The sequence below is a fragment of the Blastococcus sp. CT_GayMR19 genome (assembly GCF_004570385.1).
GTDB lineage: Bacteria > Actinomycetota > Actinomycetes > Mycobacteriales > Geodermatophilaceae > Blastococcus_B.
Window position 1 is genome coordinate 57,672 of record NZ_SPQL01000011.1, and the last position, 56,750, is coordinate 114,421.

At 74.2% G+C, this 56,750-nt stretch carries 54 protein-coding genes and 1 tRNA gene (2 of these 55 cut by a window edge); 35 read left to right on the top strand and 20 right to left on the bottom strand.

Annotated elements, in window-relative coordinates; all coding sequences use genetic code 11:
* From pknB to E4P39_RS15595, 7 genes are all read right to left on the bottom strand, one after another.
* Positions 1-1,586, bottom strand: partial view of a Stk1 family PASTA domain-containing Ser/Thr kinase gene (gene pknB, locus E4P39_RS15565; RefSeq protein ID WP_135137490.1) — the 5' portion only. 178 nt of this gene lie to the left of the window's left edge; the window shows 1,586 of its 1,764 coding nt (coding positions 1-1,586); it begins with the start codon at positions 1,584-1,586; the stop codon falls past the left edge of the window.
* A 223-nt stretch (positions 1,587-1,809) separates the two neighbouring features.
* Positions 1,810-3,510 carry a serine/threonine-protein kinase gene (locus tag E4P39_RS15570; protein WP_135137491.1) on the bottom strand — a complete coding sequence of 567 codons (1,701 nt, stop codon included), beginning with the start codon at positions 3,508-3,510 and terminating at the stop codon, positions 1,810-1,812.
* On the bottom strand, positions 3,510-4,952 hold the full coding sequence (locus E4P39_RS15575; RefSeq protein WP_135137492.1) for a penicillin-binding protein 2: 1,443 nt from the start codon (positions 4,950-4,952) through the stop codon (positions 3,510-3,512). Before E4P39_RS15575 ends, E4P39_RS15570 begins: the two co-directional genes overlap by 1 nt.
* Entirely contained in the window at positions 4,949-6,364 is a 1,416-nt protein-coding gene (locus tag E4P39_RS15580) for an FtsW/RodA/SpoVE family cell cycle protein (protein WP_135137493.1), read from the bottom strand. Before E4P39_RS15580 ends, E4P39_RS15575 begins: the two co-directional genes overlap by 4 nt.
* An 82-nt stretch (positions 6,365-6,446) precedes the next feature.
* Positions 6,447-7,865, bottom strand: coding sequence for a PP2C family serine/threonine-protein phosphatase (locus E4P39_RS15585; protein ID WP_135137494.1), 1,419 nt, complete (start codon positions 7,863-7,865; stop codon positions 6,447-6,449).
* 85 nt (positions 7,866-7,950) lie between these two features.
* Positions 7,951-8,415: an FHA domain-containing protein gene (locus tag E4P39_RS15590; RefSeq protein WP_135137495.1), complete on the bottom strand. Its 465-nt coding sequence runs from the start codon at positions 8,413-8,415 to the stop codon at positions 7,951-7,953.
* Between the two features lie 67 nt (positions 8,416-8,482).
* Positions 8,483-9,307, bottom strand: a complete 825-nt coding sequence (locus E4P39_RS15595) for a DUF3662 and FHA domain-containing protein (RefSeq protein WP_135137496.1) — start codon at positions 9,305-9,307, stop codon at positions 8,483-8,485.
* A 188-nt stretch (positions 9,308-9,495) separates the two neighbouring features.
* On the opposite strand from E4P39_RS15595, the gene E4P39_RS15600 reads away from it, so the two are divergent.
* A tRNA-Leu gene (locus E4P39_RS15600) sits at positions 9,496-9,578 on the top strand.
* A gap of 83 nt (positions 9,579-9,661) precedes the next feature.
* On the opposite strand, the gene E4P39_RS15605 is transcribed toward E4P39_RS15600, so the two are convergent.
* From E4P39_RS15605 to E4P39_RS15615, 3 genes are all read right to left on the bottom strand, one after another.
* Positions 9,662-10,123 (bottom strand): DUF1707 domain-containing protein, encoded by a 462-nt coding sequence (locus E4P39_RS15605; RefSeq protein WP_135137497.1) that lies wholly within the window; start codon positions 10,121-10,123, stop codon positions 9,662-9,664.
* 97 nt (positions 10,124-10,220) lie between these two features.
* Positions 10,221-10,697, bottom strand: a complete 477-nt coding sequence (locus E4P39_RS15610) for a pyridoxamine 5'-phosphate oxidase family protein (protein WP_135137498.1) — start codon at positions 10,695-10,697, stop codon at positions 10,221-10,223.
* A gap of 53 nt (positions 10,698-10,750) precedes the next feature.
* Positions 10,751-11,908: an acyl-CoA dehydrogenase family protein gene (locus tag E4P39_RS15615; protein ID WP_135137499.1), complete on the bottom strand. Its 1,158-nt coding sequence runs from the start codon at positions 11,906-11,908 to the stop codon at positions 10,751-10,753.
* A gap of 89 nt (positions 11,909-11,997) precedes the next feature.
* Between E4P39_RS15615 and E4P39_RS15620 the strand changes: the two genes are divergently transcribed.
* Positions 11,998-12,480 carry a GNAT family N-acetyltransferase gene (locus E4P39_RS15620; RefSeq protein ID WP_209306563.1) on the top strand — a complete coding sequence of 161 codons (483 nt, stop codon included), beginning with the start codon at positions 11,998-12,000 and terminating at the stop codon, positions 12,478-12,480.
* A gap of 65 nt (positions 12,481-12,545) precedes the next feature.
* Positions 12,546-12,785 carry a glutaredoxin domain-containing protein gene (locus E4P39_RS15625; protein WP_209306564.1) on the top strand — a complete coding sequence of 80 codons (240 nt, stop codon included), beginning with the start codon at positions 12,546-12,548 and terminating at the stop codon, positions 12,783-12,785.
* Between the two features lie 76 nt (positions 12,786-12,861).
* On the opposite strand, the gene E4P39_RS15630 is transcribed toward E4P39_RS15625, so the two are convergent.
* A complete protein-coding gene (locus E4P39_RS15630; RefSeq protein WP_135137500.1) occupies positions 12,862-14,061 on the bottom strand; it encodes an HNH endonuclease signature motif containing protein in 1,200 nt (399 codons plus the stop codon).
* A gap of 186 nt (positions 14,062-14,247) precedes the next feature.
* Here E4P39_RS15630 and E4P39_RS15635 point away from each other — a divergent pair, with 186 nt between their 5' ends.
* The 11 genes from E4P39_RS15635 to E4P39_RS15685 all read left to right on the top strand — a co-directional run bounded on the left by E4P39_RS15635 (position 14,248) and on the right by E4P39_RS15685 (position 24,062).
* Positions 14,248-14,910, top strand: a complete 663-nt coding sequence (locus E4P39_RS15635) for an endonuclease (protein ID WP_135137501.1) — start codon at positions 14,248-14,250, stop codon at positions 14,908-14,910.
* A gap of 29 nt (positions 14,911-14,939) precedes the next feature.
* Complete coding sequence (locus E4P39_RS15640; protein ID WP_135137502.1) at positions 14,940-15,866, top strand: aldose epimerase; 927 nt, start codon at positions 14,940-14,942, stop codon at positions 15,864-15,866.
* Position 15,867: 1 nt separating this feature from the next.
* A complete protein-coding gene (locus E4P39_RS15645) occupies positions 15,868-16,587 on the top strand; it encodes an MOSC N-terminal beta barrel domain-containing protein (RefSeq protein ID WP_135137503.1) in 720 nt (239 codons plus the stop codon).
* Between the two features lie 14 nt (positions 16,588-16,601).
* Positions 16,602-16,817, top strand: coding sequence for an RNA-binding S4 domain-containing protein (locus E4P39_RS15650; protein WP_135137504.1), 216 nt, complete (start codon positions 16,602-16,604; stop codon positions 16,815-16,817).
* Positions 16,818-16,901: 84 nt separating this feature from the next.
* Positions 16,902-18,347: an RNB domain-containing ribonuclease gene (locus E4P39_RS15655; RefSeq protein WP_245159867.1), complete on the top strand. Its 1,446-nt coding sequence runs from the start codon at positions 16,902-16,904 to the stop codon at positions 18,345-18,347.
* On the top strand, positions 18,344-19,531 hold the full coding sequence (locus E4P39_RS15660) for a pyridoxal phosphate-dependent aminotransferase (RefSeq protein WP_135137506.1): 1,188 nt from the start codon (positions 18,344-18,346) through the stop codon (positions 19,529-19,531). Before E4P39_RS15655 ends, E4P39_RS15660 begins: the two co-directional genes overlap by 4 nt.
* A 134-nt stretch (positions 19,532-19,665) precedes the next feature.
* Positions 19,666-20,268, top strand: coding sequence for a hypothetical protein (locus E4P39_RS15665; RefSeq protein WP_167761892.1), 603 nt, complete (start codon positions 19,666-19,668; stop codon positions 20,266-20,268).
* On the top strand, positions 20,247-21,056 hold the full coding sequence (locus E4P39_RS15670) for a signal peptidase I (RefSeq protein ID WP_135137508.1): 810 nt from the start codon (positions 20,247-20,249) through the stop codon (positions 21,054-21,056). The genes E4P39_RS15665 and E4P39_RS15670 overlap by 22 nt, the downstream gene beginning before the upstream one ends.
* Positions 21,053-22,576, top strand: coding sequence for a GGDEF domain-containing protein (locus E4P39_RS15675; RefSeq protein WP_135137509.1), 1,524 nt, complete (start codon positions 21,053-21,055; stop codon positions 22,574-22,576). The genes E4P39_RS15670 and E4P39_RS15675 overlap by 4 nt, the downstream gene beginning before the upstream one ends.
* Positions 22,573-23,364 carry a hypothetical protein gene (locus E4P39_RS15680; RefSeq protein ID WP_135137510.1) on the top strand — a complete coding sequence of 264 codons (792 nt, stop codon included), beginning with the start codon at positions 22,573-22,575 and terminating at the stop codon, positions 23,362-23,364. Before E4P39_RS15675 ends, E4P39_RS15680 begins: the two co-directional genes overlap by 4 nt.
* Positions 23,361-24,062: a DNRLRE domain-containing protein gene (locus E4P39_RS15685; protein WP_135137511.1), complete on the top strand. Its 702-nt coding sequence runs from the start codon at positions 23,361-23,363 to the stop codon at positions 24,060-24,062. Before E4P39_RS15680 ends, E4P39_RS15685 begins: the two co-directional genes overlap by 4 nt.
* Here E4P39_RS15685 and E4P39_RS15690 read toward each other — a convergent pair.
* Entirely contained in the window at positions 24,049-25,107 is a 1,059-nt protein-coding gene (locus E4P39_RS15690) for a PRC and DUF2382 domain-containing protein (protein ID WP_135137512.1), read from the bottom strand. The genes E4P39_RS15685 and E4P39_RS15690 overlap by 14 nt on opposite strands.
* 92 nt (positions 25,108-25,199) lie before the next feature.
* A complete protein-coding gene (locus E4P39_RS15695; RefSeq protein WP_135137513.1) occupies positions 25,200-26,171 on the bottom strand; it encodes an endonuclease/exonuclease/phosphatase family protein in 972 nt (323 codons plus the stop codon).
* Between E4P39_RS15695 and E4P39_RS22985 the strand changes: the two genes are divergently transcribed.
* Positions 26,108-27,847 carry a metallophosphoesterase gene (locus tag E4P39_RS22985; protein WP_245159868.1) on the top strand — a complete coding sequence of 580 codons (1,740 nt, stop codon included), beginning with the start codon at positions 26,108-26,110 and terminating at the stop codon, positions 27,845-27,847. The two genes, E4P39_RS15695 and E4P39_RS22985, sit on opposite strands and share 64 nt — an antisense overlap.
* 24 nt (positions 27,848-27,871) lie before the next feature.
* Here E4P39_RS22985 and E4P39_RS15710 read toward each other — a convergent pair whose 3' ends face one another.
* Together E4P39_RS15710 and E4P39_RS15715 are read right to left on the bottom strand one after the other, a co-directional pair.
* Positions 27,872-28,447 (bottom strand): TetR/AcrR family transcriptional regulator, encoded by a 576-nt coding sequence (locus E4P39_RS15710; RefSeq protein ID WP_135137514.1) that lies wholly within the window; start codon positions 28,445-28,447, stop codon positions 27,872-27,874.
* Between the two features lie 221 nt (positions 28,448-28,668).
* Positions 28,669-29,697, bottom strand: a complete 1,029-nt coding sequence (locus E4P39_RS15715; RefSeq protein WP_135137515.1) for an ATP-dependent 6-phosphofructokinase — start codon at positions 29,695-29,697, stop codon at positions 28,669-28,671.
* Positions 29,698-29,851: 154 nt separating this feature from the next.
* Between E4P39_RS15715 and E4P39_RS15720 the strand changes: the two genes are divergently transcribed.
* The 3 genes from E4P39_RS15720 to E4P39_RS15730 all read left to right on the top strand — a co-directional run bounded on the left by E4P39_RS15720 (position 29,852) and on the right by E4P39_RS15730 (position 31,494).
* Positions 29,852-30,592: a GntR family transcriptional regulator gene (locus tag E4P39_RS15720; RefSeq protein ID WP_245159869.1), complete on the top strand. Its 741-nt coding sequence runs from the start codon at positions 29,852-29,854 to the stop codon at positions 30,590-30,592.
* Between the two features lies 1 nt (position 30,593).
* Positions 30,594-31,082, top strand: coding sequence for an SRPBCC family protein (locus tag E4P39_RS15725; protein WP_135137517.1), 489 nt, complete (start codon positions 30,594-30,596; stop codon positions 31,080-31,082).
* 139 nt (positions 31,083-31,221) lie between these two features.
* Complete coding sequence (locus E4P39_RS15730) at positions 31,222-31,494, top strand: GlsB/YeaQ/YmgE family stress response membrane protein (RefSeq protein ID WP_245159870.1); 273 nt, start codon at positions 31,222-31,224, stop codon at positions 31,492-31,494.
* A 30-nt stretch (positions 31,495-31,524) separates the two neighbouring features.
* Here E4P39_RS15730 and E4P39_RS15735 read toward each other — a convergent pair whose 3' ends face one another.
* Positions 31,525-32,163 carry an MBL fold metallo-hydrolase gene (locus E4P39_RS15735; protein ID WP_135137518.1) on the bottom strand — a complete coding sequence of 213 codons (639 nt, stop codon included), beginning with the start codon at positions 32,161-32,163 and terminating at the stop codon, positions 31,525-31,527.
* Positions 32,164-32,303: 140 nt separating this feature from the next.
* On the opposite strand from E4P39_RS15735, the gene E4P39_RS15740 reads away from it, so the two are divergent.
* Positions 32,304-32,522: a hypothetical protein gene (locus E4P39_RS15740; RefSeq protein WP_135137519.1), complete on the top strand. Its 219-nt coding sequence runs from the start codon at positions 32,304-32,306 to the stop codon at positions 32,520-32,522.
* 135 nt (positions 32,523-32,657) lie between these two features.
* Here the strand turns inward: E4P39_RS15740 and E4P39_RS15745 are convergent, their stop codons facing one another.
* Positions 32,658-33,422 carry an enoyl-CoA hydratase-related protein gene (locus tag E4P39_RS15745; protein WP_245159871.1) on the bottom strand — a complete coding sequence of 255 codons (765 nt, stop codon included), beginning with the start codon at positions 33,420-33,422 and terminating at the stop codon, positions 32,658-32,660.
* 345 nt (positions 33,423-33,767) lie between these two features.
* Here E4P39_RS15745 and efeO point away from each other — a divergent pair, with 345 nt between their 5' ends.
* The 3 genes from efeO to E4P39_RS15760 all read left to right on the top strand — a co-directional run bounded on the left by efeO (position 33,768) and on the right by E4P39_RS15760 (position 38,031).
* On the top strand, positions 33,768-34,904 hold the full coding sequence (efeO, locus tag E4P39_RS15750) for an iron uptake system protein EfeO (protein WP_135137521.1): 1,137 nt from the start codon (positions 33,768-33,770) through the stop codon (positions 34,902-34,904).
* Positions 34,905-34,908: 4 nt separating this feature from the next.
* Positions 34,909-36,222, top strand: coding sequence for an iron uptake transporter deferrochelatase/peroxidase subunit (gene efeB, locus E4P39_RS15755; protein ID WP_135137522.1), 1,314 nt, complete (start codon positions 34,909-34,911; stop codon positions 36,220-36,222).
* Between the two features lie 222 nt (positions 36,223-36,444).
* Positions 36,445-38,031 carry a serine/threonine protein kinase gene (locus E4P39_RS15760; protein ID WP_135137523.1) on the top strand — a complete coding sequence of 529 codons (1,587 nt, stop codon included), beginning with the start codon at positions 36,445-36,447 and terminating at the stop codon, positions 38,029-38,031.
* A gap of 29 nt (positions 38,032-38,060) precedes the next feature.
* Here the strand turns inward: E4P39_RS15760 and E4P39_RS15765 are convergent, their stop codons facing one another.
* On the bottom strand, positions 38,061-38,795 hold the full coding sequence (locus E4P39_RS15765; protein WP_135137524.1) for a hypothetical protein: 735 nt from the start codon (positions 38,793-38,795) through the stop codon (positions 38,061-38,063).
* Between the two features lie 162 nt (positions 38,796-38,957).
* Between E4P39_RS15765 and E4P39_RS15770 the strand changes: the two genes are divergently transcribed.
* The 8 genes from E4P39_RS15770 (at position 38,958) to E4P39_RS15805 (ending at position 50,863) form a co-directional block, all read left to right on the top strand.
* On the top strand, positions 38,958-40,241 hold the full coding sequence (locus tag E4P39_RS15770) for a competence/damage-inducible protein A (protein ID WP_135137525.1): 1,284 nt from the start codon (positions 38,958-38,960) through the stop codon (positions 40,239-40,241).
* A 225-nt stretch (positions 40,242-40,466) separates the two neighbouring features.
* The gene (locus E4P39_RS15775) at positions 40,467-42,095 is read left to right on the top strand and encodes an acyl-CoA dehydrogenase family protein (protein ID WP_135137526.1); all 1,629 of its coding nucleotides are present in this window, start codon (positions 40,467-40,469) and stop codon (positions 42,093-42,095) included.
* 114 nt (positions 42,096-42,209) lie between these two features.
* Positions 42,210-44,342 (top strand): EAL domain-containing protein, encoded by a 2,133-nt coding sequence (locus tag E4P39_RS15780; protein WP_245159872.1) that lies wholly within the window; start codon positions 42,210-42,212, stop codon positions 44,340-44,342.
* Positions 44,343-44,503: 161 nt separating this feature from the next.
* Positions 44,504-45,214, top strand: coding sequence for an NYN domain-containing protein (locus E4P39_RS15785; protein ID WP_245159873.1), 711 nt, complete (start codon positions 44,504-44,506; stop codon positions 45,212-45,214).
* 138 nt (positions 45,215-45,352) lie between these two features.
* On the top strand, positions 45,353-46,501 hold the full coding sequence (locus E4P39_RS15790; protein ID WP_135137529.1) for a GGDEF domain-containing protein: 1,149 nt from the start codon (positions 45,353-45,355) through the stop codon (positions 46,499-46,501).
* A 303-nt stretch (positions 46,502-46,804) separates the two neighbouring features.
* Entirely contained in the window at positions 46,805-47,464 is a 660-nt protein-coding gene (locus tag E4P39_RS15795) for a PilZ domain-containing protein (protein WP_135137530.1), read from the top strand.
* A gap of 29 nt (positions 47,465-47,493) precedes the next feature.
* On the top strand, positions 47,494-49,200 hold the full coding sequence (locus tag E4P39_RS15800; protein ID WP_135137531.1) for a GTPase domain-containing protein: 1,707 nt from the start codon (positions 47,494-47,496) through the stop codon (positions 49,198-49,200).
* A 73-nt stretch (positions 49,201-49,273) separates the two neighbouring features.
* Positions 49,274-50,863 carry a GTPase gene (locus E4P39_RS15805; RefSeq protein ID WP_135137532.1) on the top strand — a complete coding sequence of 530 codons (1,590 nt, stop codon included), beginning with the start codon at positions 49,274-49,276 and terminating at the stop codon, positions 50,861-50,863.
* A 9-nt stretch (positions 50,864-50,872) separates the two neighbouring features.
* On the opposite strand, the gene E4P39_RS15810 is transcribed toward E4P39_RS15805, so the two are convergent.
* Positions 50,873-51,379 (bottom strand): ATP-binding protein, encoded by a 507-nt coding sequence (locus tag E4P39_RS15810; RefSeq protein ID WP_135137533.1) that lies wholly within the window; start codon positions 51,377-51,379, stop codon positions 50,873-50,875.
* A 130-nt stretch (positions 51,380-51,509) separates the two neighbouring features.
* Between E4P39_RS15810 and E4P39_RS15815 the strand changes: the two genes are divergently transcribed.
* The 4 genes from E4P39_RS15815 (at position 51,510) to E4P39_RS15830 (ending at position 54,678) form a co-directional block, all read left to right on the top strand.
* Positions 51,510-52,214 carry a GAF and ANTAR domain-containing protein gene (locus E4P39_RS15815; RefSeq protein ID WP_135137534.1) on the top strand — a complete coding sequence of 235 codons (705 nt, stop codon included), beginning with the start codon at positions 51,510-51,512 and terminating at the stop codon, positions 52,212-52,214.
* Positions 52,215-52,651: 437 nt separating this feature from the next.
* Entirely contained in the window at positions 52,652-53,029 is a 378-nt protein-coding gene (locus E4P39_RS15820; protein ID WP_135137535.1) for an ANTAR domain-containing protein, read from the top strand.
* A 75-nt stretch (positions 53,030-53,104) separates the two neighbouring features.
* Positions 53,105-53,827: a GAF and ANTAR domain-containing protein gene (locus E4P39_RS15825; RefSeq protein ID WP_135137536.1), complete on the top strand. Its 723-nt coding sequence runs from the start codon at positions 53,105-53,107 to the stop codon at positions 53,825-53,827.
* A gap of 170 nt (positions 53,828-53,997) precedes the next feature.
* A complete protein-coding gene (locus E4P39_RS15830) occupies positions 53,998-54,678 on the top strand; it encodes an anti-sigma factor antagonist (RefSeq protein ID WP_135137537.1) in 681 nt (226 codons plus the stop codon).
* A 57-nt stretch (positions 54,679-54,735) separates the two neighbouring features.
* Here the strand turns inward: E4P39_RS15830 and E4P39_RS15835 are convergent, their stop codons facing one another.
* Positions 54,736-55,683: a nucleoside hydrolase gene (locus E4P39_RS15835; RefSeq protein ID WP_135137538.1), complete on the bottom strand. Its 948-nt coding sequence runs from the start codon at positions 55,681-55,683 to the stop codon at positions 54,736-54,738.
* A 323-nt stretch (positions 55,684-56,006) separates the two neighbouring features.
* On the opposite strand from E4P39_RS15835, the gene E4P39_RS15840 reads away from it, so the two are divergent.
* On the top strand, positions 56,007-56,750 hold the 5' portion of the coding sequence (locus E4P39_RS15840; protein ID WP_135137539.1) for a hypothetical protein. Its footprint extends 231 nt past the window's final position; 744 of the gene's 975 nt are visible here — the first part of the coding sequence; it begins with the start codon at positions 56,007-56,009; its stop codon lies off the right edge, out of view.

Sequence of the window (56,750 nt, forward strand, 5' to 3'; positions counted from 1 at the left end):
CCCGTGCTGATCTGACCCGCGCTGAAGCCCGCCTCGACGAGTGCGTCGCGGGCCTCCGCCTCGGTCCGGTTGGCCACATCGGGCAGCTCGATCGTCCCGGTCGAGACCTGGAGACGGATCGGCGAGCCCGGGGCGGCCTGCTCCCCCTCGCCCGGGCTGATGCCGACCACGTTTCCTTCGTCCTCGAGCGAGTCGGCCGGTACGGCGGTGACGTTGGTGAACCCCTCGGCCTCGAGCGTGCTGATCGCCCGGTCCTCGGTCAGGCCCACGACGTTGGGCACCGTGATCGTGTCGGGCCCGCCGCTGAGGAAGAGGTTGACCGTGTCCCCCTCCTCGGCCTGGGCGCCGCCGGCCGGGTCGCTCCGGATCACGAGACCCTCGGCCACGGTCGGGCTCGCCTCCGTGGCCACGGTGCCGACCTGCAGACCCGCCGCCTCGATCTCCGCCCGCGCCGTCGGCTCGTCCTTGCCCGCGACCGTCGGGACCGCCACCGTGGCGGGGGCGGCAGGTGCTTCGGGTCTGCTGTTGAGCAGGATCGCGGCGGTGATCACGCCACCCAGGAGGAGAACCCCCAGCACCGAGACGATCGCGATGATCCGGCGCTTGCGGCGCCGTGCCTCCTCGTCCTCGTCGCCCCAGTCCTCGTCGTCGCGGTAGCCGTATCCCGCCGAGCCGTAGCCGCCGGGCGGCGCGCTGATGATCGCGGTCTTCTCGGCGTCCCCCATGACGGGTGTCGCCTCGACCCGCTGCCCGGCCAGGGCCCTGAGCAGGTCGCTGCGCATGTCGGCGGCCGACTGGTAGCGATTCGCCGGGTTCTTGCTCATCGCCTTGAGCAGGATGGCGTCGAGTTCGGCGGGGATGCGCGGGTTGATGGACGACGGCAGCCGCGGGTCCTCACGGACGTGCTGGTAGGCCACGGAGACCGGGGAGTCGCCGGTGAACGGCGGGGCGCCCGTGACCAGCTCGTAGAGCATGCAGCCCATCGAGTAGACGTCGGAGCGCGCGTCGACACCCTCACCGCGGGCCTGCTCCGGCGAGAGGTACTGAGCGGTGCCGATCACGGCGGCGGTGGAGGTCATCGTGGCCGCCGAGTCGGAGACCGCCCGCGCGATGCCGAAGTCCATCACCTTGACGGTGCCCTGGGGCGTGATCATCACGTTGCCGGGCTTCACGTCGCGGTGCACGATGCCGTTGCGGTGGCTGAAGTCCAGCGCCCCGCAGATGTCGGCCGAGAGGGCCATCGCGCGCTCGGGGGAGAGCGGCCCCTCACGGCGCAGCACGTCGCGGAGGGTGTCGCCCTCCACGTACTCCATGACGATGTAGGGCGTGGCCCCGGTGGCGGTGCGGTCCTCGCCGGTGTCGTAGACGGCGACGATCGCCGGGTGGTTCAGGGAAGCGGCGGCCTGTGCCTCGCGGCGGAACCGGACCTGGAAGGAGGGGTCGCGCGCGAGATCCACCCGCAGCACCTTGACGGCGACCTCGCGGCCGAGGCGGAGATCGCGGCCCCGGTGCACCTCGGCCATGCCACCGCGGCCGAGCACGCCACCGATCTCGTAGCGCTCGCCGAGCACCTGCGGGGTGGTCATCGGGGGTCCTCTCGGGCGGTGCGGGGCGTCGTCATGGCGCAGGCCTCGGCGCCCGGGTGAATGGCGGAGGCCTCGGCGCCCGGGTGAATGGCGGAGGCCTCGGCGCCCGGGCATGCAGCGCTGACCACGGCCGGCAGGCACGCACGTTGCCGTGGGTGCACGGAGCCGCCCCGCAGCGTAACCGCTGGGCGGCCGGATACCCGGGCGGCACGGAGGAGTGCGCTCACCCGGTCTCCTCCTGGGCAGCCGCCTGGTCGGTCGGGTCCGGCTCCGGCTCCGGGGGTGGGGGCTCCGGGTTCGGCGCCGGCGTGCCCGGGAGGGGGGTGGTCGTCGTTGCCGCGGCCGACGAGCTGCTGGACGCCGTCGACGGCGGTGGCGCGCTCGTGGTGGGGGCCGCGCTCGTGGTGGGCGCCGCGGTCGTGGGCTCCCTCGTGGGCGCGGGCTCGACGTCTGCCTCGGGCGCGTACGCGTCCTCGGTCCAGTAGACGGTGATCGTGCTCGCCGGCGGCACGGTCGTGTCGGCGGGTTCGAGCCGGACAGCGGCACCGGCGTCGAACTCCCGGCCGAGCTCCTCGAGCATGGCGGCGTCGGCGGCCACCAGGCTCACGGCGAGCCCCAGGGCCTCCAGCTCACCCCGCACGGCGTCGGCCGGCCGGCCCACGTACTGGGCAGAGTCGAGCAGGATCCCGCTGGCCGCGGCGCTGGTGGTGGCCGGGGTGGCATCGGCCGCAGGCTCGCGGCCGCGGTTCCCGCTGGTCAGCAGGTAGTAGGCGCCCCCACCGAGCAGCAGCAGCCCCACGAGGCCGAGCGCGATCAGAGCCATGCGCGCGCCGCGGCGGCGGTCGTCGGCGGGCTCGGCGTCCGCACCCCACTCGTCGTCGTCCTCCGGCGGTGCGTGCAGCGGCGGCATCGGCCGGCCCGGCCCGGTGCCCGGGCCCAGCAGGCCGGCCCCGGCGACGGCGGTGGCGCCCGTCGTGGCCAGCACCTGCGTGCGGGCGTCGGCCAGTCCGCCCGCGACCATCTGGGTCGGGCTGGTGGCCGGCCCCGCCGCCGGTCCCGTCACGGGTCCGGCCACGGCCGCGAGCGCGCCGCCCGCGGCCACGCGCCGGATGGCCTCGGCGAAGGCGCCGCCGTCGGGGAACCGGTCGGCCGGGTCCTTGGCCAGGGCACGTTCCACCAGCAGGCGGACGGCCGGCGGCACGTCGGCCGGCAGCGGCGGTGGCGGCCGGTTGATGTGGGCGAGGGCGATGGCCACCTGCGAGGCGCCGTCGAACGGGCGCTCGCCGGAGAGGCATTCGTAGGCGACCACGCCGAGCGAGTAGACGTCGGAGGCGGCGGTGACCTCCAGGCCCTGCGCCTGCTCGGGGGAGAGGTACTGCGCGGTGCCGACGACCATGCCGGTACGGGTCAGCGGTGCGGCGTCCCGGGCCTGGGCGATCCCGAAGTCGGTCAGCTTGACCACGCCGTCGGGCCGCACCATCAGGTTGCCGGGCTTGATGTCCCGGTGCACGACGCCGGCCTTGTGCGCGGCCGACAGCCCGTCCGCGGACTGGCTGAGCACGTGCAGCGTCCAGTCCGCGGGCAGCCGGTGCTCGTCGTGCAGGATCGTGACCAGCGGATGGCCCTCGACGAACTCCATGACGAGGAACGCCAGCTGCTGGGTGCCGGTGTCGTCCAGGGTCTCGCCGTAGTCGTAGACCGAGGCGATGTTCGGATGGGTGAGCGCGGCGGTGTGCCGGGCCTCGTTGCGGAACCGGGCGAGGAAGCTCGGGTCGCTCATGTACTCGCTCTTGAGGACCTTGGCCGCGACGACCCGGTCCAGCACCCGGTCACGTGCGCGCCAGACCTCGCCCATCCCGCCGACGGCGATCGGTGCGGTGATCTCGTAGCGGTTGGCGAGCACACTTCCGACGGACAGCGCCATCAGCCCTCCTGCCCCTCGAGGTAGGCCTGCAGCACGTCGCGGGCGATGGGGGCGGACACGTCCCCGCCGGTACCCCCGCCGTTGGCGACGAAGACCGCCACGGCGATCTTCGGGTCGTCGGCGGGCGCGAAGCCGATGAACCAGTTGTGGTCGGGGGCGTCCGTGGTCTGCGCCGTACCGGTCTTGCCGGCCACCCGGACGCCCTCGATCTGCGCCCGTCGTCCGCTGCCCTTCTCGACGACGCTGACCATCATCTCGGTGAGCTGCGCGGCGACGTCCGCCGACACCGCGCGGCGGAACTCGTCGGGCCGGGTGCGGTCCAGGACGGTCAGGTCCGGAGCCCGCACCTGGTCGACCAGGTAGGGCGCCATGATGCTGCCGTCGTTGGCGACCGCGGCGGCGATCATGGCCGCCTGGAGGGGCGTCACGCGCACGTCGCGCTGACCGATCGACGTCTGCGCGAGCGCAGCGGCGTCCACGATGTCGCCGACGTGGCTGTCGACGACCTCCAGCGGGATCGCCCGCTTCTCACCGTCCAGGCCGAAGGCCTCGGCCATCTCGCGCACGCGGTCCTCGCCCAGCTCCAGTCCGAGCTGGGCGAAGGCGGTGTTGCAGGAGATCGTCAGCGAGTCGATCAGCGGCTGCTCACCCGTGGGGCTGCAGCTCGACCCGTTGAAGTTCGGGATCACCCGGCTGCTGTTGGGCAGGGGGAACTCCGCCGGCGCCGGGACGACGGTCTGCGGGGTGTAGCCGTCCTCCAGGGCCGCGGCGGACACGATGACCTTGAAGATGGAGCCGGGCGGGTAGTTCTCGCGGATCGCCTGATTGGTGCGGGGATCGGGCTCCGCGGCCTCCAGTTGCTCCGCGTACTCGCGGATCGCCGCCGGCTCGTGGCTGGACAGCAGGTTGGGGTCGTAGGTCGGGGTGCTGCCCATGCCCAGGATCGCGCCGGTGGACGGGTCGAGGGCCACCACCGCGCCCGTCACCCCTTCGAGGCCGGCCATCGCCGCCGCCTGCACGGCCGGGTCCAGGGTCAGGACGACGTCACCGCCGGCCGGGTCGCGCCCGGTGAACAGGTCGGCCAGCCGGCGCACGAAGAGGCGGGGGTCGTCACCGGACAGGACGTCGTCCTCGGCGCGCTCGATGCCGGCGGTGTTGTAGATCAGCGAGTAGTACCCCGTGACTGCCGCGTACAGCCCTCCCTCGGGGTACTGCCGCAGGTATTTCAGGCCGTCGTCGGTCGGGGCGGACACGGCGATCTCGTTGCCGGCCACCACGATGGATCCGCGCTCCCGCGCGTACTCGTCGACGAGCACCCGGGTGTTCCTCGTGTTCTCGCGCAGCGATTCCGACCGGACGACCTGGATGTAGTTGACGTTGACGATCAGCAGCGTGAAGAGGACGAGCACGCTGATCGCGACGCGGCGCAGGGGGGCGTTCACGGGGTGACGACCTCGGTGGGGGCGTCGCCGAGACGCGGCGGCGGGGCGGCCTGCGGCGTCGCGGGACGGCGGGCGGCGTCGCTGATGCGCACGAGGAGCGCCACGAGCACGAAGTTGGCCACGAGGGACGAGCCGCCGTACGCCACGAAGGGCGTCGTCAGGCCGGTCAGGGGCAGCAGCCCGGTGACGCCGCCGAGGACGACGAACACCTGCCAGGCGACCGCGAAGGCCAGGCCGGCGGACAGCAGCTTGCCGAAGGCGTCCCGGACGACGAGGGACGTGCGCAGCCCGCGCTCGACGAGCACGAGGTAGACGATGATGACGGCCACGAGCCCGAACAGCCCGAGCTCCTCACCGATGGCCGAGGCGATGAAGTCGCTCTTGGCGATCGGCACCTGGTCGGGGCGGCCGCCGCCGAGGCCCGCCCCGAACAGGCCGCCGGTGCCCAGGCCGAACAGCGACTGGACCAGCTGGTAGCCGGCGTCGTCCTGGTAGGCGAAGGGATCGAGCCAGGTGTCCACGCGCTGCTGGACGTGACCGAAGATCTGGTAGGCGATCAGGGCGCCGCCGGCGAACAGCCCGACGCCGATGAGCAGCCAGCTCGACCGCTCCGTGGCCACGTAGAGCATGACGACGAAGATGCCGAACAGCAGCAGCGAGCTGCCCAGGTCGCGCTCGAAGACCAGGACCAGGATCGACAGCACCCAGGCGAGCAGGACGGGGCCCAGGTCACGGCCGCGCGGCAGCTCGAGGCCCATCACGCGGCGGCTGGCCAGGGCCAGGACGTCCCGCTTGTCGACGAGGTAGGCGGCGAAGAAGACGACGAGGCAGATCTTGGCGAACTCACCGGGCTGGATGGAGAACCCGGCGAGGCGGATCCAGATCTTGGCGCCGTTCACCTCGGAGATCGACGCGGGCAGCAGGGCCGGCAGGGCCAGCAGGGCCATGCCGATCAGCGCGAGCGTGTACGCGTAGCGGGACAGCGTCCGGTGGTCGCGCACGATGACCAGGACGGCGACGAAGAACAGCACGCCGAGGGTCGCCCAGACCAGCTGGACGGGCGCGTCCTCCCGGGTGACCGTGCTGTTGACCTGCTCCGCGGCGAGGTCGAGGCGGTGGATCACGGCGAGGCCGAGACCGCTCAGCAGCGCGACGGCGGGCAGCAGCAGCGGATCGGCGTAGGAGGCCCAGCGGCGCACCACGAGGTGGGCGACCGCCCACAGGGCGCTGAACCACACCCCGAACAGGGCGAGCTCGCTGCGCAGCGCCCCGGTGATGGTCAGGTCGACGATGCACTGCGCCACGACCGTGATGAGCACGGCGAACGCGAGCAGGGCGGCCTCCGTGCCCCGCCGGCTGGGCGGGGGCGTGCCGACCGTCGGTGCGCGCGGATCGGTCGAGGGCCCGGCCATCAACACACCCCCGGCGGGGAGCCGGTGCCTGCGGCGCTCATCAACGCACCTCCGGTGGGGAACCCGGGGCCTACGGCGCTCATCAGTCCGCCTCCCGGCAGTCCACCCCCGGCTCGGACGACGCCGGCGTCCGAGCCGGCGTCGGAGAGGCCGAGGTCGTGGCGTCCGGAGCCGCCGTGGTGGCCGGGGCGCCGGGCACGGCCGGGTCCGCCGGTGCGGAGGGCAGGGGTGCCGGTGCGGAGGACGGGGTCGCCGAGGCGGAGGCCTCGGGAGTGCCCGGCGTGCGGCAGACCGGCAGTCGCTGCTCACCGAGCGCGGCGAGGATCCGCTCGGCGTCCTGCTCGTCGTCAGCCGTGATGCCCCCGCGGACACGGCTGCGCGCCGCAGCGGTCAGGTCGGTGACCGGGAGATCGGTGCTCCTGTCCAGCTCGGACAGGTCGAAGCCGAGGACCGAGACGTCCAGTCCGCGGAAGACGGCGACCTGCTCGTCGTCCCCGCTGCCGTCGACGCCGACGAACCAGTGCCCCAGGGCCCAGTTGTACGTGAGCACCGACCCCGCCACGAGCACTGCGAGGACAGCTACCGCCACCAGGAGAAGTCGCAGCGGGCGGCGGCGGGCGGAGGAGCCACCGCCCGTCGACGGGGTCGGTGTCGGCGGGGGTGGCGCGGGCGGATCAGCGAGTGCGGCGCGGCCCGCGGCGGAGCGCCCGTCGACCTGACGCTGGCCGACGTTGCCGCCCGCCGCGCCGTCGATCACCGGCTCCATGAGGGAGCCTCCGCGGCCGCCGTCGTCGACGACGTCGGCGACGATCACGGTGACGTTGTCCGGCCCGCCGCTGCGCAGGGCGAGCTCGATCAGCCGGTCCGACGTCGCCTGCGGATCGGGGTCCTTCAGGGCCTCGGCCAGCGTGTCCTCGCTCACGACACCCGAGAGACCGTCGGAGCAGAGCAGATAGCGGTCGCCGGCGCGGGCCTCCCGCATGGACAGGTCGGGCTCGACGTCCTGGCCGTTCAGGGCCCGGAGCAGCAGCGAGCGCTGCGGGTGGCTGTTGGCCTCTTCCGCGGTGATCCGGCCGTCGTCGATCAACGTCTGGACGAACGTGTCGTCGTGGGTGATCTGGGACAGCTGGCCGTCGCGGACCAGGTAGGCGCGGGAGTCCCCGACGTGGCACAGGGCCAGGCGGCCGCCGGCGAAGAGGATCGCGGTCAGGGTGGTCCCCATGCCCTCGAGCTGGGGGGACTCCCGGATCACCTCGCGCAGGTGCTCGCTGCCCTCGAAGACCGCCTGGCGCAACGCCTGCAGCATGTCGCCGGAGGGCGCGTCGTCGTCCAGGTGCTCCAGGGCGGCGATGACCACCTTGCTGGCGACGTCCCCCGCCGCGTGGCCGCCCATGCCGTCGGCGACGGCGAGCAGCCGGGGTCCCGCGTAGACGGAGTCCTGGTTGTTGCCGCGGATCAGGCCGCGGTCCGAGCGTGCCGCGTAGCGGAGGACCAGGGTCACGCGTCCTCCTCCTCGCCGGTGCTCATGAACGGCATTCGCGACGCCGCCGCGCCCGTTCGCTCACTCGCACGCTCGCTCACGTCGCTCACGTACGCAGCTCCATTGCGGTCTGGCCGATGCGGATCGGCTGGCCGGGGTTGACCAGCAGTGGGCCCTGGACCCGCTGCTGGTCGAGGTAGGTGCCGTTGGTCGAGCCGAGATCCTCGACGTACCACTGGCCCCCTCGGTTGGTCAGCCTCGCATGCCGGGAACTGGCGAAGTCATCGGTCAGTACGAGAGTGGAGTCGTCGGCACGGCCGATGAGGATCGGCTGGTCGCCGAGCGTGATCCTGGTGCCGCTCAGGGGGCCGGCCGTGACCACCAGGGTCTTGGGGCCGCGCTGACCCCGCTTCTTGCCCGCGGCGGCGGCCCGGGGCGGCACCGCGGCGACGCGGCCGGCCCGGCCGCCGAAGAGGTCGGCGCGGACCACGCGGAAGGCCGCGAAGATGAACAGCCAGAGCAGCAGCAGGAAGCCGAACCGGAAGATCTGCAGGACGATCTCGGCAGTCATCCGCGCACCGCGCCCGGTGTGTTCGGAGCCGGCGGTGCGGTGGTGCTGCGTGAGGGCGCCAGCTCGCTCACGCGCCGTCCTGCCGGTAGACGAGGACGGAGTGGCCGATGCGGATGACGTCGCCGTCGGCCAGGGCGAGGCGGCTGACGCGGCGCCCGTTGACGAGCGTGCCGTTCGTCGACCCGAGGTCCTCGACGGTCGCCGTTCCGGCGTCCAGGACGACGTCGACGTGCTTGCGGCTGACGCCGGTGTCGGGGAGGCGGATGTCGGCCTCGGTCCCCCGCCCGATCACGTTCCGGCCGGTGGTGAGCTGGTGGCGCGTGCCCGGGCCGTCGACGACCAGCACGTGCGTGACCCCGGGCCGCGAGCCGGCGCGCCCGACGATGGAGGGATTCTGCTTGCCGGTGTCGGAGGCGACGCGGCCCCGCAGCGGGGGGAGCGGGGGCAGCGCCGGGTGCGCGGCGGACGAGGGCATCGGCGGCGCGGCCACGGCGACGTCGTCCCGGGACGGCGGGCGGGCCGGGTCCGCGACCTGCGAGCTGACCTCGAAGACGCCCGTGGGCAGGTCGTCGTCACGCTCGAGCCGCACGGTCACCTTGTCGAAGACCTGGTAGCCCTCGTCGTCGATGTGCTCCGTGACCATGTCCGCGAGCTCGGCGGCCAGCTGGTCCGACCACTGGCCGAGGTGGCCGAAGTCGGCCTCGCCCAGGCGCACCACGTAGACGTTGGGGGCGAGGACGCGGCCTTCCCCGACGACGGAGCGCTGCTCGTCGGCCTCGCGCTGGAGAGCCTTCGCGATCTCCGCGGGATGCACCTTGCCCTTGAAGATGCGGGCGAACGCGAGTCCGACCATGCCCTCGAGTCGTCGCTCGAAGCGCTGCAGCACACCCACAGTCGCTCCCTCGCATTCGGCCGGACGTCCCGCTGTGCCACCGGTGATCGTAGCCGGGTGATGGGCCCCCGACCGGCCCGGAGCCTCGCGACGCCCCGCAGGACCTGCAGGAGTAGCGGTGCGCCGGGTGCAACGACCGCCCCCCGCCCGGGCTACGGCCTCCGGGCTGATAATGTCCACGTTCGCCAGGGCAAGTGGCGGAATGGCAGACGCGCACGGTTCAGGTCCGTGTGTCCGAAAGGACGTGGGGGTTCAAGTCCCCCCTTGCCCACCCGAACGACCAGCACCCGATCCCCGCCCGGCCTCCGTGCCGGGCGGTGTGCGTTGCGGGCGGTGTCCTCAGTCCCCAGGTCGTCAGGTCCCGAGCTGCCGCCGCTTCCCGCCGTCGTCGGTGCCGCCCATGAGCGTCTGCGCCAGCAGCACGGCGCCCCAGGGGCCGATGACCCAGACCGGCCAGAAGTAGAGCAGCTCCCAGGAGGCCAGCGAGATCGTCGCCCAGATCGCGATCACGATCAACGAGGTGCTCATCCAGCTGCGCCACGAGTGGGGATCGGCGCCCTGCCAGGTAGCCGCGCCCGCGGCGGGCGCCGGTGCCGGCTCGGTGTGCGGTGCGGTCTCGACCGCGCGGCCGGTGCTCACGGGGGGAAGATCCGCGGTCAGTGCCTCGAGCTCGCCGAAGGTGCGGGCCGCGTAGGCGCGGGTCAGCCGCTCGTCGTACTCGTCGAGGGTCAGCCGGCCGGCGGACATGTGCTCGCCCAGGACGGTGGCGACGGCGGCGCGGTCGGTGTCGGCCGCCCGCAGGTGGGGCTGGGGCATCGCGGATCTCCAGGTGCGGGGGGCACCAGTGTCATGCCACGGAGCGCTGCGGTCCACCGTCTCGTGGCCGCCGGTTCCACGTGGAACGCGGTGCGCCTCAACGCAACGCCGTGGTGAGGCCCTGTCCCGGCCGCCACGACGAGATGACCAGCGCCGTCTTCTCGGCGTTGAGCGCGACGAGGACGACCTGCTCGAGGTCGATCCGGAACAGCTCGAACCCCATGTGCTCGGGCGCGATCCCGGCGTCCCCGGCGAACGCGGCGCGCTCGGCATCGCCCGTGACCGGAACCGCCCGGCCGGAGAGCTTGGCGTCGCCGCTCCACACGTCGGGCTCGGCGCTCCCGCTGTGCAGGGCGAAGCGGGGATCGCGGCGCAGGTCGTCGAACTTGACCGAGGCGGGCATGCCGGCCAGCCACGGCTCTCCGCCGACGAAGCTCATCTCGATCCCGCTGATCCGCGGTGAGCCGTCGGCGCGCAGCGTGGCGAGGAACTTGTGCGCGCGGGCGTCGAAGGCGGCGCGGACCCGCGCGGCGAACTCGGGTTCCTCGGACTCGACGTCGGCGAAGGAGGCCATGGCGGCACTCTGCACCCGGCTCCCGACGAAAAGCGGGCCTCGGGGCGTCGTCCTCAGCCGCCCGCGGACTCCTTCGCCAGGTGCTTGCCGATCACCATCCGCTGGATCTGGTTGGTGCCCTCGAAGATCTGCATGACCTTCGCCTCGCGCATGTAGCGCTCGACGGGGAACTCGCGCGTGTAGCCGGCCCCGCCGAGCACCTGGACGGCGTCGGTGGTCACCTTCATCGCGGCGTCGGTGGCCACCAGTTTGGCGATGCTCGCCTGGCGCGAGTAGGGCTTGCCGGCGTCCTTGCGCCGGGCGGCCACGAGGTAGGTGGCGCGCGCGGACTCCACCGCGGCGGCCATGTCGGCCAGCAGGAACGCGACGCCCTGGTGCTCGACGATCGGCCGGCCGAAGGCCTCCCGGTCACGTGCGTAGTCGATCGCCACGTTCAGCGCGGACTGCGCCAGTCCGACTGCGACGGCGCTGACCCCCAGTCGGCCCGAGTCGAGGGCGGCCAGCGCGATGGCCAGCCCGCGTCCCGGTTCACCGACGAGCCGGTCCGCGGGGATCGGGACGTCGTCCAGCCGGATGGCCGCGGTGGTGGAACCGGTCAGCCCCATCTTCTCCTCGGGCCGGGCGGGGCTGAAGCCGTCGAGGTCGGGGGTGAGGTGGAAGCAGGAGATGCCGCGCTCCCCGTCGGCGGGGGTGCGCAGGAACGTCGAGTAGAAGTCGGCGTGGCCGCCGTGGGTGACCCAGGCCTTCTCGCCGCGGGCCAGCCAGCCGCCGTCGGACGGGGTCGCCGCGGCGCGCATGGCGCCGGGGTCGGAGCCCGCGTGCGCCTCGGACAGGCAGTAGGCGCCGAGCAGGCCGCCACCGACCATGTCGGGCAGGAGCTCGCTGCGCTGCGCGTCGGTGCCGAACTCGTTGATCGGGAAACAGGCCAGCGTGTGCACGCTGACCCCGAGGGCGACGCTGGCCCAGCAGGCGGCGAGCTCCTCGACCACCTGGAGGTAGACCTCGTAGGGCTGGCCGCCGCCACCCACGTCCTCGCCGAACGGCAGGCCCAGCAGGCCGGCCTCGCCGATCAGCCGGAAGACCTCGCGCGGAAAGCGCTCCTCCCGCTCGTACTGCCCCGCCTTGGGCGCGAGCTCGGCGTCGGCCAGCTCGCGCGTCAGGGCGACGAGGTCCCGGGCCTCCTGGGTGGGCAGTTCACGGTCGACCAGCACGGTTCTCCTCGGGGGACGGCGGTGCCGCGACCGTACCCGCGGTACTTTCGGCGCCCCATCCGCTCTGACCCCGCGAAGGCGATCCTCCGTTGCCGACTGCCTCTTTCGTCCGCCTGGCGCCGGCCGAGTGGGACGACCCCGACGTGCGGCGGCTGGCCGACGCGCAGCAGGCGGAGCTCCGGGCGCGCTACGACGGTGCCGCGGAGCCGGGCACGCCCCCCTCGGCGGCCGACCTGGCGATCGTGCTGGTGGCGCGGAACGAGGACGGGGCGGCCATCGGCTGCGGGGCGCTCCGCGCGATCGCGGACGGCGTCGGTGAGCTCAAGCGCATGTACGTCGTGCCGTCGGCGCGCGGGCGGGGCATCGCGAAGGTGGTGCTCGCGGCGCTGGAGGACGACGCCCGGAGCCGCGGCTGGACCACGCTCCGCCTGGAGTCCGGTCCCCGGCAGCCCGAGGCGATCGCCCTGTACACGTGGGCGGGCTACCGGCCGACCGAGGCGTTCGGGGCCTATGTCGCCGACGCGAACGCCGGGGACTCCCTGTTCTTCGAGCGGGCCCCCCCGGCCCCGTGAACCGGGCCTTGCGCCTGGCGCCGGTCGGGCCCAGCGTTGAGGTCCGGACGGCGCTGGGAGGTTCGTTGACCGAAGCCATGACGCTGTACTGGCGACCTGGATGCCCGTTCTCCGCGCGGCTCAAGGTCCGGCTCCGGCTGGCCCGCATCCCGTTCGATGCGGTCAACATCTGGGAGGACGGTGAGGCGGCCGCGATCGTGCGGTCGGTCAACGACGGCGACGAACTCGTGCCGACCGTGCGCATCGGCGAGAAGTTCATGAGCAACCCGTCGTTCCGCGACATCCGAGCCGCGATCCGGGGCTGAGTTCTTCCGGGTCACGTGCACACCCGCGATCTGAGTAGCACCGGCAGGAGTCATCTCCGGCCGGTGCCACGGGTCGTCACGGGCTCTTCCCGCGGATCAGGATCTCCGTGCCGTCCGGCCGGAAGGTGTGCCAGACCGCGGTTCCGGGGGCGCGGGCGATGCTGAACCGGCCTTCGTGCACGGCGGTGTGGTGTCGCTCGCAGAGCAAGGCGCCGTTGTCGCGGGAGGTCACGCCGCCGAAGGCCCAGTGAATGACGTGGTGGACGTCGCACCAGGCCGCGGGGGCCCGGCAACCGGCGAACACGCAGTGGACGTCGCGGACCTCGATCGCGCGCCGGATACCGGCCGACGCGGTGCGCTGCTCGCGTCCGACGTCCAACGGCAGACCGCTGGGACCGGTGACGATCCGGACCACTGAGGCGTCGCAGGCGAGCCGCCGTGCGGTCTCGGCGGTGATCGGGCCGGCGAAGGGCAGCTCGGCAAAGCCCCGCTCGGCAGACAGCGCCTGCAGGTCCATGCTCACCCGAACCTGCGCCCGCTCGCCGCGCACCGTCGGCAGAGAACCGCCGGCCAGGGCCTGCCGGCACAGCTCCACCAGGGCATCGCCCTGGCGCTCGGCATGGCTCCGCCGGTCGTCGGCCGGACGGTATCCGTTCATCACGGCCTCGAGCGCGGCGTGCACCGTCTCCCCGCCGACCGGGTCGAGGTGCCTGGTCAGGTACACCGGCCCGCCGCTGCTGGACGCCATCCGCAGCACCCGGGGGAGGCCGGCTGAATCGTCGAGCAGTCCGTCGGGGTCGACTCCGGCTACCCAGCGGCGCGCCGCCTTCGCCGTGTCCTCCGGGCCCAACACCCGCGCGGCCTCGGTCAGCACCTGGTCGGTGGTGGCCAGATCGATCCCGGCATCGGCCGCCGCCGCGATCCGCGCCGGGGTCACCGCCGCCGTCACCATCTGCACGTGCGCCGAACCGACCGCACCGGCCGCGTACGCCGCCTGGAGCTCCGGCATCGAAGGAAGCCGGCATGCGGCCCGGACCAGCGCGGTCGCCTCCGCGCCGGAGAGCCGGCAGTGCGCGGTCAACCAGGTCTTCATCGTGCCCATGCCGTCAGCCGCGTGGACCTGCCGATCACCACCGGCGGCCACGCAGCGGGTGAGGACGGCCGACAGGCGGTTGATCGCGACCTGGGTGAGCGGCATGGTCTCGCGGAGTTGCTCGTCCGCGAGATCGGCCGGGTCGAAGTCGCGCGGGTCGAGTTCCGCGATCTGTTGGAGCACAGAGGTCCACGACGACACCGACCTCCTACCTCCGCTCACCGCGATGACTCGAACGTATGAGCGAAGAGTAGACGTTCGCTACGACAGAAATAGCAGGTCAGAGCCCCTGTGGACGGAACTCCGTCATCCACAGCCGAGCAGTTCTGACAGGAGGGATCGACGGCATCGTCGGGTAGGAGTAGTCGGGTGAGTCCAGCCCAGGAGACCGCCCGCGCCGTCCTCGACCGGTACGGCACCACCTACGCCGACGGTGCAGGCATCCGGTTGACGGACGAGCCGGCCCCGCTGTTCCAGCTGCTCGTCCTGGCTCAGCTGCTCTCGGCGCGGATCGGGGCGGACATCGCCGTCGCGACCGCGGGGGAGCTGTTCGCGCGAGGCCGGACCGGCCCGGAGCCGATGCGCGACGCTGCCCGGTCGGGCCTCATCCAGGCCCTCGGCCGCGGCGGGTACCGCCGCTACGACGAACGCACCGCGACGCAGCTCCGGGACATGGCACAGCTCGTGCTCGACCGGTACGGCGGCGATCTCCGTCGACTGGGCCAGGAGGCCCACGGCGACGTCGCGACGGCGGGCCGGCTGCTGCAGGAGGTCAAGGGCATCGGCCCGACCGGCGCGGCGGTGTTCCTCCGTGAGGTGCAGGCCGTCTGGCCGTGGGTCCGCCCGTACCTGGACGACCGTGCCCGCGCCGGGGCACGGCGGGTGGGCCTCCCCGACGACGGCGAGGATCTCGCCGCGCTGGTCCCGGACCACGATCTCGCCCGTTTCGCCGCCGGCCTCGTGCGCATCTCGCTGCTGCCCGCTCGCGCCGAGCCGCTGGAGACCCAGCAGCCCGCGGCTGTGATGGAGTGACCGGCAGCGCCCCGACCCGAGGAGGACCCATGACGGCATGGCCGGCCACCGAGCCCACCGAGGTGGTGCTGCGAGCCGGGGACGCCCGGCTGGCGCTCGACCTCCGCGGCGGCGGACTGCGCCGCCTCGTCGTCGGCGACTGGGACGTTCTGGACGGCTACCCCGCGGGCGCCGTGGCCGGTGGCTCCCGCGGTGCGGTCCTCCTGCCCTGGCCCAACCGCGTCCGGCACGGCCGCTGGGCGTGGCAGGGCCGCGAGCTGCAGCTCGACATCCGATCCACCGATCAGCCGCACGCCCTGCACGGGCTGGTCGCCTGGCAGTCCTGGGCCGCTCTGGAGCAGACAGCCGATCGGACCACGGTCGGCCTCACCCTGGAGCCCCGCCCGGGCTATCCCTTCCGGCTCGCGGCGGCCGTCGACTACACGCTCGCGCCGGACCGGCTCGCGGTGACCGTGCGGGTCCGCAACGCCGGGTCCGAGCCGGCGCCGGTCGCCGTCGGCATGCATCCGTACCTGCACGTGGGGGCCGCGGAGGACGGCGGGATCTCCGCGGCCGAGCTGCACGTCGGCGCACGGACGACCCTGGAGACGGACGGCGGCCTGCCGACGGGCCAGCGGCACCGGTTCCACGGGGACGTCGGCCGGATCGGGCACCGCGCCTTCGACACCCCGCTGACCGACCTCGAGCGGGACGACGACGGCTGGGCCCGGGTACGGCTGCGCGGCCCGGCCGGGGAGCTCGAGCTGGCCGTCGACGAGCAGTGGTCGTGGCTGCAGATCTACAGCGGTGACCAGTTCCCCGAAGGCCAGCACCGCCGCAGCCTGGCCGTCGAGCCGATGACGTCCCCTCCGAACGCGCTGGCCGACCACGTCGACCTCGTCGTCCTGGAACCGGGCGGGGAGTGGTCCGGCACCTGGACGCTCGCCTGGACACCTACGCCGACCCGGCGGCACTGACGTGCGGGTCGTCGAGCTGTGGCGTTTCCCGGTGAAGTCGCTGCAGGGCGAGCGGCTGGACGCCGCCGAGCTGGGCCCGGGCGGCATCACCGGCGACCGGCAGTGGGCGCTGTTCGACGTCGCCAGCGGCTTCGGGCTCACTGCACGCCGGGAGCCGGACCTCCTCTTCGCGGCCGCCCGGACACGGCCGGACGGCGGCGTCGAGATCGTGCTGCCCGACGGCACCGTGACCGCCGACGACGCCGCGCTCTCCGCCTGGCTCGGCCGCCCGGTGGCGCTCCGGTCGGCGGCCGAGGTCACCGAACGACGTCGCTACGAGAGCCCGGACGACGACCTGGCCGAGGCGCCCAAGCGCTGGCACGACTGGGAGGGCGCCGCCGGCGGTGCGTTCCACGACAACGCGGACGGCCGGCTCTCGCTGGTCTCCACCGGCACGCTCGGCAGCTGGGACCGCCGGCGGTTCCGGTCCAACGTCGTGCTGGAGGGCGCCGGGGAGGACGAACTGCTCGGCGCCCGGCTGCGGCTGGGCGGTGCCACCATCGTCGTCGGCACGCCCATCCCCCGCTGCGTCATGGTCACCCGCCCCCAGCCGGGCGGGATCGGCCGGGACACCGGCGTGCTGAAGACGATCCACCGCGAGCGCGGCGGCGACCTCGCGATCGCGGCACGGGTCCTCGAGCCGGGCACCGTGCGCACCGGCGACGTCCTCGAGCCGGCCTGACGGACACTGGCCGCGTGCGCACCGTCGATCTCCGCTCCGGCGAGGACACCATCCGGCTCGGTCAGCTGCTCAAACTGGTCGACGCCGTCCCGACCGGCGCCCAGGTGAAGGACGTCCTGCTCGCCGGCGCGGTCCGGGTCAACGGCGAGCCGGAGGAGCGGCGAGGGCGCCAGCTCCACCGCGGGGACGTCGTGGCCGTCGAGGGCATGGAGGACGTCCGGATCGGCTAGTGCGGGACGGCGGGTTCCACGTGGAACGCGGGCAGCGGAGCCCTCTGTCAGGCTGGCGGACGCTCCGAGTGCGAAGGGATGGTCGTGGTCGAATCCGTGCGTCCCCCGATCCGGGTGCCTCGCTGGCCGTCGGCCGCCGACGCCGAGCCCGATTTCGCCGCCATCCGTGCCGAGTTCGAGGTGCCGGAGGAGTTCCCGGCGGACGCGCTGGCGGAGGCGTTGCGGCTCGCGACCCAGCCACCGCTGCCCGAGTTCGACGCCACCGACGTCCCCCTGGTCACCCTGGACCCGGTCGGCAGCCGGGACCTGGACCAGGCCGTGCACCTGGCTGCCCGGGGGAGCGGTTACCGGGTCACCTACGCGATCGCCGACGTCGGAGCCTTCGTCCGGCTCGGCAGCGCCCTCGACCGCGAGGCCCGGCGCCGCGGGCAGACGCTCTACAGCCCCGACCGGCGGACCCCGCTCCACCCGCCCGAGCTCAGCGAAGGGGCGGCCAGCCTGCTCCCCGACGGGGTCCGGCCGGCCGCTGTCTGGACCATCGACCTGGACGCCGACGGCGAACCGGTCGAGGTCCGGGTGCACCGGGGCCGCGTGCGCAGCCGCGCGCAGCTGGACTATCCCGCCGTCCAGGCGCAGGCCGATGCCGGCACCCTGCCCGAGCCGCTGGCCCTGCTGCCCCGGATCGGCGCCCTGCTGCAGGAGCGGGCGGCCGAACGCGGCGCGATCGAGCTCGGCACCCCCGACCAGGAGGTGCGGGCGACGGCGGACGGCAGCTGGACCGTCGTCTTCCGCGGCGACCTGCCCGTCGAGGCGTGGAACGCGCAGATCTCCCTGCTCACGGGCCGGTGCGCGGCGGCGCTCATGATCGACGGCCGCGTCGGCGTCCTGCGCACGCTTCCACCGCCGAGGCCGGAGGACGTCGAGCGGCTGCGCCTCCTGGCGCCGGCACTCGGGGTCGTCTGGCCGGACGGCGCCTCCCCCGGGACGGTGATCTCCGGCCTGGACCCGAGCGAGCCCGGCGCGGCGGCGTTCCTCGACGAGGCGGGCATCCTGCTCCGCGGGGCCGCCTACACCCCGTTCGACGGCACGCCACCGCAGCAGCCCGGGCACGGCGGCGTCGGCGCCCCGTACGCGCACGTCACTGCCCCGCTGCGCCGGCTGGTCGACCGGTTCGGCACCGAGGTGTGCCTGGCGCTGGCCGCGGGGTCCGAGCCGGCAGCCGACCTGCGGGCGGCGCTGCCGGAGCTCCCCGCGCTCATGGCGGCGTCCGACCGGCGGACCCGGGAGGTCGAGCGCGCCGTCCTCGATGCGACCGAGGCCTGGTTGCTGCGCGGCCGGGAAGGCGAGATCTTCGCGGCGGTGGTGGTCGACGCCGAGGACGGTCGCGGCACCGTCGTCCTCGACGGCCACGCCGTCCGCGGCCGCTGTACCGGGGAGGGGCTGACGCCGGGCACCCGCGTGCAGGTCCGGCTGGAGGAGGCCGACGTCGCGGGCCGCACGGTGCGGTTCAGCCTGGCGGGCGCCCCGTGACCAGGGCACCCCACCTCACGGCCCGGCTCCAGGGCTTCGGGACGACGGTGTTCGCCGAGATGAGCGCGCTCGCGGTGGCCACCGGCTCGGTCAACCTCGGGCAGGGGTTCCCCGACTACCCCGGTCCCCCCGAGGTCCTCGACGTGGCTCGGGCCGCGATCGGCACCGCCGCCGACCAGTACCCACCCGGGCCGGGCACCCTCGAGCTGCGCCAGGCGATCGCCGACCACGCCCGGCGCTTCCGGGGCCTGGCCTACGACCCCGCGGACGAGGTCCTCGTCACCGCGGGTGCCACCGAGGCCCTGTCCGGCGCCCTGCTCGCGCTGCTGGACACCGGCGACGAGGTCGTGGTGTTCGAGCCCATGTACGACTGCTATGCGGCAGGCATCGCGATGGCCGGCGGTGTGGCCCGGCCCGTCCCCCTCCGCCCGCCGGCCGACGGCGGCGGCCGCTGGACGTTCGACCCCGCCGAGCTCCGGGCCGCCATCACGCCTCGCACGAAGGTGCTGCTCGTCAACACCCCGCACAACCCCACCGGCAAGGTCTTCACCCCCGAGGAGCTCGTCGTCCTCGCCGTGCACGCGATCGAGAACGACCTGCTGGTGCTCACCGACGAGGTCTACGAGCACCTGGTCTTCGACGGCGCCCGGCACATCTCGATCGCCACGCTGCCGGGCATGCGGGAGCGGACCCTGGTCGTCGGCAGCGCGGGCAAGACCTTCAACGTCACGGGCTGGAAGATCGGCTGGATCTGCGGCCCGGCACCGCTGGTCGCCGCCGTCCGCACGGCCAAGCAGTTCCTCACCTACGTCAGCGGCGGGCCGTTCCAGCCGGCGGTCGCGGCGGGGCTGCGGCTGCCGGACACCTACTTCACCGCGGCCGCGAAGGACCTCGAGTACCGCCGCGACGTGCTGGTCGAAGGTCTCCGGGACGCCGGACTGCCGGTGATCGGCCCGGAGGCGACCTACTTCGCCACCGTGGACGTCCGCGGCGTCCAGCCCGACGGCGACGGTCTGGCGTTCTGCCGCGCACTGCCCGAGCGCGCCGGGGTGGTCGCCGTCCCGAGCGGGGTGTTCTACGCCGCCGAGCACGCGCACCTCGGCAGGCACCTGGTGCGCTTCGCCTTCTGCAAGAGCGACGCCGTGCTCGGGGAAGCGGTCGAACGGTTGAGGCGCCTGGCCTGATCCGGCCGTGTCAATGGTGGCGAGGCTCTCCCGTACCGGAATCAACCCGGACGGGTGAGTTGGCTGTAGCGACTCAAGTGACCGGCGCTGTCGCCCGATAGGAGGGCATGAGCAGCAGCGATCCGCGAGTCCCGGTGGCCGGGCGCCGCCATGGCGGCCGCTCGCTCAACAGTCTCGCCATCCAGCTGTCGGCCTTCGCGCTGACCTTCATCCTGATCGCCCTCCTCGTCGTCACCTCGTCGCGCGCCGCGTTCGTGGCGCAGAACGACAACTCGACCAACCAGGTCACCAGCGCGGCGATCGCGCTCACCGACACCGACGCCGGCACGGCGATGTTCAACGGCGTCACCAACCTCATGCCGGGCGCCCCCGTCGAGCGGTGCATCGACGTCACCTACACCGGCACCGTGGACCCGACGGCGGTGCTGCTCTATGCCAGCGCGGCGCCCACCGGGACCCTCACGCCCTATCTCAACCTGACGGTCCAGATGGGCACCGACAACACCCCCGTCTTCGGCGACTGCACGGGATTCACCTCCGGTTCAACCGTGTACTCCGGGACCCTGAGCAACTTCGCCACCACCCACGCCGGCCATGCCACCGGCGCGACCACCTGGAACCCGATCGGCAGCCCCGAGACCCGCACCTTCCGGTTCGAGATCTCGGTACAGGACAACACCGCGGCCGCCGGCAAGACCTCGACCTTTGGTTTCTCGTGGGAAACGCGCACCAGCTGACCACCGCGGACCGGGCGGCGGCCGCCGCGGCCGCGGCCAAGGCCGCGACGGAGACCACGGTCGCCGCCCCGGTCACGGCCAAGCCGGCGGCCAGGCCGTGGCTCCGGCCGGTCCTCTACGGGGCGGGCACGGTCAGCATGCTGATGATCTCCATGGTCAGCAGCCTGTCGCTGTGGATCGCCCTCCCCTGGGCCTTCATCGGGTGGTCGCCGACCCTCGTGACCTCCGGGTCGATGGAACCGCTCGTGACCCCCGGCGACGTGGTGATGATCCGGCCGGTCTCCGACGAGGAGCTCGTCCCCAACACCGTGGTCCTCTTCGAGCGGGCCGACGACGTCCGCGTCCTGCACCGCATCGTCGAGCAGCTGCCCGACGGCACGTTCCGCACGCAGGGTGACGCCAACAGCGTTCCGGACAGCGAGTTCCTGCACGCCGAGAACATCCAGGGCGCCGCCGTGCTGGCCGTTCCCTGGGTGGGCCGCCCGTCGCTGTGGTTCTCGGAGGGGCGGGTCGCGCACCTGGGCGTCACCGCCGTCGCGCTCCTCGTCGTCCTGATCCTGGCTCCCCGCTCGTTCGACCCCGCCTTCGATCCGTGGGCCTCCGGCCGCCGGGTGAACCCGGCCGAGGTGCTGCTGGGCCGTTCGGGTGGCAGCCGTGCCGACCGGCGTGGCGGTGCGGGACGACGGCTGCTGCCGGAGACACTGCACGGGCTGGTCCTCGAGCGGCTGGCTGCGCAGAGCATCGCCGCCCAGCGCCGGACCGTCCACCTCCTCGAAGGCCTGTCATGAAGCGCCGCGGCGTCACCACGCAGGACCGGCGGGCCGAGCGCGAGGACCGGCGCAACCGTGGCCGGTCCGTCGCCGAGCGCGCCCTGCGCCAGATCCGGCTCGTCGCCGTCGCCCTGCTCCTGCTGGGTGGAGCGGGCTACCGGCCCACGGACGGCAGCGAGCTCGAGCGCGAGATCGTGCTGCCGCTCGCGGTCGCCGCCGCGACCGTCCTCGTGCTGCTCGCCGTCCTCACCGGCCGGGCCGCGCGCGCAGGCCAGGGACGACGGTCGGCGTTCGCCGCGGCGAGCACGATCGGCGACGCGGTCATCGTGCTCGGCGTCATCGCCTTCGCCGGCCTGCCGCCGCGGTCGTTCGCGCTGGTCCTGCTCATGCTGCCGTTCCTCGAGGCCGCTCTCTGGTTCGGTCTCAGCGGGCTGGCCGGCCTCTGGACGATGAGCTCGGTCGCCCTCGGCGCCCTCGCCGTCGTCTTCCCCGACCAGGCCCCGGACGACGCGCTGACCGTGCTCGTCGTCGCCATGCCGACGCTGCTCCTGGCCACGATCCCCGTCGCCATGCTCGCCGAGCACCTGGTCGCCCAGGTCGGGCAGCTGGGGACGGCGCGGGAAGCGGCCGACGACCGTGCCCGCCTGCTCGGTGATCTCTCGGCGATCACCGCGGACATCTTCCCGCTCGACGTCACCGCCGTCGTGGCCCAGCTGGCGGCCGGTGCCGCCCAGCTCGGCGCCACGGAGGTCGCCGTCCGCGACGCGGCGGGCACGGTCCACACGGTGTCCGATGCCGACGAGGCGGCCACCGGCGACGAGACGCTGCTCGATGAGGGCCAGGAGACCGTCCTGCTCACCCGTGACCTGGACGTGCCCGGTGGCGACGCCTACGCGTTCACCGCCCGGGTCACCGGTCCCGAGGACGAGGTGGCCCGCCGCGTCGAGGCCCTCGACCTGCTCGTCGCCCAGGCGCGGGTCGGTCTCGCCAACGCCGTCCTGGTGCAGCAGCTCGAGCTGCTGAAGCAGACGTACCAGGACCAGGCGACCCGCGATCAGCTCACCGGGCTGCTCAACCGGCGAGGGCTGGTCCTCACCGCCGAGCAGATCCCGGGTCACCTGGGCGTGCTCTTCTGCGACCTGGACGGGTTCAAGGGCGTCAACGACACCCTCGGCCACGCGGCCGGTGACGAGCTGCTCGAGAAGGTGGCCCGCCGGCTTGAGAGCGCCATGCGTGCGGACAGCGTCCTCGGACGCATGGGCGGCGACGAGTTCGTCGTCGTCGCGCCGGGCGCTTCCGACGAGGACCTCGCCGGGCTCGGCCGGCGGATCGAGATCGAGGTCGGCAAGCCGTTCCTCCTCGAGGCCGGCATGGCCCGCATCGGCGTGAGCATCGGTGCCGCGCACGCCAAGCCAGGCGAGCGCGACCTCGACAGCCTCCTGGGTCAGGCCGACCAGCTCATGTACGAGGTCAAGCGCAGCCGGAAGGCCGGGCGGGCCACCGAGGACGCGCGCACCGGGGCGGGCGGGCCGGCATGACGCTCCGCCTCTTCCGCCGGACGGGCGCGCAGCCCGTGCGCCGGGCGAAGGGCAAGCGCCTCCGCTTCTCGCTCAACGGCCTGGCCATCCAGCTCTCGGCCTTCGCGCTGTCCTTCACGCTCGTCGCCCTGCTGGTCGTGTCCGGCTCGCAGGCGGCATTCGTCGAGGAGAGCGAGGTCCTCGCCGACTACGTCCCCATCGGGACCGCGGCACCCTCGGCCACCGAGGGACGACGACCGTCCCGGCCCGCCCCCACCCCGGCACCCGAGGTGCCGCCGGTGGAGGAACCGCCTGTCCTGCTCGTCGCGGAGCCCGAGGAGGAGCCGGTCGAGGAGCCGCCCGTGCCCGACATCGAGGTGGAGCTCAGCGACAGCGACGAGGGGACGGCGATGTTCCCCGGGGAGACCATGCTGCCGGGCGTCCCGCTCGACCGGTGCATCGAGGTGAGCTACGACGGCGCCGACAATCCGGGACCCGTGCTGCTGTACGCGGCGGCGGCGAGCGGAGCCCTGGCCCCGTACCTCGACCTCACGGTCCACATGGGCAGCGCCGCGAGCGGTGCGTTCGGCGGCTGCGGCAGCTTCGCGGCCTCCGAGAGCGTCTACAGCGGAACCCTGGCCGACTTCGCCTCGGCGCACTCGAACTACGCCAGCGGGCGCTTCACCTGGAACCCGTCCGACGAGCAGGAGCGACGGAGCTTCCGCTTCCGCCTGACCGTGCAGGACGTGCCGGCCGCCGCCGGCAAGTCGGCGTCCTTCGGCTTCACCTGGCGGACGGAGGCGCCGTGAGCGCCGACGGAACCGGGCGTCGGGGACGACGACGGATGGTGCGCTCGGGACGGCGGCTGGCCGTGCTGGGCGCGGCCGCCGCCTTCACCGTGCTGCTCGCCCAGCACACCACGACGGCGGCGTTCACGGCGCAGACCGATGACACGGGCAACACCGCGAGCACGGCGGCGACCTTCTGCGCGTCGCCGGGCAGTTCCACGCTCAGCGCGAGCGCCGACACGACCACGTACCAGACGAACCCCACGACGACGTACGGCACGAGCGGCGACACCGGAGTCGGTTCCGCGAGTGGGGCGAACGGCCGTGTGTACGTGAAGTTCACCCTGCCTGCGCTCGCGGCTCGTTGCGTGGTGACAGCGGCGACGCTCCGCCTCCACGCGCACGACCCCGACGCGGGTCGGATCATCGACGTCTATCGCGTCGATCCGGCGGCACCGGCGTGGTCGGAGGCAGCCACGCACTGGAACAACATGCCCGCCTCGACGGTCCCCGGAGTGGGGAGCACGTCCGTGGCGGCGGCGGGATGGCAGGAGTGGACGGTCACGTCGATGGTGGCCTCGTTCTACGCCGGCACGAACTCCGGCTTCGTCCTGCGCGACCGCACGGAGGGCAGCGGCACCCCCTACTGGCAGCTCTACGGCGCCCGGGAGAACGCGACGACCGCGAACCGGCCGCAGCTCGTCGTCAGCTGGGGCTGAGTCGGGGCGACGAGCTCTCGTCCAGCACGATCTGCTCGCGCTGCACCTGCTCGGTGACCCGCTCCTGCCCCTCGACGGTCTCCGTGCGCAGGCGCACGCGCTCGACCGGGACGACCTCAACGCTGACCACCGGCCGCTCGGTGTGCAGGACGATCTCGTCCGGCAGGCCGTCGGCGACCTGGTAGCCCCCGGTGTCGTACCCGCCGGGCGTGAAGTCGCCGGCCCGCGCGCGTTCCCCGGCGGGCAGGTGGTCGGCCGGGAGCAGGGACTCTCCGGACCCGGGATCGGGGGCGTCGAGCGGCACCTCCTCCACCCGGATCTCCTCGCGGCGGATGGGCACCGTGATCTGGACCTCCTCGGTCACCACGTACTTCACCAGCCGGGCCCGCGTGGTGGCCACGCGCTCGGTACCGACGACCAGCCGCTCCTCGCTGCGGGTCATGGCGCCGGCGGTCGCCTCCGTGCCGTGCTCCGCGCCCTCCGGCGGCGGCGGGACGACCGGGATCTCCTGCGTGGGCGCCGCCATCACCCTCGTGCTCTCCAGGTCGTCCGCCGGGCGGTCGTCCGGGCGCCCGCCGTCCACGGGTCCGCTGTGCAGGTCGGCGTCCTCGTGCCGGTGCTCGGTCGGCGGTGGTACGGGCGGCAGCCAGCCCGGGGCACCGGCGGCGGGCTCCCGGTCGGGAGGTCCGGGGTCCCGGAGGCCGGCGTCCTGGATACCGGCGTCCTGGGCGCCGGCCTCCTGGATGCCGTAGTGCCGACGGAGCTCGGCCTCCTCCGCCGGGTCCAGGTGCTCACCGGCCAGTGCCGGCGCGCTCTTCACCGCGTCGGTGGTCACGGGCAGGTGCAGGGATCCGTCGTCGAACGTCGCGTCCACCGCCGGGACGATGGAGTGCCGGGTGCCGAACAGGCCGGTGATCACCGACACCCAGGTCGGGGCGCCGGTCCGGTCGTCGACGAAGAAGTGCTCGACCGTGCCGAGCTTGTCCCCGTTGGCGCCGTAGGCGGTGCTCCCGACCGCGGCGGAGACCTCTCGCTCGCTCAACATCGGTATCTCCCCTCAGCGCGGCGCCTCGGATGGGCACCGCTGTCCGAGGGCCGTGCCCATCGGCGCCCCTCGGTGAACATCCCGCGGAACGGTCAGCCGCCGGGGAGGACGAGCTCGGCGACGACGGCCCGGTGGTCGCTGCCGGACACCGGCACGACGTCGACCGACGCGATCGTGATCCGCGGATCCACCAGCACGTGGTCCAGGACGAGCCGGGGAAACCGCAGCCGGAGCGGCCGCCAGGTCCATGCCAGGCCTTTTCCCGCGGCCCGTGCGGCGTCGTCGTAACCCAGGCCGAGCACCGCCCGCAGCGCGGCATGGTCGAACGTCGCGTTGAAGTCACCGGCCAGCACGCGGAGCAGGTCGGGCGCGGGGGCCGGCAGGGAAGCGAGGTCCCGCGCCCAGCGCCGGACCGATGCGGGGGACGTCGCCGGGGGGAACGTGTGCACGGAGGTCACCTCGACGGCCGGTGCCGTGCTCCCCGCGAGCCGGACGGTCGGCTGCTCGAACTCGCCGGGGACCTCGCCCCGCCCGGTGACGGGCACACGGGTCCAGACCGCGCCTGACGCCGAGAGCACCTGGCCGGGACGGGCGGCGAGCACGTGTCCGTGCGGCAGGAGCGTGTGGATGCCCGCCGCCCGCAGAGCCGCCTCGGCGCGAGGTGTCAGCTCCTGCACGGCGAGGACGTCGACGTCGTGGCGCCGGACCAGTTCGAGCACGGGGCCGGGTGCCACCAGCCCGCGGCGCAGGCTCACCGTCGCCACGCGCAGCCGCGCACCGGACGGCGGGGGGCATGCCGGCGGCCGGCGGCGGGCGGGGACCAGAACGGCGCCGGCGAGGACCGCGCCGGATCCCGCGGCCACGAGCGCGGCGGCTCGGGAGCGGGCGTGGACGGCGAGGGCGAACGGCAGGACCGCGGACGCCGCCGCGTACGGCGTGAAGGACAGCGCCGGGATCAGCGGGAAGCCACGCTCGGAACCCGTCGCCCGCAGAACTGCCCATGTCGCCCAGGGCGCCGCCGCGGGAAGAGCCCACCGGCGGCGGGCGGAACGGCGGGAGGGCATCGCCGCTCACCGTAGCCGCGGCCGGGGAGCCGGAGCGGTGCCGCGTCGGCGGCGACGCGCTGACGCCGTCGGGAACGCCGGACGGCCCTCCGTCGTGGAACCACCCGGGAACCACGGTCGTCGCACGGCCGGCGTTCCGGCCCGACACCGGTGCCCCGTACCGCGCCCCGACCGGGAGGTCTGCACTGAACATCGTCGGTCTGCTGGGCTTCGGCACCGTCGTCCTGCTGGCGATGCTCCTGCTGCACTCGTACCTGTGGTGGCGGCTGGTGCGCAGCACCACCGAGCCGGGGCGGACGCGGCGGCGGCTGACCTGGCTGGTCGTCGTGCTCATGCTGCTGCCGGTGCTCGCCATCCTGCTGCGCCGCACGCTGCCCATGGACGCGGCCGCCCCCCTGGACTGGGTCGCCTACAGCTGGCTGGGCCTCGCCTTCTACACGTTCCTCGCCCTCCTCGCCCTCGAACCCGTCCGGCTCCTGGCGAGGCTCTGGACAAGAAGAGGACCGGCGGAGGTCAGCCCGAGCGGAGCCCGCAGGGATGACACAACGGCTCAGCCGGACCGCGGAACGGCACCCGGAGGCGGTGCCGTCCGGGAGGACAGCGATGTCAGGCTCGAGACGAGTGGGGCGGCTCAACGCCGAGGGGGGACGAACGCGGAACGTGGAAGCGAGACGCAACCCATGGAGCTCGAGCCGAGTGGGGCCCGAAGGGTCCCGCGCAGGCTCGACACAGCGGCTCATCGCGAAGAGGGAACGGCACCTGGCGGCGGTGCTGTCCGGGAGGACAGCGATGTCGTAGCCGCTGCGATCCGGGAGGATCGCGATGTCACCTCCCCGTCCCGGCGGGTGTTCCTCGCGCGCGGCCTGGCCGCGACGGCAGGCGTGGTCGCCCTCGGGACGGCCGGTAGCGGCGCAGATTTCGCCAACTCCTCGCCGGTCGTGCGTCGGGTGCCGGTGACGCTGGCGGGCCTGGACCCGGCGCTGGACGGCCTGCGGATCGTCACCTTCTCCGACGCGCACCTGTCGGCCACATACGGCGGCCGGCGGTTCGAGCGGCTGGTCGAGCTCGTCAACGAGCAGCGGCCCGACGTCGTCGCGATCGTCGGTGACCTGATGGACGGCGAGCTCCCGGAGCTGCGGGACGAGGTCACCCCGCTCGCCGACCTGGTCAGTGAGCAGGGCGTGTTCTTCGTGACCGGGAACCACGAGTACTTCGTGGACACGGAAGCGTGGCTGCGCCATCTGCCGACCCTGGGCATCGACGTGCTGCGCAACGAGCGGGTGCCGATCCGGCGGGGGAGCGCATGGGTCGACCTGGCCGGCATCGACGACCGCACGGCCGCGCGATCGGGCCTGCCCGGTCACGGCGCGGATCTGGACGCGGCCCTCGACGGGCGCGACGACGCCGTCCCAGTCGTGCTGTTGGCCCACCAGCCGTACATGGTGGGCCAGGCCCGGGCGGCGGGGGTCGATCTGCAGATCTCCGGCCACACCCACGCCGGACAGCTCTGGCCCTTCGACTACGCCATCCGCCTGGACCAGCCCGCGGTCGAGGGACTGTCCCGGCACGGGGACACGCAGCTCTACGTGACCGCCGGGGCCGGGTACTGGGGGCCGCCGATGCGGATCGGGGCCCGGCCGGAGGTCACCGTGGTGGAGCTGCGATCCCCGCGGTGACGGGTAGGGGTGCGAGCGGGCGGCTCAGAGCTCCTGCAGTGTCTCGAACGCCTCGTCCACGTGCTCCTCGATCTTGCGCTCGCCGTGGCCGTCCGCCCAGTTCAGGAGCGCCGAGGTGAACGCCGCCATGTAGGCGTTGACCAGGATCACGTCGGACTGACGCACCGGACCATCGGTCGCCCCGGCAAGGGCACCGGCGATCATCTCGGCGGTGGTGCGCTCGAACTCGGCGGCCCGCGTGCGCAGGGCGGGGGTGGACGCGATGATGCGCCAGCGCGCGAGCATGTCGTCGCGGTCCTCGGGACCCCACAGCGCGAGCCACACCGACGCGAGTCCCACCAGCCGGTCGCGGAGCGGCAGCTCCCTGGGCTGCGTGGACAGCAGCGCCACCATCTGCTCCGTGGTGGGGAGCTGCATGACGATGTGTTCCTTGCTGGGGTAGTGCGCGTAGAACGTCGGGACCGAGACGCCGCCACCGGCCGCGATCTGCCCGACGTTCACCCGCTCGAACCCGCGCTCGGCGAAGAGCTCCATCGCTGCCCGGTAGATGCGCTGGTGCGTGGCGTCCCACCTGCGGGAACGCCAGTCCGAGTCGGTCACGGGATGATCCTCCGCCCGGGAACGCCGGATGGGCCAATCGCCGCACCGAGCGTTCCCGTCCGGGGTCGGCCCGGATCGCACCCGTGACGATGCGTTCCCGGTCTCCTGCCGCCGCGACGGCGCACCGCGATGCTGCGAGCTGCTGCTACCCGCCGGCGGACCGTTCACGCGATCCCCCGGTTCCGGACTCCGCGGTTCCGCGACCGCGCGCCCCCGCCGGCTCACCCGGTGAAGGCGCCGGTCTCGGCCAGCCGGGAGGCGCTCACGGTCTTGAGCCGGGCCACGGCGCGGGCGAGGGGTACCAGCTCGATCTCGGTCCCGTGCAGCGCCACCATCTGTCCGTGCTCGCCCGCGTGCGCCGCGATCGTGGCGTGCAGGCCGAACCGGGTGGCCAGGACGCGGTCGAACGACGTGGGCGTGCCGCCGCGCTGCACGTGGCCGAGGACGGTGGTCCTGACCTCCTTGCCGGTGCGGCGCTCCAGCTCCTCGCCCAGCTGCGAGGCGACCCCGGTGAACCTGCGGTGCCCGTACTCGTCCAGTCCGCCGTCGCGGAGCGGCATGGTGCCCGGCAGCGGCGTCGCGCCCTCGGCGACGACCCCGATCACGTGCGAGTCGCCGCGCTCGAACCGGGCGGTGACGAGGCGGCACACCTCGTCGATGTCGAACGGTTCCTCCGGCACCAGCGTGAGGTGCGCCCCGGACGCCAGGCCGGCGTGCAGCGCGATCCACCCGGCGTGCCGGCCCATCACCTCCACGAGCAGCACGCGCTGGTGGGACTCCGCCGTGGTGTGCAGCCGGTCGATCATCTCGGTGGCGATGCTGACCGCGGTGTCGAAGCCGAAGGTCAGGTCCGTCTCGTCGATGTCGTTGTCGATCGTCTTCGGTATGCCCACCACCGGGACGCCGGCCTGCGACAGCAGGTGCGCGGCGGTGAGCGTCCCTTCCCCGCCGATGGGGATGAGGACGTCGACCCCGTGCCGGGCCAGCACGCCCTTCATCTCCGCGATCCCGGCGTCCAGCCGCTCCGGGGCGACCCGGGCGGAGCCGAGCGTCGTCCCCCCGCGGGTGAGCAGGCCGTCGACGGCGGCGATGTCCAGCGGCGTCGTCCGGTCCTCGAGGAGGCCACGCCATCCGTCCCGGAAACCGATCACCTCGCTGTCGTAGTGGGTGGTCGCCGTACGGACGACGGAACGGATGACGGCATTGAGGCCGGGGCAGTCGCCCCCGCCGGTCAGGACACCGATGCGCACCGGCAGCTCCCCTCGCATGGGTGAGCGGCCGACGATACGTCATGACGTCCTGATGTATCCGGCCACCGGCGTGTCGGGCCAGTCCCCGCCCAGCGTTACGGACGTCTCATACGACATGACGACCAGACGTCTTGCCATCCCGTACCTTTGGCCCGTGGTCAATCCCGTTGCCGGACCGAAGTACCTCGCGGTCCGCGAGCACCTCAGGCGGCGCGTGACGGCGCTGCCCGAGCTGACCCTGCTCCCGCCGGAGCCGGTGCTCTGCGCCGAGTACGGGGTCAGCCGGATCACCCTCCGCCGGGCCGTCGACGGCCTGGTCGCGGACGGCCACCTCGTCCGCGAGCAGGGCCGGGGCACCTACGTCACCCGGCCCGCCATCCGGCACGAGTACCGCGAGAGCTTCGTGCACCGGATCGCCGGCTTCAGCTCCGTGATGAGCGAGCAGGGCGCCCAGGTGGGCACCAAGGTGCTCACCCAGCGGATCGTCCCCGCCCCGGCCGGTGTGGCGGTCGAGCTGTCCCTGGAGGGCGCCGCCGACGTCGTGGAGCTGGAACGGCTGCGCAGTGTCGACGGCGAGCCCAACCACGTCGCGCACAGCTTCCTGCCCGCGACGATGTTCCCCCGCGCCGCGGAGGAGGACTTCGGCCACGGCTCGCTCTACGACTTCCTCCGGCGGGAGTACGCGGCCGACCTGGCGCACGCGCGGATCGTCGTCGACGTCGGCACCGCCGCCCCGGACGAGGCGGACCTGCTCCGGATCGTGGCCGGCTCGCCGTTGCTCGTCGTCCGGACCACCGTCCGGGACAGCGGCGGTCGCCCGCTGGTGCACAGCTTCTCCCGCCTCCGCCCGGACGTGAGCCAGGTCGAGTTCGAGGTCTCCGTGGGCGGTCGTTGAGGTGGCTGCCTCCCCGCCCACGACGACCGCGAGCGGCGTCCGCGAGGTCCCGCAGCCGCGCGCCGAGGTCTGGCGCGCCCTGGCGGTGCTCGAGCCCTACTGCGCGGTGTGCGACGTGTCCTACGTGCTCGCGGCGACCGGAGGGGGTCCCGACGTGGGGACGACGTTCGTCTGCGCACCCGGCCGGCTCGACGGAGCCGAGCCCGCCGCCGGGGCGCCGCGCGGCGAGATCGTCGCCTGGGAGCCGGAGGTCCTCGTCACCACCCGGCTGGTCCTGACGCCGGAGACCTGGACGACCCGCCTCGAGTTCGCCGACACCGCGTCGGGCGGCACCCGGGTGTCCATCGCCATCACCCACGAGCCGACCGGCGGAGGCCGCGTCGTCCGCCGGCTCCAGCGCGGCGCTCTCCGGCGGCTCGTGCAGCGGACCGTCGACGCGGAGCTGGAGAAGGTGCCGGCGCACGTGGCCCGCGTCAGCGACGCGGGCTGAGCTCTATCGCGAAGATCACGATCGGGGGAACATGCGCATCAGCGCGGCCGGAGGGGGTACATGCCTCCACCGTGCACCGGCGCGGCGCGCCCGGCGATGGGCCGGACCGCTGCGCGCCGGTCGAACGAAGGAGAACGTTGTGATCCAGATCCTCGGCCTCATCCTCATCGGCCTCGTCATCGGCGTCCTGGCCCGCCTCATCGTCCCGGGCAAGCAGCGCCTCAGCATGCTCGCCACCCTGCTGCTCGGTGTCGCCGGCGCCATCATCGGCGGCTTCCTCGCCAGCCTGATCGGCATGGGCAGCATCACCGAGCTGAACTTCGTCGGCTTCGTGCTGGCCGTCGTCGCCGCCGTCCTGCTGATCGGCGTCGCCGAGGGCATCTCCGGCCGGTCCCGCGGCTCGATCCGCTGAGCCGTTCCCGGGGGGCTCACCGCCGGGCTCTCAGAGCTCGACCGAGTCCCCCGGGGTCAGCCGGGCCAGCGGCGTGGGCGTACCCGGCCCGCGCTCGCCCAGCAGGCCGCTCACGACACCGAGACCGGCGTCGTTGAGCAGGCCGTCGTGCACGGCGTACGCCTGGTCGGCGTGCACCGCCCGCACGTAGTCGATGAGATCCCCGGTCCGCGCCCACGGCGCGTGCAGCGGGAGCAGCAGGGTCGCCACCGGCTCCTCCGGGACGGTCAGCGCGTCACCGGGGTGGAATACCTGGCCCTCGACCAGGAAACCGATGTTCCGGATCCGCGGGATGTCCGGGTGGATCTCCGCGTGCAGCTCCCCGTGGACGTGCACGTCGAAGCCGGCGACCGTCACGGCGTCCCCGTGGCCCACCACGTGGACCCGGCCCCCGAGCCCGTCCAGCAGACCGGCCACCGAGGAGTTCGTCCAGACCTCGAGCCCCGGGTCCGCCTCCAGCGCCGTCCGCAGGCGGTCGGGTGCGAAATGGTCCGCGTGCTCGTGGGTGAGCAGCACGGCCGAGGCGCCGTCGAAGGCGGCCGGGTCGGTGAACACGCCCGGGTCGATCACGAGCCGGCGCTCCTCCTCGCAGAGGACGACGCACGCGTGGCCGTGCTTGATCAGCTCCATGGCAGCACCTCCATGACGGCATCCTGCCCCCGTGGCGGCGACGGCGCGTGCCGGTCTCGGAACCCGTGCTCCACCCCTATCGGGGAAGGAATCCGGCCGGGACCGTAAAGCTGCACGCGCGGTCTGCCGACCTTGTGGGCATGAGCCTGCAGACGATCGTCTACGCCGCCGCCCGCAGCCGCGCCCACGGCCCGACCGCCGCCCTGTGGCACGCCGTCGAGGTGCACCGTTCCCCGGCGGAACTGGACGGCGCCTGCGAGCTCACGGTGTGCGGATCGCTCGCCCGCGTCTCGCCCGAGGAGCGGTGGCCGCTCGTGGCCCGCGACGTCTGCCCCGCCTGCGCCACGCTCGCCCGCTGACGTCCGCGGGCGCCTCGCCCGCGGACCGGCCCTGACGCCCTGTCGCCGGGTGGGGGAGCTCGCCCCGACGGCAGGAGCACAACCTGGCGCGACGCGCCCGCTTCGCCGGCAGCGGCCCACGACGGCCCCCGGTGCTCAGCGGCCGCTGAACACCGGCGGACGCTTGGCCAGGAACGCCTCGACCGCCTCGTGGTGGTCGGCGGTCTGTCCCAGCTCCGTCTGCAACCGGCCCTCGAGCGCGAGGGTCTCCTCCAGCGGGTCCGTCGCCGCCGTCGCCAGCACGGTCTTCACGGCCCGGTAGGCCGCCGTGGGCCCGGTCGCCAGCCGCGACGCGAGGGCGTGGGCCTCCGGCAGCACCTGCTCGGGTGCGACGACGCGGTGGACGAGGCCCCACTGCGCGGCCGTCTCCGCGGAGAAGGGCTCGGGCAGCAGCAGCAGCTCCGTGGCCCGCGACGCACCGACGCAGTGCACCAGCCGGGCCGCCAGGGCGGAGTCGCTGGACAGACCGATCCCGGTGAACGCCGTCGTGAACTTCGCCCCGGCCGCGGCGACCCGGAGGTCCCCGGCGAGGGCGATGCCCAGCCCCGCTCCGGCGCAGGCGCCGTTGATCCCGACGACGACGGGCACGCGCAGCCCGGCCAGGGCCAGGATCAGCGGGTTGTACTCCTCCTCGACGACCGAGAGGGACGTCGCGGCGTTCCCGCGCAGCGACTCGATGTGCTCGGCGAGGTCCTGGCCGACGCAGAACGCGCGTCCCGATCCGGTCAGCAGCACCGCGCGCACGGACTCGTCGGCGCCGACGGCCCGGACCGCGTCGAGCAGATCCCGGCGCAGTGCGGAGGACAGCGCCGGCCGCTGGAGGGTGAGGGTGGCGACCCCGCCGGCGTCGTCCCTCGTCACGGTGTCCGACATCGTCGCCCTGCCTTCCCTGGAGGTCGTTGATCGCCGCCACCCTGTCACGAGCGGCGGCGCCCGCGCAGCGGTGGCCGGGACCGGCCGGGGCGGATCCCAGGCAGCTAGGTAAGGTGAGCCTTGCCTTCGTCGTTCGGTGAGGGTCCGCCGTCAGCAGATCGGGTCGCCGCATGGGTCAGGCCGTCCGCGCCAGCTGCCCGACCGGTCTCCGCGGGGGCCTCGAGGCCACGGTCCACCTCGTCCCCCTCGCCGTCCTCCGGCCGTCCCGTCCCGCCGTCTCGTCCCGGGCCGGTGTGGCCCCGGGCGCCCTCCCGAACTCGGAGACCCCGCAGCATGTCCCTTCCTGACCGCCGCTGCGCCCTGCTCCCCGCCCTCGCGCTCGTCGTCCTGACCGCGGCGTGCGGCGGCGGGTCCGAGGACGCCGACGCGACCGCCGCCGACACCATCCCGGTGGCCGCCTCCGACGACTCCTGCGACGTCGAGGCCACCGAGCTCGCGGCCGGCACGCACGAGTTCGAGGTGACCAACGGCGGCAGCAAGGTCACCGAGTTCTACGTCTACGCCGAGGGCGACCGCGTCATGGCCGAGGTCGAGAACATCGCCCCGGGCCTGAGCCGGCCGCTGCTGGTGGAGTTGCCGGCCGGGCAGTACGAGGCCGCCTGCAAGCCCGGGATGATCGGCGACGGCATCCGCTCCCCGCTCACGGTCACGGGCGAGTCCACCCAGCTGTCCGAGGACGAGTCGCTGGCCCGGGCCGCGCAGGACTACCAGCGCTACGTGCAGAGCCAGACGACGGCGCTCACCGAGCAGACGACGGCGTTCGTCGAGGCCGTGAAGGCCGGCGACATCGAGCGGGCGAAGGCGCTCTTCCCCGTGGCGCGGACCTACTGGGAGCGGATCGAGCCGGTCGCCGAGATCTTCGGCGACCTCGACCCCCGCATCGACGGCCGCGAGGGCGACCAGGCCGAAGGCGAGGACTTCACCGGCTACCACCGCATCGAGAAGGCGCTGTGGGAGACCGGCGACGTCTCGGACATGGGCCCGTACGCCGACCAGCTGCTCACCGACGTCGAGGAGATCGTGGCCCTGGCCAACGAGACGACGCTCGACCCGCTGCAGCTGGCCAACGGTGCGAAGGCCCTGCTCGACGAGGTCGCCACCGGGAAGATCACCGGCGAGGAGGACCGCTACTCGCACACCGACCTGTGGGACTTCGCGGCCAATCTCGAGGGCTCGCAGGCCGCCGTCCAGGCGCTGCGTCCCTACCTGGAGGAAGCCGACCCGGACCTGGTCGCCGAGATCGACGAGCGCTTCGCGAGCACCGAGGCCGAGCTCGAGAAGCACCGCTCGGGGGACGGCTGGCTGCTGCACGACCAGCTCAGCCAGGAACAGCTCAAGGCGCTCAGCGACAGCGTCACCGCCCTGACCGAGTCGGTCAGCCAGGTGGCAGCTGTCGTCGCGGACCGGTGAGCCGGTGAGCACGCAGCAGGACTCCGCGCAGCCGGAGCAGCAGCCGCCGGCCGGGGTCTCCCGCCGACGGCTGTTCGGCTGGCTCGGCGCCGGTACCGCGGGCGTGCTGGCCGCGGGCGCGACCGGCGGGCTGATCGGGCGGTCGACGCTGGAGACCGCGTCCTCCTCCGGTCCCGGTCCCGACGACGCCGTCGAGTTCACCGGCCGGCACCAGGCCGGGATCGTCACGCCGGCCCAGGACCACCTGCACTTCGTCGCCTTCGACGTCGCCACCGACAGCCGTGCCGACCTCGTCGAGATGCTGAAGGCCTGGACCGGGGCGGCCCGCCGGATGACGGCCGGCCGGGACGCCGGCCCGGTCGGCGCCGTGGACGGCGAGCAGTACGCCCCGCCGGACGACACCGGGGAGGCGATCGGACTCCCGGCGTCCGGGCTCACCCTGACCATCGGTTTCGGGCCGACGCTGTTCGCGGCCGCCGACGGCATCGACCGGTTCGGCCTGGCCGCCCGCCGGCCGGCACCGCTGACGGCGCTGCCGTCGTTCGCCGGTGACCAGATCGACCCGGCCATCAGCGGCGGCGACCTGTGCATCCAGGCGTGCGCCAACGATCCGCAGGTCGCGGTGCACGCGGTCCGCAACCTCGTCCGCCTGGGTGCCGGCGTGGTGAGCGTCCGCTGGTCGCAGCTCGGGTTCGGCCGGACGTCGTCCACCAGCACGGGCCAGGCCACGCCGCGGAACCTGTTCGGCTTCAAGGACGGCACGAACAACCTCAAGGCCGAGAACAGCGCGGCGCTCGAGCGCTTCGTCTGGGTGGGGACGGGCGACAGCGGCGCCGACTGGCTCGCCGGGGGCTCCTACCTCGTCACGCGGCGGATCCGGATGCTCGTCTGGCCCTGGGACACCTCGTCGCTGGACGAGCAGGAGCGGACGATCGGCCGGACCAAGGGCGATGGCGCCCCGCTCGGGCAGCGGCGCGAGTTCGACCCCGTCGACTTCACGAGGCAGACGGACGGCGAGTTCGCGATCCCCGAGACCTCGCACGTCTTCCTGGCCAACCCCGCGAACTCCGGGACGGCGATCCTGCGTCGTGGCTACAGCTTCGTCGACGGCTCCGACGGGCTCGGCCGCCTCGACGCCGGCCTGTTCTTCATCGCCTACCAGCGGGATCCGGCGACCGGGTTCGTCCAGGTCCAGAAGAACCTGCGGCTCGACACCATGAGCGAGTACATCCGGCACACGTCCTCCGCCGTGTTCGCCTGCCCGCCGGGCGTCCAGGGGGACGGGGACTGGTGGGGGCGCAGCCTCTTCGAGGGCTGACGTCGTGGTCGGTCCGGCACGCCCCGCAGTCGGCGCGCCGGATGCGCGGGTTGGGGCAGGTCAGACGGGAATCGGGTCGCCCCGTCCGCCGCTAGGGCTGCGTGCGCGATGTGTAATCCGGGCCCCGAATGGACAGTGAGGGACAGGGAGACCAATGCGCCCCGGGGCGGCAGCGTCGCAGCCCGCCTGAAGCCGGGCCGGACAGAACGAGGAGTTGCCCCCGTGGTCGAACCAGGTCGACGGTGCCTGGGGGACCGTTACGAACTGGACCGACTGATCGCCGCCGGCGGTATGGGACAGGTCTGGCGGGGGCTGGACATCGCCCTGCACCGGCCGGTCGCCGTGAAGGTGCTGCGCAGCGAGTACACCGGCGACCCCACGTTCCTGGCCCGCTTCCGGGCGGAGGCCCAGCACGCCGCCTCACTCAGCCACCCGAACATCGCCGCGGTCTTCGACTACGGCGAGGAGATCGCGCAGGACGGCACGGGCGAGACCCTGGCCTACCTGGTCATGGAACTCGTGGAGGGCGAACCGCTCTCCACTCTGGTGGCACGCGAGGGGCCGCTCGCGACGGCGACCACGCTCTCGCTGCTCCGGCAGACCGCCTTCGGCCTCGGCGAGGCGCACCGTGCCGGCCTGGTGCACCGCGACGTGAAGCCCGGGAACATCCTGGTCCGCCCTGACGGCAGCGTGAAGATCACCGACTTCGGCATCGCGTGGTCGGCCCGCAGCGTCGCGCTGACGCGGACCGGGCAGGTCATCGGCACGCCGCAGTACCTGTCGCCGGAGCAGGCCGAGGGCCGGTCCCCCACACCGGCCAGCGACGTCTACGCGCTCGGGTTGATCGGCTACGAGTGCCTCACCGGGCACCCCGCCTTCGAGGGCGACAACGCCGTGACCATCGCGCTGAAGCAGGTGCAGCAGGACCCCGAGCCACTGCCGGGGGACCTGCCTGCCGGTGTCCGCGGGCTGATCCGCCGCGCCCTGCTCAAGGATCCCGCCGCCCGGCTGCCCGACGGCGCAGCCTTCGCCGCGGCGATCGACGACGTGCTCGCCGGGCGCAGCCTGGCCGACGCCCCGGCGACCGTCTCCGTCCCGCTGGCCGCCACCGGCGCGTTGCCCCGGCAGCGGGCCGCGGGTGCCGGACACCGGCGGCCGGGGTCCACGCGCTCCCCCGCCGGCCGCAGCCGGCGCCGCGTCGCGGCGGTCCTGCTGCCGCTGCTGGCCCTGCTCGCCGGGGCAGGCATCGCGGCCGCCCTGCTGCAGGCCCTGTCCGACGGGCCACCCGCCTCGACCGCGTCGGCTGCCGAGCAGGTGCAGAGCGGCAGCATCGTCCTGGATGCCGACAACTACATCGGCCGCCCGGTCGAGGACGTCGCGGCCCGGCTGACGGCCCTGGGCCTGAACGTCGAGCTCCGTGAGCTGGTCACCGCGGACACCGCGCCCGACCGGGTGACCGCCGTCGAGCCCTCCGGCACGTCCCTGGCCGTCGGGGACACCGTGGTCGTCACCTACGCGGTGGCTCCGCCCGCGGCCAGCACCGGCCCCAGCCGCGGCGGCTCCGCGCCCTCGGTCGCCGCGGTGGTCGACGAGCCGGCACCGACGCAGCCGGAAGAGACCGCGGTACCGGCGTCCCCGAGCGGCCCGGTGCTCTCCGCGGCGGCGCCCTCGACCACGACGTCGGCCACCCCGACGGAGAGCGTTTCCCCGGGCAGTACGACCCCGTCGACCGCACCCACGAGCGGCGCGACGTCCTCCAGTGCGGCGGGGTCCACGTCGGCCTCGTCGAGCGAGTCCGACGACGACTGACTCCGGTCAGCTCGTCGTGGTTGCGCTGGTCAGTCGCGCTTGGCGCCGGTCCACAGTGCGGCGCCGAGGAGGCCGAGCGCGGCGGTGAGCAGGAAACCGCGGTCGCCGTCCGCCCGGGGGAGGGCGACCAGCAGCCAGAAGACGGACAGGCAGACCAGCCCGGCGGCGCCGATCCGCCAGGCCTGACCGGCGCGCGGGCGCCCGCCCGGCGAGGACGCGTAGAGGAGGGCCAGCAGCCCCACGAGGACGGCGGCCGTGGCGAAGGCCGACCACAGCGGCACGACGTCCCACAGCGACTGCGAGCCGAGGTCGAGCGCCAGACCCAGCTGGAGCACCAGCATCGCCAGCGCGGCCAGGCCCACCGCGATCAGGGCGCTGCGGTCCTGGGGGAGCCGGGCCGCCCGTGCCTTCGTGCGCTCCCGGGGGGCGTCGTCCGACTCGAGGCTCTCCGGCCACGTCGAGACCGGTGCCGGCGGGGCGGCGGACTGCGGGGCGGCGGGCGGCGGAGGTGGCGGCGGCGGGGTCCCGAGGCCGGGGAGCCCGGGCACCCAGTCCACCGGCCCGGTCGGCTGCGGCGGCGGCTGGACGGACGGAACCGGCTGGGCTCCGACGGCCGTGGCTCCGAACGAGGTGGCACCCGGGTGGGGAGGAAGCTGCTTGGTCACCGGGGCGGCAGTCGGTTGGACCACGGGGATCTCCGCGGTGCTGGGCTGTGCGGGATCGGCCGGATCTCCGGGCGACCGGGGGTGGGACGGGACGCTCACGGCTCCTCCTTGCGCGCTCCGGTGGTCCGCGGGCCGGACCTCTCTCGTCCGCACGGTATCCGTGACCGGCCCCCGGGCCGGTGCGGCTCCCCGGTCGGGGGTCCCGGAAACGGGCCCGGGCCCGAGCTGCTCCTCCCGCCGGCCCGACCTAGGGTCGCCAGCGTGGTCACGCGCGCAGGCATCGTCGTCACCGGGACCGAGGTGCTGACCGGCCGGGTCCCCGACCGCAACGGCCCCTGGCTGGCCGAGCAGCTGCGCCTCCTCGGGATCGACGTCGGGCACGTGGTCGTCGTCGGTGACCGGCCCGGCGACCTCCGGGACGCGTTGGGGTTCCTCGCCGGCACCGGGGTGGCGCTGGTCATCACCACGGGTGGGCTCGGTCCCACGGCCGACGACCTGACCGCGGAGGTCGTCGGCGGGTTCCAGGGTCGCCCCTCATCGCTCGACCCGGCCCTGGAGCAGCGCATCGCGGCCATCGTGGAACGGCTCACGGCAGCGCGGGGCTGGTCGACGACGCCCGAGGCCATGGCCGCCGGCGTCCGGAAGCAGGCCCTGGTCCCCGCCGGCGCGGTCGTCCTCGAGCCGGTCGGCACCGCGCCGGGCCTGGTCGTCCCGCCCGCCGACGGGCGGGACGGTCCCGTCGTCCTGGTGCTGCCGGGCCCGCCGCCCGAGCTGCGCGGCATGTGGCCGGCGGCGCTCGACGCCGAGCCGGTCCGCAGTGCCCTGGCAGGGGGCGCGGAGCTCCGGCAGGAGACGGTCCGGTTGTGGCGCACGCTCGAGGCGCAACTGGCCGTGACCCTCCGCGAGGTCGAGCCGGACCTGGCCGGCCTCGAGGTCACGACCTGCATGCGTGAGGGCGAGCTGGAGATCGTGACCCGCTTCGCACCGGAGGCCCAGGGCGCCTACGACCGGCTGCTGGCGGCCCTCGTCGAGAACCACGGGGACGCCCTGTTCTCGACCGGCCCCACGCTGGACGACCTGGTCGCGGGCGCCTTCGCCGACCGAGGGCTCACCGTGGCCACCGCCGAGTCCTGCACCGGCGGTCTGCTCGCCGGGCGGTTGACCGAGCGCGCGGGCTCGTCGGGGTGGGTCCTCGGGGGCATCACCGCCTACGCGAACTCGGCGAAGGAGCGGCTCGTCGGCGTCCCTGCCGAGATGCTCGCCGCGCACGGGGCGGTCAGCCCCGAGGTGGCCGTGGCCCTCGCCGAGGGGGCCCGGGCGCGGTTCGGTGCCGACATCGGCGTCGGGATCACCGGGATCGCCGGGCCCGGCGGGGGAACGCCGGACAAGCCGGTCGGGACGGTGCACCTCTGCGTCGCCGGCCCGGACGGGCAGGAGGCGCGGGCGCTCCGGCTGGCGGGCTCACGGACGGCGGTGCGGGAACGATCCGTCACGATGGCGATGCACCTGCTGCGCCAGCTGCTCCTGGGCGGCCCGCCCGCCTGATGGCGGACGGCGGCCGGCGGAGCCGCCCTCCCACTGCGAGAGCCCCCGTGCACGGTGGCTCCGGCGGTTGCGCGGTGGCTCTGGCGGAGTGGCGCGGTGGCTCCGGCGGTTGCGCGGTGGCTCCGGCGGAGTGGCGCGGCGGCTGGGACAGACCCGCCCGGACTGCCCTCACGCGGCGCCCACCGGGCGGCCGCGGCACTACCTACTGATGAGTAGGGTGCCGACATGAGCGGCACGCACGAGGTCACCAACCAGGTCCCGCCGCTGTCGGGGCACGACCCGATCTCCGGCGACGCCGCGCTGGCCGAGGCCTGTCTCCGGCATGCGGACGCCGCCGCGCTGGAGTCGCTGACGGACCTGGGACGCCTGGCCGGCAGCGAGCAGGCGCAGGAGTGGGGACGCGTCGCGAACGAGAACCCGCCGAGACTGCGCACCCACGACCGGTACGGCCACCGGGTCGACGAGGTGGAGTTCCACCCCTACTGGCACGAGCTGATGCGCACCGCCGTGGGTTCCGGCCTGGCCGGCGCCCCGTGGGCGGCGTCCCGGGCCGGGGACCGGCACGCGCACGTCCGTCGCGCGGTGGGCTACTTCGGCTGGACGCAGGTCGAGATGGGCCATGCCTGCCCGGTGACCATGACCTACGCCGCCGTCCCGGCGCTGCGCAGCACCCCCGAGCTCGCCGCCCGCTTCGAGCCGGGCCTCACCAGCCTCGACTACCAGTTCGGCCTCGCCGAGCCCGGGACGAAGACCGGCCTGATCGCCGGAATGGGGATGACCGAGAAGCAGGGTGGCTCCGACGTCCGGACCAACACGACGCGCGCGGTCGCGCGGCCGGACGGGAGCTACGCCCTGACCGGGCACAAGTGGTTCACCTCGGCGCCCATGAGCGACCTGTTCCTCGTCCTGGCGCAGCTCGACGAGGGGGTCTCCTGCTTCGCGGTCCCCCGGGTGCTGCCCGACGGCAGCCGCAACGTCTTCCGCCTCCAGCGGCTCAAGGACAAGCTCGGCGACCGGTCCAACGCCTCGAGCGAGGTCGAGTTCGAGGGGACGACGGGCTGGCTCGTGGGGGAGCCCGGCCGCGGCGTGCCCGCCATCATCGAGATGGTCAACACCACGCGGCTGGACTGCGTGCTGGGCTCGGCGTCGACCGTGCGGGCCGCGCTCACCCAGGGCATCCATCACGCAGGGCACCGCCGCGCGTTCGGTGCGCTGCTGGCCGACCAGCCGCTCATGCAGAACGTGCTGGCCGACCTGGCCGTGGAGAGCGAGGCGGCCACCGCGCTGGCCATCCGGCTGGCCGCGGCGCTGGACGCGGGGGAGTCGGCCTTCCTGCGCCTGGCGGGCGCCGCCGCCAAGTTCTGGGTGTGCAAGCGCACCCCCGGCGTCGTCGCGGAGGCGATGGAGGTGCTGGGCGGCAACGGCTACGTCGAGGAGTCGGGCCTGCCCCGGCTGTACCGGCAGTCGCCGCTGAACTCGATCTGGGAGGGCTCGGGCAACGTCATCGCGCTGGACGTGCTGCGGGCGATGGGCCGCTCCTCGGACACGCTGGCCGCGGTCACCGACGAGATCGAACTCGCCCGCGGCGCCGATCCCCGCTTCGACGACGCGGTCAAACGACTGCACGCCGAGCTCGGCGACCCCGGGCAACTGCCGTTCCGGGCGCGGCGACTCGCCGGACTTCTCGCCCTCTGTCTCCAGGGGTCGCTGCTCCTACGGAACGCCCCGGAGCCGGTCGCCGACGCGTTCTGCGCCTCTCGCCTGGGCGGGGACTGGGGCGCGGTCCTCGGGACGCTCCCGGCGGGAACCGCGGTCGGGGAGATCATCGAGCGCGCTCGAGTCGGGGCTGTCTGAAACGCCGCGGAACGAACTACCCTCGATGTAATTCATGTGCCGCCCCTTCCCCGGACGGGACGGTCCTGTGCCGCAATTTCTTGCGGACCGATGCACTGGACGAGAGCGGGCAGCGTGCGAGAACACGACGACGGGTCACAGGCGGGTGCTTCCGACCCGCTGGCCGGTGTCCCGGACGCCGTCTACCGTCTCGACGCGCACGGTCGGTTCCGCTACCTCAACTCCGCCGCCGAGGCGCTGATGGAGCGCACCGCGGATGAGCTGATCGGCCAGCATGCGCTCAACTGTTTCCCCGACGCCCGCGGCTCGTTCATCGAGGAGCAGTTCCGCGGCGCGTTCACCGACGGCCTCGCGCGGCAGTTCACCTACTTCTACGCGCCGCAGAAGCGCTGGTACGAGATCCGGGCCTTTCGCGACCAGGACGGCCTCGCGGTCTTCTTCCGGGACGTCGACGACCACTTCCGCAGCGACCAGCAGCGGGACGCGGAGGTGCGCGAGCTCACCGACGTGCTGGAGGCGCTCCCGTCGGCGACGGTGCTGGTGGACGGCGACGGCCGCATCATCAACGCGAACCGGGCCTGGGAGGTGAACGGCGAGGTCTTCCGGTCCGACGGGCACAAACCCGGCGGTGTGGGGGACAACTACCTCGACGCGATGAGGATCGGGCTGGACCCGGCCGACCACGCCGTCATCGACGCGGCGATGCGCCGTCTCGTGCAGGAGCCTACCGAGGGCGGGGTCGCCTACCCCGCGACGGCGACGTTCGACCACGACTACTCCTGCCGGATGGGCGAGGAGACCGCCTGGTTCCGGCTGCAGGCCTCGCGGGTGATCGGAGCCTCCCGGGTGGTCGTCACCCACACCGACATCACGGCCCGCGTGCGCAGCGAGCAGGCGCTGGCCTGGCAGGCCGCTCACGACGACCTGACCGGCCTGCCGAACCGGAGCTCCCTCCTGCGCTCCATCCGGGACGCGCTCACGGACCGCAGCAGCGATACCGGCGCCACCGGTCTGCTGGTGCTCGACCTGGACGGCTTCAAGACCGTCAACGACTCGCTGGGGCACGAGGTCGGTGACGCGCTGCTCTGCCAGGTCGCGGCCCGGCTGGCCGAGCAGGTCCGGCCCGGGGACGTGGTGGGACGGCTCGGTGGCGACCAGTTCGTCGTCCTCGCCCGCGGCTGCGACTCCTCGGAGGCGGCCGCGCTCGCGTTCCGGCTGCAGACGACCTTCGCCCTGCCCTTCGTCGCATCCGGCATCACGGTCCCGGTCTCGGCCAGCATCGGCGTCGCCGTCTCGCGGCCCGACTCCGACGACGCGCACCAGCTGCTCAGCGACGCCGACGCGGCGATGTACGCGGCCAAGGGCTCCGGCCGCGACCGCGTCCACCTGTTCTCGCCGGGCCTGCGCGAGGCGGCTCGCTGGCGCCTGGAGGTGGCCACCCGCCTGCGGGAGGACGCCATCGACCAGCTCGTCGTCCACTACCAGCCCGTGGTGCGACTGGACACCGGCGAGGTCGAGGGCGTGGAGGCGCTCGTCCGCTGGCAGCACCCCGAGCGGGGCCTCCTGCCACCCGACTCCTTCCTCTCCGTCGCCGAGGAGACCGGCCAGGTCATCCCCATCACCCGGTGGCTGCTGCGCGAGACGACCCGGCGGGCCGCGGAGTGGGCAGCCGAGGGCCTGCCGCTGCGGATGTCGGTGAACGTCAGCGCCCGGCACTTCTCGGCCGAGACGCTGGTCCGGGACGTCCGAGTGGCCCTCCGGGAGTCCGGCCTGCCGGCGGACCAGCTGGTGCTCGAGCTCACCGAGACCACGGTCGCCGAGGACCCGACCCGCGCGGAGGACCAGCTCACCGTGCTCCGCAGCTTCGGCGTCCGCGTGGCGATCGACGACTTCGGGACGGGCTGGTCGTCGCTGGCTCAGCTCTTCGCGCTCCCGATCGGGACGCTGAAGATCGACCGCTCGCTCCTGAACGCGGCGGAGCGGGCTGCGGCGGGGGAGAGCGGGGCGGTCCTGGCGGCCATCGTGGGCCTGACCCGCACGCTCGGCATCCGTTCGGTGGCCGAGGGCGTCGAGACCCCGGAGCACCTGCGCATGGTGCGCGATGCCGGCTGCGACCTCGCCCAGGGCTGGCTGCTCGGTCAGGCGATGCCGGCCGACGCGGTTCCCGGGTTCGTGCGCCGGGTGCAGGCGGCCGGCGGCGACCTGTGCGCCCTGGCGGTCGCCGGCGCGGCGATCCACGCCGGGTGATCGGCCGTCGTCCGGGCCGCCGGGCGACGGCGCCAGGCGGTCCGCCGCGCTTCTCGCCGCTCCCGACGGGCCCGGCCGCGGACCCGGTCACGGACCCGGCCATGGACCCGGGCGGGGCACCGCACGTCACCGACGACGTCGGGGCGCGGCACACTGCTCCCGTGTCCGACACCCTCGCCCCCGGGACCCCGACCGACTCCGGGACGCTGCCCGATCCCGGCGCCGGCGCGGACGGCCGCGTCCGGCCGGCCCTGGACCTGCTCATCTGGGACGCGCCGAACATCGACATGACCCTGTCGACGGTGATCGGCGCGCGGCCAACCGCCGCCTCCCGCCCGCGGTTCGACGCCATCGCCGCCTGGTTCGTCGAGGGCGCCGGCGATCCCACGGAACCGGACGCCTCCGACGTCGAGGCCTGCGTGTTCGCCAACATCCCGCCGCAGCCGGGCACGCTGCAGCGCTGGGTCGAGGCGCTGCGCGGCTTCGGCTTCGCCGTCTTCGCCCGGCCCAAGACCCAGCCGGACGACGACATCGACCAGGACATGCTCGACCACATCGCGGTGCGGGCGCACAGCCACCGCCTGCGCCGGCTGGTCGTGTTCTCCGGGGACGGCCGGAACTTCGCCGAACCGCTGGAGCAGCTCGTCCGCGAGGGCACCCAGGTCGTCGTCGTGGCCTTCAGCGAGGTCGCCGGCTACGCGATCAGCTCCGACCTGCTCCAGTTCATCGACATCGAGGACGTTCCCGGGGCGTTCACCGAGCCGCTGGACCGCGTCCGTCTCGACGCCCTGCCGCCGGACGGTGCGTGGCTGCGGCCGACCAGGAGCCTGCGCGACTTCGTCAGCTCCTGGACCGCCCGCCGCAACGGCTGACGCCGTGCCGCATCGACCGACGCCGGGGGGACGCCGCACGGGGCCGGTCACCCACGAGGGTCGGGCGGACCCCGCGGGCTCAGGCGCAGCCGGCCCGGTGCCGATGTCGGACACGTGGAGGCCCGTGGTGACGTCGCCGTGGCCGATCGCCTGCGCGAGGCGATGAGCGGTCGGGCCCGGACGTCCGGCCTGATCGTCGCCGTGGCTGCCCTGGTCGTCTTCCCCGCGTGGTCCGGCTTCGATCTCCTGCTGGAACCCGGCCTCGCGCCGTCCTTCCTCGTCGTCCGCCTGGCCGGTCTGGCTCCCATGGGGATCGCGGCCTGGCTGCTGTGGCGCCACCCCGTCGGCCGCCGCCACCCGGAGCTGCTCACCGTGGTGATCCTCGCCGTGGTGCAGGCCGCGGTGGTATGGATGATCCCGCAGGTCGACACCGTCGAGCCCTACGTCCTGGGCCTGTCGGTCGCGTTGAACGCGTGCGGCTGCCTGCTCGCCTCGCACCCCCGGTGGACAATCGGGCTGGTGGTCGCCACGTGGCTGGCCCTCGCCGGTGCCGTGGTCCTCGCGCCGACCGCCCTGCCGGTCCGTGCCCTGGCCATCGCGGCGTTCTACCTCGCGACCGCCACGCTCGTCGCCCTCGTGGCGCACGTGCACCGGTACCGCCTGGCCCTGCGCGAACTCGAGACGCGGCTGCGGCTCGAGCAGGAGCAGCGCCGCACCGCGGCGCTCCTCTCCGAGCTGCAGAGACTGAGCCAGGAAGACCCGCTGACCGGACTGGCGAACCGCCGCCGCTGGGACGCCGAACTGGAATCCGCCTGTGCCGAGGCCCGTCGTGGTGGCACCTCCGTCGCGGTCGTCCTGGTGGACCTGGACCACTTCAAGCAGGTGAACGACCGGCACGGGCACGCCGGGGGCGACGGTGCGCTCACCCGGGTCGCTGCGCTGCTGGCCGAGCGGGTCCGGGGGGACGACGTCGTCGCGCGGCTCGGTGGCGACGAGCTGGCCGTGCTGCTGCCGGGAACCGATCTGGAGCGCGCGGTGGAGCTGGCCGAGCGGTTGCGGTGCGAGGCCGCCGGGCTGCAGCCGCCACGGTTCGCGCCCGGCGAGCTGACCCTCTCCCTCGGCGTGGCCGTCGCCTCGGGCGAGCAGGCCTACCCCGCGGAGTTGATGTCGCAGGCGGACGGCCACCTGTACCGGGCGAAGGTCACCCGCAACGCGGTCGGGGCACCGGACGGCGTCCCCCCGCCCGGTGCGGAGATCGGACGGGCCCTGCCCCACCCCGTGCGCTGACCCGGACACCCGGTGCGCTGACCCGGACACCCCGTGCGCTGACCCGGACATCCCGTGCCGGCTGCACCGACTCCGAAAAGGACCGCCGTCCCGCTTCCCCGGAAGGCGTCCGGGCGGTGTCCTCGACGGATGCCCCCGGGACGCCGATGACCGGGTGGGCCGGGTGCGTCAGGCCGCCCGCCCGGCGCGTCGGGCAGGCGGCGTGGTCGGCCCGCGACCCCGGCGGTTACCGTTCCCACCGGCGGGTCGCGGGACCGAAGGCATCGGCCAGTGCGTCCCGCGGCACAGGAGTGGAGAGGACGAATGAGCGTTCCCGGTGTTGACCACCCGGTGGAGCAGACCGAGGCAGAGGTCACGCTCAGCGGTCGTGGCATCTCGGTCACGGCGCGCGTGGAGGTCGTGCACGAGGGCGTCATCTCCCTCCGGCCGTCCGTCGGCGAGTTCGTCGAGCAGGTCGTCGTCAAGACCGGTGACGTGGTCGAGGTCTACTGGAAGGGCGAGGACAGCCAGCGCGCCGTCCCCGCGGAGGTCACGGAGGTCGAGCAGGGCGCCGTGATCCGGTGGCGGCTGCGGATCACCGGCCCGGCCGAGAACAGCCAACGGCGCAAGGCGGTCCGTGGCCGGGTGACCGTTCCCGTCGAGGCCGAGTACGGGGCCATCGACCTCAAGGGGACGACGGTGGACGTCAGCGAGGCCGGCCTGCGCGCCGAGTTCGACGGGTTCGGGGCGCCGCCCGAAGCGGGGGTGCAGCTCCTGCTGACCCTGTCGCTCGAGGACGGCGCCATCAAGACCAAGGCCGAGGTGGTGCGGACCCAGGCCCGTGGCGCGCGGTGGGTGATGTCGATCCGCTTCACGAACATGCAGGAGAAGGACCAGGACCGGGTGCGTCGCCGCGTCTTCCAGGCGCTCCGCGAGGAGCGGGCCAGCAAGGCGGACGACTCACCTCCCGGCCTTCGCGGGTAGGGACGGCGCCCGCCGGGCAGGAAGCGGGTGTGACCGCCCCGCCGCTGCTCCGGCTGCCCGATGCCCTGACGGCGCTGCGCGACCAGCTCACGTCCGCCCCGCTGGGCCTCGCCACTCCCGAGGCCGATGCGGCTCGCCGTGCCGCGCACGGTGTCACCGACCAGATCGACGACTACCTCCTGCCGCGCCTGCTCGACCTCGATGCGCCGCTGCTCACGGTGGTCGGCGGCTCGACCGGGGCGGGCAAGTCCACGCTGGTCAACAGCCTGGTGGGCGCGCCCGTGACCACGGCGGGCGTGCTGCGACCCACCACGCGGTCACCGGTGCTGGTCTGCGCCCCCGCCGACCTGCCCGCCTTCTCCGGGGACCGCGTGCTCCCGGGTCTGCCCCGCGTCACCGGCGCCTCCGGCGGTCCGGGCACCGTGCAGCTCGTCGTCCGGGACGACCTGCCCGCCGGCCTGGCCCTGCTGGACGCTCCCGACGTCGACTCCGTCGTGGAGTCCAACCGTGAGCTCGCCGGCCAGCTCCTCGCCGCGGCGGACCTCTGGGTGTTCGTCACGACGGCGTCCCGCTACGCCGACGCCGTCCCCTGGGACGTGCTGCGCACGGCGCAGGAGCGGGGGACGGCGCTGGCCGTCGTCCTCGACCGCGTCCCCCCGGAGGCGGTCGGGGAGGTGGCGGCCGACCTCGCCGGGATGCTCGAGCGCGCCGGTCTTTCCACCGCCCGGCTGTTCGTCGTCGAGGAACGCCCGCTGACCGAGGGGCGGCTGCCCGAGGACCAGGTCGGGCCGCTCCGGGAGTGGCTGCACGCCCTCGCCGCCGACCAGGATGCCCGGGCCGCCGTGGTCCGGCAGACGCTGACCGGCGCGCTCGACAGCCTGGAGCAGCGGGCCGCGGGGGTCGCGGCCGCGATCGAGGCCACGGACGGCGCGTCCCGGGCGCTGCACGACGCCGCGACCGCCGCCTACGACTCGGCCCGCGCCGGGGTGGACGAGGGCGTCCGCAGCGGCAGCCTGCTGCGGGGAGAGGTGCTGGCCCGGTGGCAGGAGTTCGTCGGCACCGGCGAGTGGATGCGGACGCTGCAGACCCAGGTCGGGCAGCTGCGCGACCGGCTCACCAGTGCCCTGACCGGGCGGCCGACGCCGGCCGACGGACTGCAGGGCGCCCTGGAGAACAGCGTCGAACGGCTGCTGCGGGCCGAGGCTGACCGGGCCGCCGAGCGCACCGTGACGACGTGGCGGTCGCTGCCGGGAGGTGCCGCTCTCCTGGGGGGTGCCGAGCGGGAACTGGAGCAGGCCAGCCCGGACTTCCCCGAGGCGGCGGCGGCGCAGGTCCGGGACTGGCAGGGCACGGTGCTCGACCTGGTCCGCAACGAGGGCGCCGACAAGCGCTCGAAGGCCCGGGTGCTCTCCTGGGGCGTCAACGGGGCCGGTGCCGCGGTCATGGTGGCGGTGTTCGCGCAGACCGGCGGACTGACCGGCGGGGAGATCGCCGTGGCCGGCGGGACGACGGCGGTCGGTCAGCGCGTGCTGGAGGCCGTGTTCGGTGACGCTGCCGTCCGGTCGCTGGCCGCCCGCGCGCGGGAGGACCTCGAGGCGCGCGCCGACGAGCTGCTGCGCTACGAGCAGGACCGCTTCGACGGTCGGCTCGCCGCCGTGGCGCCAGGGCCCGGTGCCGCCGAGGAGCTCCGGGCCGCCGTCCGGGCGCTCGGCGCGGCCCGCCGGGCCGCCGCATGAACGAGCGCGCGAGTTCACCGGTGGGCAGAGCATCCGGGAGCACGAGGCCGACGAGCGCCGGCGAGGCGGACTCGTGATCCGCCGGGAGCCGCCGCTGGCGGACAGGCTGGCCGCCCTGCGGGAGGCGGTCGAGGTCGCCGAGGGGCGCCTGCAGGTACCGGAGGTGGCCGCGGCCCGCTCGCTGCTCGCCAAGGCCGGTGCCCGCGCGGCGCTCGGCGACGCGACGGTGGTGGCCCTGGCCGGTGCGACCGGCAGCGGGAAGTCGACCCTCTTCAACGCTCTCTCCGGCAGCGAGGTCAGCCTGCCGGGGGTCCGGCGGCCGACCACCGGCGTCGCCCACGCCACGGTGTGGGGTGGTGCCGAGGACGGGGCCGACCGGCTGCTCGACTGGCTGGAGGTGCCGCGCCGTCACCGGCATCCGCCGGAGCCCGCACTGGACGGACTGGTCCTGCTCGACCTCCCCGACCACGACAGCGTGCGCCTGGAGCACCGGCTCGAGGTCGATCGGCTGGTCGAGCTGGTGGACGTGCTCGTGTGGGTGCTGGACCCGGAGAAGTACGCCGACGCCGCCGTCCACGACCGGTATCTGGCGCCGCTGGCGGGGCACGCGGGAGTGCTGCTCGTCGTCCTCAACCAGGTCGACCGGCTCGACGCCGTCGCCGCCAAGGAGTGCCTGACCGATCTCCGGGCCCTGCTGGACCGGGAGGGGCTGGCCGCGACGCCGCTGCTCGCCGTCTCGGCCCGCACCCGTGATGGGGTGGCCGAGCTCCGCGGGGAGCTGGCGCGGCGCGTGGCGGCGCGGAGGGCGGCCACGGACCGGCTCACCGCCGACGTCCGGAGGGCCGCGGTCGCCCTGGGCGCGCACGCCGGCGACGACGCCCGGCCGCTGGACCGCCGGGACGCCGACGACCTGGTCGAGCACCTGGGCGATGCGCTGGCCGACGCCGCCGGGGTCCCGACGGTCACCGCCGCCGTCGAGCGGTCGACCCTCCGCTCCGGCGTCCAGCACACCGGCTGGCCGCTGCTGCGGTGGACCCGGAAACTCCGACCGGACCCGCTGAAGCGGCTGCACCTCGGCGACGAGCGGGCGCGCACCTCCCTGCCGCCCGCGGGCGCCGTGGAGCTGGCAGGCGTGGCCACGGCGGTCCGGCGGGCCCGCGACGCCGCGGGCGAGGACCTGCCGCAGGCCTGGCGGGACGATCTGCGCCGCACGGTGGAGACCTCGGAGGCCCGGCTGGCCGACCGCCTCGACCAGGTGGTGGCCGGCACCGACCTGGGGCCCGATCGCACCCCGCTCTGGCAGCGCGCCGTCGGAGGGCTGCAGTGGCTGCTGGCCGCCGTCGCGCTGGTCGGGGCGCTCTGGCTCCTGGCGCTGGTGGTGCTCGGGCTGTTCCAGCTCGACGAGGTCGTGCCCCTGCCCCGGGTGGAGGGGGTGCCGCTGCCGACGCTGCTGGTGATCGCCGGCCTGCTCGCGGGGGTCCTGCTCGCCTTCGTGAGCCGCCCCCTGGTCGGCCTGCGGGCGCGGCGCCGCGGCCGGGCGGCGGGCCGTCGCCTCCGGGCCGCCGTCGACACCGTGGCCGAGGAGGAGGTGCTCGAACCGATGCTCGCCGTCCGCGAGGACGCCGCCCGCTTCCGGACGGCGGTGGAGAAGGCCCGGCGGTGACCTCGGCGGTCAGTCCCTGCGGAACTCCCCGGAGCGGGGCTCGGGCAGCTGGCCGCGCCGCCGCTCGGTCGTCTCGCCGCGACCGGAGGGGAGCCGGGCCCAGACGTGCTTGCGACCCGGGCGCCGCTCCCAGCCGAAGTCGGTGGAGAGCTGGGCGACCAGGTGCAGGCCCATCCCACCGAGGGCGGGGTCGCGGTCGACGGCGGGGACGGGGGGGCGGTCCGGCGCCTCGTCGCTGAGGTCCAGCAGCCATCCGCCGGGACCGGCGACCACCAGGGCCCGGACGTCGCCGCCGCCGTGGCGCAGCGCGTTGGAGGCGAGCTCCTCGAAGACCAGGAGCAGGCCGTCGCGTGCGTCGTCGGTGGACCCGGAGGACACCGAGGGGTGGGCGATGCGGGCACGGAGGTCGGAGCGGACCCGCGAGACCGTGTGCATGGTCTCTAGCTGCCAGTGCCAGACGTCGCCGGGGACGGAGGGGACCGGCACGCACGGCCAGGTGTCCTCGGCCTCGACCATCGCCTCCCCTTCGACGTCCGCACGGCAGGCGGGAGCCGGTTCGGGACCCGGCCGAGTCCATCCTGACCGATGGGGCTCCGGCGCGCAGAGGGGGAGGTGGTCCGCGACCCCCGCCAGGCACACTGTGCGCGTGGAGGAGATACTGCGCGAGCTCAGCCGCGTCGTGCTGGTCGACCGCGCCCTGAACGATGTGCTGACCGACATCACCCGCATCGCGGCGCGGGGCATCCCGGGCGCGGAGGCCACGTCGATCACCCTGCTCCGGGGCGAGAAGGCGTTCACGGCGGCCCACCACGGCGAGATGGCACTGGCCGCGGACGAGCTCCAGTACGAGCAGGGCTCCGGGCCCTGCATGGACGCCGGCCGCGGCGGCGTGCTGCTCCGGGTGGACGACATGCGCACCGAGCAGCGCTGGCCGGACTACGTCGCGCGCGTCCAGCAGACCGGGGTCCGCAGCTCGCTGTCCGTTCCGCTGCCGTATCAGGGCTCCTGGATCGGCGCCCTCAACAACTACTCGACCAGGCCCGCAGCCTTCGCCAGCCCGGAGTCGCTGCGGGCGGGGCTGGACGTCGCCGAGGTGGTCGCGGTCGCCGTCGCCAACGCCGACGCGCACCACCAGCTCGGCGAGCAGGCCCGCAACATGCGGGTGGCCATGGAGTCGCGCGCGGTGATCGAGCAGGCGAAGGGCGTGCTGATGGCCCAGCGCCGCGTCGATGCCGAGCAGGCGTTCGAGATCCTGCGCGAGGCGTCCCAGCGCTACAACCGCAAGCTCCGCGACATCGCCCTGGGGATCGTGGAGTCCACGGGGGAGGGAGCGCGCCGCACTGCTGACTGACCCGGTGCGGCTCTCGCGTAGACCTTCCGCAGGGCGGGACCGGCGCGGAGACTGGCCCCGAGGCGCTGGCTCTCGTACCGGGCGCCGGTCGGGCACGGGAGGTGAGCGGTGGCGTCGGGTCGGACCGCCGAGATCCTGTCCCGGGTCTCGGAGTCAGGGAAGGGCAGCGGCGACGTGCCGCAACGGCTGGTCACGGCCTGCTGCCGGGCGCTGCCGGTGAGCGGTGTCGGCATCGTGCTCATGTCCGAGGACGGGCCGGCGGGGACGGTTGCCGTCACGGACGGAATGGCGGCGAAACTCGAGGATCTCCAGTTCACGCTGGGGGAGGGGCCGTGCGTGGATGCCTCCCGGACGGGCCGACCGGTCCTGCAACCGGATCTCGTCGCGACCGGACCGGCCGCTGGCCAGGATTCACCGCGGGCGCCCTGGACGCGGGGGTGCGGGCCGTCTTCGCGTTCCCGCTGCGCATGGGCGGCATCCGCCTCGGAGTGCTCGACCTGTACCGGGAACGCGCAGGGGGGCTGACCGACGAGCAACTCGCCGAGGCGCTGTCGTTCGCGGACGCCGCCACGGCCGTCCTCCTGCACCTGCAGTCCCTCGATCCGGATGCGGGCGGCCCGCTCGGGTCGATACACGTGGTCGAGGACCGGGCCGAGGTGCACCAGGCGACCGGAATGGTCTCGGTGCAGGCCGGTGTTCAGCTCGCCCAGGCGCTCGCCCTCCTACAGGCCCGCGCCTACGCCACGGGTCGCCCCATCAGTGCGCTCGCCCGGGACGTCCTGACCGGCGTGGCGCGGTTCTCGAACGACGACTAGGGCCGGATCCACGAGTACTGACGTGCGGAGGGGGGCTTCGCCGCTGCTCCAGCGAGGCTCGGACAGGAGATTCGGATGGACGGATACGAGCGTCTGGGACAGGTGTTCGTCGAGCTCGCAGACACGCTGGTCGACGATTTCGACCCGGTGGACTTCCTCCAGACGCTCACCGACCGGTCGGTGGAGCTGCTCGGAGCCGACGCGGCCGGGTTGACGCTGGCCGATCAGCGAGGCACCCTCCGACTGGTGGCCTCGACGATGGAGGAGGCCCGTGAGCTCGAGGTCTTCGAGCTGCAGGTCCGCGAGGGTCCCTGTCTGGATTGCTTCGACACCGGCCGGCAGGTCGTCAACGTCGAGCTGTCTGAGGCCTACCAGCGGTGGCCGACGTTCACCCCGGTGGCCGTGGCAGCCGGCTTCCTCGCCACCCATGCCCTGCCCCTGCGGTTGCGCACCCAGGTGGTGGGCGCGATGAACCTGTTCACCGCCGAACCTGGCCGCCTCGACGACGAGCACATCGCGATCGGGCAGGCCATGGCGGACGTCGCGACGATCGGGCTGCTGCACGAGCGGAACCTCCGTGAACAGACGACCCTGTCCGTGCAGCTCCAGGCAGCGCTGCACAGCCGGGTGCTCATCGAGCAGGCGAAGGGTGTGCTGGCGGCCCGGGCCGGGATCGGCGTGGCCGAGGCGTTCGTCCGGATGCGCTCGTACGCCCGTCGTTCCGGCCTTTCCCTGACCGCCGTGGCGGCTGCGGTGGTCGATGGTTCCATGGACGACCGGACCATCGCTGCTCCCTGAAACAGCTCCGGCCGGGTGTCGCCCGCACCCGGCCGTGGCTAGGCTGGGCGGTCAGCGAGAGGCTCCACCGCTGTGTTGCCCCGGACCCGGCAGCACGTCGATCCAGTCGATGTGCACGGGAGCGGGACCATGATCTGACGACCACGAACCGGCTGCAGCCCCCGGTCGGGATGGTGCTGCACGTGGCCGGCGAGGTGGACACGTTCGCGGCCGATGGCCTGCGCGAGCAGTTTCGGCGCCTGGCCACCGAGCCGCTGGAGGTCGTCGTCGTCGACCTCTCCGACGTGACGTTCATGAGCTGCACGGCGCTCGCGGTCCTCGCCCACGCCAAGGCGCAGTTCGCCACGCGGCTCGTCCTGGGCGGGATGTCGAGGGTCGTCACCCGCCTGCTCGACATGACCGGACTCAGATCGTTCTTCCCCGTCCTGCCGGAGGCGGGCGCGGGTGCGGCGCCCGACGGAACGGACGGCGGCGCTCCGGGAACCCGGGCGGCGGACGACGGCGCTCCGGGAACCCGCGCGACGCAGGCCAGGTCGTGGACGTTCAGCCGTACCGATCTGCACCGGGCCCGCGGCGTGCTGATGGCGGTCCACGGCTGCGACGCGGAGCAGGCGTGGAGCATGCTCGCCCTGGCAGCCGCACGCCACGGCGTCCCGGTCGCCGAGGTGGTGGACCTGCTGATCAGGGCTCGTCGGGACCCGACCCACCCCCCGTCGCCCGCCGCGGCCGACGCTGCGCTGATGGTGATGACGCGGAAGCTCGTCGACGATCCGGCCCGCGCCGGAGACGCGGTGGGCTGCGCCGCGGAGGACGGACCGGATCAGCCCACCGAGCGCCTGGAGAACGCCTGAGCCGGCCCCGGTGCCGTCGTCCCCCGTGGCGGCACCGGGCGCCCTGATCCGCCGCCGCTACCGGCGGTCGAGACCCGAGAGGCGGCTCACGAGGAAATCCGCGGCCACGGCGCCGTCCACCTGTTCGGCCACGTCGACGGCGGTGGCTGCGCCGGACACGGTGCGCCGGTCGACCAGCGTCTGACCGCGGCCGGCCCCGAACCCGGTGTCCACGACGACGTCCCGGCGGACGGTGCCCAGGAAGCCGGGCCGGATCGCCTCGGTGACCGCCAGGGCGTCATGGACGACGACGCCGGCCGTGCCGTAGGCGGACCGCGCATGGTCGAGGTACTGCTGCAGGATCGCCGCGGCCTGTGCGCCGATCGGGCCGGCCGCCGCGAACCGGGCGATGCCGCCCTCGTCGAGCACCGTGGCCAGCGTGACGTCCAGGCCGACCAGCACGGTGGGCAGCGGAGAGCCCAGGACCGCCTGGGCGGCCTCCGGGTCGGCCCACACGTTGAACTCCGCGGCGGCGGTCACGTTGCCGCCGCGCGTCGCCGAGCCGCCCATGACGACGAGCCGGCCGATGCGCGCGGCGGCGTCGGGGAAGACGCGCAGCAGCAGCGCCAGGTTGGTCAGCGGGCCGACGGCGGCGACGGTGACGGGCTCGGGCGACGTCAGCAGGAGCTCGGCGAGCGCGACGACGGCCGGCCGCGGGTCGACCGCAGCGGGGGAGGGTGCCAGCTCGACCCCGCCGAGCCCCGCCGCGCCGTGCACGTGCCCGGCCCGCTCCGGCTGCGGGTGGACCAGCGACGCGGCAGCCCCCGCGGCCACCGGCACGTCGGAGCGCCCGGCCAGGTGCAGCACGCGCAGCGCGTTCTCCGTCGTCTGCGCCAGCTCCACGTTCCCGTGCACCGTCGTCACCAGCCGGAGGTCGACCTCGGGACTGGCGAGGGCGAGCAGGATCGCGAGCGCGTCGTCGATGCCGGGATCGGTGTCGATGACCAGGGGGATGGGAACGGGCACCGGTCGATCCTCGCAGCCGGTGCCGGCCGCCCCGGCGCCTCCCCGGACCGGCCTCCAGGAGGCCGACACGCCGCGCGCGCCGGGTCCCCGCCGGGATGACCGCAGCCCCGACCAGCGAATTCCACGCTCAGCCGGCACGGCTTGTCGACAAGTGCTCGCCGGGAAGGACCGGTCACCCGCCCGCCCGCAGGCCCTCCACAACGGTTGGGTCACGCGCCCGCCGCAGGGTGTCGCAGGAGCGGGGCCCGGAGGCGCCGGGTCCCTAGTTTTCTCCTTGTCCGCGGCACCTTCCCCAGCCGCGGCCACTACCTGCAGGAGGCGACATGAGCGAGGAACGGCCCACCCCGGCCGCCGCAGCGCGCATGCCGGCCGACCTGACGGGACGCGATCCCGGCCGCACGCTGGCCGGGCTCATCGACGTCCTCGACCGCGCTGACGGTGGGACGGCGCGGCGGCGCCCGCACCCGCGGCACGTCGCCGCCGCGCGGGCCGCGGCCTACCGGTCCGGCGCCGTCCGCCCCGTTCCCCTGCGCTCGGTCCGGCCCGCCCCGCCGGCCCGCCCGGCACCGGCTCCCTTCCGTGCGCGGCCGGTGGTCGCGCCGGTTCCCGCCGTCGTCCCCGCGACGCCGGACGGTCTCCTCGCCCGGGTGACCCGCCGGGTGGCGTTCTGGGGTGCCGGCCCGGCCGGCGAGTACCTGGCCTGGGCCCCGTCCGCGCCGGTTCCCACGGCGACCGCCCGGCCGGGTGCCGGCACGCCGGACCCGGTCGCCGGCCGCGGACCGAGGCCCCGCCCGGCCGGCCTCCTGACCGCGCTGCACCGGCGGATCGCCTTCTGGGGCGCCGGCGTCCGCGGCGAGTACCTGGCCTGGTCCGCCGCCCCGCTGCCCCGCCCCGCGGCCCCGATCTCCCTCCGGTTCGTCGACGGTCCCGTCGTGCTGACCGAGCTGCCCAGCACCCCCACAGTCCAGCCCGTGACGTCTTCCCCCGTCGCGGCGCTCGTTCCCGGACCGGCGTCCCTTCCCGCCGAGCCGGTAGCACCTCCCGCCCTCCCCGGGCACCGTCCGCCG

Excerpts from the sequence above, each read along its gene's own strand:
- E4P39_RS22985 (WP_245159868.1), top strand. The coding sequence starts at position 26,108 with ATGTCGCCCAGGGCGCCGCCGCGGGAAGAGCCCACCGGCGGCGGGCGG.
- E4P39_RS15590 (WP_135137495.1), bottom strand. The coding sequence starts at position 8,415 with ATGACTGCCGAGATCGTCCTGCAGATCTTCCGGTTCGGCTTCCTGCTG.
- E4P39_RS15795 (WP_135137530.1), top strand. The coding sequence starts at position 46,805 with ATGAGCGTTCCCGGTGTTGACCACCCGGTGGAGCAGACCGAGGCAGAG.
- efeO (WP_135137521.1), top strand. The coding sequence starts at position 33,768 with ATGTCCCTTCCTGACCGCCGCTGCGCCCTGCTCCCCGCCCTCGCGCTC.
- E4P39_RS15640 (WP_135137502.1), top strand. The coding sequence starts at position 14,940 with ATGACGGCATGGCCGGCCACCGAGCCCACCGAGGTGGTGCTGCGAGCC.
- E4P39_RS15605 (WP_135137497.1), bottom strand. The coding sequence starts at position 10,123 with ATGCCCCAGCCCCACCTGCGGGCGGCCGACACCGACCGCGCCGCCGTC.
- E4P39_RS15610 (WP_135137498.1), bottom strand. The coding sequence starts at position 10,697 with ATGGCCTCCTTCGCCGACGTCGAGTCCGAGGAACCCGAGTTCGCCGCG.
- E4P39_RS15690 (WP_135137512.1), bottom strand. The coding sequence starts at position 25,107 with ATGTTGAGCGAGCGAGAGGTCTCCGCCGCGGTCGGGAGCACCGCCTAC.
- E4P39_RS15740 (WP_135137519.1), top strand. The coding sequence starts at position 32,304 with ATGAGCCTGCAGACGATCGTCTACGCCGCCGCCCGCAGCCGCGCCCAC.
- E4P39_RS15825 (WP_135137536.1), top strand. The coding sequence starts at position 53,105 with ATGGACGGATACGAGCGTCTGGGACAGGTGTTCGTCGAGCTCGCAGAC.
- E4P39_RS15830 (WP_135137537.1), top strand. The coding sequence starts at position 53,998 with ATGGTGCTGCACGTGGCCGGCGAGGTGGACACGTTCGCGGCCGATGGC.
- E4P39_RS15675 (WP_135137509.1), top strand. The coding sequence starts at position 21,053 with ATGAAGCGCCGCGGCGTCACCACGCAGGACCGGCGGGCCGAGCGCGAG.
- E4P39_RS15695 (WP_135137513.1), bottom strand. The coding sequence starts at position 26,171 with ATGCCCTCCCGCCGTTCCGCCCGCCGCCGGTGGGCTCTTCCCGCGGCG.
- E4P39_RS15735 (WP_135137518.1), bottom strand. The coding sequence starts at position 32,163 with ATGGAGCTGATCAAGCACGGCCACGCGTGCGTCGTCCTCTGCGAGGAG.
- E4P39_RS15810 (WP_135137533.1), bottom strand. The coding sequence starts at position 51,379 with ATGGTCGAGGCCGAGGACACCTGGCCGTGCGTGCCGGTCCCCTCCGTC.
- E4P39_RS15570 (WP_135137491.1), bottom strand. The coding sequence starts at position 3,510 with ATGGCGCTGTCCGTCGGAAGTGTGCTCGCCAACCGCTACGAGATCACC.
- E4P39_RS15680 (WP_135137510.1), top strand. The coding sequence starts at position 22,573 with ATGACGCTCCGCCTCTTCCGCCGGACGGGCGCGCAGCCCGTGCGCCGG.
- E4P39_RS15775 (WP_135137526.1), top strand. The coding sequence starts at position 40,467 with ATGAGCGGCACGCACGAGGTCACCAACCAGGTCCCGCCGCTGTCGGGG.
- E4P39_RS15580 (WP_135137493.1), bottom strand. The coding sequence starts at position 6,364 with ATGGCCGGGCCCTCGACCGATCCGCGCGCACCGACGGTCGGCACGCCC.